The organism is Stenotrophomonas sp. 59 (assembly GCF_030291095.1).
Classification (GTDB): domain Bacteria; phylum Pseudomonadota; class Gammaproteobacteria; order Xanthomonadales; family Xanthomonadaceae; genus Stenotrophomonas; species Stenotrophomonas maltophilia_Q.
Genome location: NZ_CP127408.1, coordinates 4540001 through 4596766 on the forward strand (window position 1 = coordinate 4540001; position 56766 = coordinate 4596766).

Annotated in this window: 49 protein-coding genes and 1 pseudogene (1 of these 50 running past the window's edge); 25 read left to right on the top strand and 25 right to left on the bottom strand. The window is 68.3% G+C overall.

Features of this window, described 5'->3' with window-relative positions; all coding sequences use genetic code 11:
* Window positions 1-337: 337 nt before the first annotated feature.
* Complete coding sequence (locus tag QP552_RS20695) at window positions 338-1525, top strand: benzoate/H(+) symporter BenE family transporter (RefSeq protein ID WP_286074575.1); 1188 nt, start codon at window positions 338-340, stop codon at window positions 1523-1525.
* Window positions 1526-1531: 6 nt separating this feature from the next.
* Here the strand turns inward: QP552_RS20695 and QP552_RS20700 are convergent, their stop codons facing one another.
* From QP552_RS20700 to egtB, 5 genes are all read right to left on the bottom strand, one after another.
* On the bottom strand, window positions 1532-2305 hold the full coding sequence (locus QP552_RS20700) for a GYF domain-containing protein (RefSeq protein ID WP_286074576.1): 774 nt from the start codon (window positions 2303-2305) through the stop codon (window positions 1532-1534).
* 50 nt (window positions 2306-2355) lie between these two features.
* A complete protein-coding gene (locus QP552_RS20705; protein ID WP_286074577.1) occupies window positions 2356-3222 on the bottom strand; it encodes a D-hexose-6-phosphate mutarotase in 867 nt (288 codons plus the stop codon).
* Window positions 3223-3262: 40 nt separating this feature from the next.
* A complete protein-coding gene (locus QP552_RS20710; protein ID WP_286074579.1) occupies window positions 3263-4531 on the bottom strand; it encodes a lytic murein transglycosylase in 1269 nt (422 codons plus the stop codon).
* Between the two features lie 81 nt (window positions 4532-4612).
* On the bottom strand, window positions 4613-5587 hold the full coding sequence (gene egtD, locus QP552_RS20715) for an L-histidine N(alpha)-methyltransferase (RefSeq protein ID WP_286074581.1): 975 nt from the start codon (window positions 5585-5587) through the stop codon (window positions 4613-4615).
* Complete coding sequence (egtB, locus tag QP552_RS20720; RefSeq protein WP_286074582.1) at window positions 5584-6855, bottom strand: ergothioneine biosynthesis protein EgtB; 1272 nt, start codon at window positions 6853-6855, stop codon at window positions 5584-5586. Before egtB ends, egtD begins: the two co-directional genes overlap by 4 nt.
* Window positions 6856-7005: 150 nt before the next feature.
* Here egtB and QP552_RS20725 point away from each other — a divergent pair, with 150 nt between their 5' ends.
* Window positions 7006-8286 (top strand): GGDEF domain-containing protein, encoded by a 1281-nt coding sequence (locus QP552_RS20725; protein WP_111113745.1) that lies wholly within the window; start codon window positions 7006-7008, stop codon window positions 8284-8286.
* A 3-nt stretch (window positions 8287-8289) separates the two neighbouring features.
* On the opposite strand, the gene QP552_RS20730 is transcribed toward QP552_RS20725, so the two are convergent.
* Window positions 8290-8682, bottom strand: coding sequence for a YchJ family protein (locus QP552_RS20730; protein ID WP_111113744.1), 393 nt, complete (start codon window positions 8680-8682; stop codon window positions 8290-8292).
* Between the two features lie 102 nt (window positions 8683-8784).
* Here QP552_RS20730 and QP552_RS20735 point away from each other — a divergent pair, with 102 nt between their 5' ends.
* Entirely contained in the window at window positions 8785-9564 is a 780-nt protein-coding gene (locus QP552_RS20735; protein WP_286074584.1) for a sulfite exporter TauE/SafE family protein, read from the top strand.
* 106 nt (window positions 9565-9670) lie between these two features.
* On the opposite strand, the gene QP552_RS20740 is transcribed toward QP552_RS20735, so the two are convergent.
* From QP552_RS20740 to folE, 4 genes are all read right to left on the bottom strand, one after another.
* Window positions 9671-13051 (bottom strand): ATP-binding protein, encoded by a 3381-nt coding sequence (locus QP552_RS20740; protein ID WP_286074586.1) that lies wholly within the window; start codon window positions 13049-13051, stop codon window positions 9671-9673.
* Between the two features lie 16 nt (window positions 13052-13067).
* Window positions 13068-13769 (bottom strand): DUF4194 domain-containing protein, encoded by a 702-nt coding sequence (locus tag QP552_RS20745; protein WP_087924080.1) that lies wholly within the window; start codon window positions 13767-13769, stop codon window positions 13068-13070.
* Window positions 13756-15225: a DUF3375 domain-containing protein gene (locus QP552_RS20750; protein ID WP_049429215.1), complete on the bottom strand. Its 1470-nt coding sequence runs from the start codon at window positions 15223-15225 to the stop codon at window positions 13756-13758. Before QP552_RS20750 ends, QP552_RS20745 begins: the two co-directional genes overlap by 14 nt.
* 112 nt (window positions 15226-15337) lie before the next feature.
* Window positions 15338-15949: a GTP cyclohydrolase I FolE gene (gene folE / locus QP552_RS20755; RefSeq protein ID WP_004141296.1), complete on the bottom strand. Its 612-nt coding sequence runs from the start codon at window positions 15947-15949 to the stop codon at window positions 15338-15340.
* A gap of 625 nt (window positions 15950-16574) precedes the next feature.
* Here folE and QP552_RS20760 point away from each other — a divergent pair.
* From QP552_RS20760 to QP552_RS20785, 6 genes are all read left to right on the top strand, one after another.
* Complete coding sequence (locus tag QP552_RS20760) at window positions 16575-17030, top strand: MarR family transcriptional regulator (protein WP_008265191.1); 456 nt, start codon at window positions 16575-16577, stop codon at window positions 17028-17030.
* Window positions 17031-17138: 108 nt separating this feature from the next.
* The gene (locus QP552_RS20765; protein ID WP_005411696.1) at window positions 17139-17348 is read left to right on the top strand and encodes a DUF1656 domain-containing protein; all 210 of its coding nucleotides are present in this window, start codon (window positions 17139-17141) and stop codon (window positions 17346-17348) included.
* Window positions 17345-18262: an HlyD family secretion protein gene (locus tag QP552_RS20770; RefSeq protein ID WP_286074588.1), complete on the top strand. Its 918-nt coding sequence runs from the start codon at window positions 17345-17347 to the stop codon at window positions 18260-18262. Before QP552_RS20765 ends, QP552_RS20770 begins: the two co-directional genes overlap by 4 nt.
* Window positions 18259-19728 carry an efflux transporter outer membrane subunit gene (locus tag QP552_RS20775; protein ID WP_286074590.1) on the top strand — a complete coding sequence of 490 codons (1470 nt, stop codon included), beginning with the start codon at window positions 18259-18261 and terminating at the stop codon, window positions 19726-19728. The genes QP552_RS20770 and QP552_RS20775 overlap by 4 nt, the downstream gene beginning before the upstream one ends.
* Window positions 19729-19731: 3 nt before the next feature.
* The gene (locus QP552_RS20780) at window positions 19732-21771 is read left to right on the top strand and encodes an FUSC family protein (protein WP_106549126.1); all 2040 of its coding nucleotides are present in this window, start codon (window positions 19732-19734) and stop codon (window positions 21769-21771) included.
* 94 nt (window positions 21772-21865) lie between these two features.
* Window positions 21866-22264: a hypothetical protein gene (locus tag QP552_RS20785; RefSeq protein ID WP_286074591.1), complete on the top strand. Its 399-nt coding sequence runs from the start codon at window positions 21866-21868 to the stop codon at window positions 22262-22264.
* 311 nt (window positions 22265-22575) lie between these two features.
* Here the strand turns inward: QP552_RS20785 and recD are convergent, their stop codons facing one another.
* From recD to recC, 3 genes are read right to left on the bottom strand one after another with little or no spacing between them, the layout of a single operon-like run.
* On the bottom strand, window positions 22576-24459 hold the full coding sequence (gene recD, locus QP552_RS20790; RefSeq protein ID WP_286074592.1) for an exodeoxyribonuclease V subunit alpha: 1884 nt from the start codon (window positions 24457-24459) through the stop codon (window positions 22576-22578).
* Window positions 24456-28136 (bottom strand): exodeoxyribonuclease V subunit beta, encoded by a 3681-nt coding sequence (gene recB / locus QP552_RS20795; RefSeq protein WP_286074593.1) that lies wholly within the window; start codon window positions 28134-28136, stop codon window positions 24456-24458. Before recB ends, recD begins: the two co-directional genes overlap by 4 nt.
* Window positions 28133-31480 (bottom strand): exodeoxyribonuclease V subunit gamma, encoded by a 3348-nt coding sequence (recC, locus tag QP552_RS20800; protein ID WP_286074595.1) that lies wholly within the window; start codon window positions 31478-31480, stop codon window positions 28133-28135. Before recC ends, recB begins: the two co-directional genes overlap by 4 nt.
* Window positions 31481-31669: 189 nt before the next feature.
* Between recC and QP552_RS20805 the strand changes: the two genes are divergently transcribed.
* From QP552_RS20805 to QP552_RS20830, 6 genes and pseudogenes are all read left to right on the top strand, one after another.
* On the top strand, window positions 31670-32458 hold the full coding sequence (locus QP552_RS20805) for an ATP-binding cassette domain-containing protein (RefSeq protein WP_106549131.1): 789 nt from the start codon (window positions 31670-31672) through the stop codon (window positions 32456-32458).
* Window positions 32458-33207 carry an MlaE family lipid ABC transporter permease subunit gene (locus tag QP552_RS20810; RefSeq protein ID WP_005414955.1) on the top strand — a complete coding sequence of 250 codons (750 nt, stop codon included), beginning with the start codon at window positions 32458-32460 and terminating at the stop codon, window positions 33205-33207. Before QP552_RS20805 ends, QP552_RS20810 begins: the two co-directional genes overlap by 1 nt.
* 59 nt (window positions 33208-33266) lie before the next feature.
* Window positions 33267-33731 (top strand): annotated as a pseudogene (mlaD, locus tag QP552_RS20815) (outer membrane lipid asymmetry maintenance protein MlaD); the annotation flags it as partial.
* Between the two features lie 56 nt (window positions 33732-33787).
* Window positions 33788-34450, top strand: a complete 663-nt coding sequence (locus QP552_RS20820) for an ABC transporter substrate-binding protein (protein WP_286074596.1) — start codon at window positions 33788-33790, stop codon at window positions 34448-34450.
* Window positions 34440-34751, top strand: a complete 312-nt coding sequence (locus tag QP552_RS20825) for an STAS domain-containing protein (RefSeq protein WP_099554185.1) — start codon at window positions 34440-34442, stop codon at window positions 34749-34751. Before QP552_RS20820 ends, QP552_RS20825 begins: the two co-directional genes overlap by 11 nt.
* Before the next feature lies 1 nt (window position 34752).
* Complete coding sequence (locus QP552_RS20830; protein ID WP_286074597.1) at window positions 34753-35769, top strand: VacJ family lipoprotein; 1017 nt, start codon at window positions 34753-34755, stop codon at window positions 35767-35769.
* 106 nt (window positions 35770-35875) lie between these two features.
* Here the strand turns inward: QP552_RS20830 and QP552_RS20835 are convergent, their stop codons facing one another.
* The 3 genes from QP552_RS20835 to rmuC all read right to left on the bottom strand — a co-directional run bounded on the left by QP552_RS20835 (window position 35876) and on the right by rmuC (window position 38568).
* The gene (locus QP552_RS20835; RefSeq protein WP_010487473.1) at window positions 35876-36421 is read right to left on the bottom strand and encodes a glutathione peroxidase; all 546 of its coding nucleotides are present in this window, start codon (window positions 36419-36421) and stop codon (window positions 35876-35878) included.
* A gap of 126 nt (window positions 36422-36547) precedes the next feature.
* Window positions 36548-36946 (bottom strand): hypothetical protein, encoded by a 399-nt coding sequence (locus QP552_RS20840; RefSeq protein WP_286074598.1) that lies wholly within the window; start codon window positions 36944-36946, stop codon window positions 36548-36550.
* A gap of 71 nt (window positions 36947-37017) precedes the next feature.
* The gene (rmuC, locus tag QP552_RS20845; protein ID WP_111113455.1) at window positions 37018-38568 is read right to left on the bottom strand and encodes a DNA recombination protein RmuC; all 1551 of its coding nucleotides are present in this window, start codon (window positions 38566-38568) and stop codon (window positions 37018-37020) included.
* A 45-nt stretch (window positions 38569-38613) separates the two neighbouring features.
* Here rmuC and QP552_RS20850 point away from each other — a divergent pair, with 45 nt between their 5' ends.
* Window positions 38614-39219 carry a glutathione S-transferase N-terminal domain-containing protein gene (locus tag QP552_RS20850; RefSeq protein ID WP_286074599.1) on the top strand — a complete coding sequence of 202 codons (606 nt, stop codon included), beginning with the start codon at window positions 38614-38616 and terminating at the stop codon, window positions 39217-39219.
* A 68-nt stretch (window positions 39220-39287) separates the two neighbouring features.
* Here the strand turns inward: QP552_RS20850 and QP552_RS20855 are convergent, their stop codons facing one another.
* Window positions 39288-40295 (bottom strand): zinc-binding alcohol dehydrogenase family protein, encoded by a 1008-nt coding sequence (locus QP552_RS20855; RefSeq protein WP_286074600.1) that lies wholly within the window; start codon window positions 40293-40295, stop codon window positions 39288-39290.
* A gap of 91 nt (window positions 40296-40386) precedes the next feature.
* Between QP552_RS20855 and QP552_RS20860 the strand changes: the two genes are divergently transcribed.
* The 3 genes from QP552_RS20860 to QP552_RS20870 are packed head-to-tail and all read left to right on the top strand — an operon-like array spanning window position 40387 to window position 42448.
* The gene (locus QP552_RS20860) at window positions 40387-41358 is read left to right on the top strand and encodes a LysR family transcriptional regulator (protein WP_111113452.1); all 972 of its coding nucleotides are present in this window, start codon (window positions 40387-40389) and stop codon (window positions 41356-41358) included.
* A gap of 14 nt (window positions 41359-41372) precedes the next feature.
* Window positions 41373-42002 carry a leucine efflux protein LeuE gene (leuE, locus tag QP552_RS20865; protein WP_005411716.1) on the top strand — a complete coding sequence of 210 codons (630 nt, stop codon included), beginning with the start codon at window positions 41373-41375 and terminating at the stop codon, window positions 42000-42002.
* Window positions 41999-42448, top strand: a complete 450-nt coding sequence (locus QP552_RS20870) for a hypothetical protein (RefSeq protein WP_286074601.1) — start codon at window positions 41999-42001, stop codon at window positions 42446-42448. Before leuE ends, QP552_RS20870 begins: the two co-directional genes overlap by 4 nt.
* Before the next feature lie 33 nt (window positions 42449-42481).
* On the opposite strand, the gene QP552_RS20875 is transcribed toward QP552_RS20870, so the two are convergent.
* Entirely contained in the window at window positions 42482-43393 is a 912-nt protein-coding gene (locus QP552_RS20875) for a LysR family transcriptional regulator (RefSeq protein WP_286074602.1), read from the bottom strand.
* A 122-nt stretch (window positions 43394-43515) separates the two neighbouring features.
* On the opposite strand from QP552_RS20875, the gene QP552_RS20880 reads away from it, so the two are divergent.
* Window positions 43516-44511, top strand: coding sequence for an aldo/keto reductase (locus tag QP552_RS20880; protein WP_286074603.1), 996 nt, complete (start codon window positions 43516-43518; stop codon window positions 44509-44511).
* A gap of 175 nt (window positions 44512-44686) precedes the next feature.
* The gene (locus tag QP552_RS20885; RefSeq protein WP_111113448.1) at window positions 44687-46114 is read left to right on the top strand and encodes an amino acid permease; all 1428 of its coding nucleotides are present in this window, start codon (window positions 44687-44689) and stop codon (window positions 46112-46114) included.
* 126 nt (window positions 46115-46240) lie between these two features.
* Here the strand turns inward: QP552_RS20885 and QP552_RS20890 are convergent, their stop codons facing one another.
* Window positions 46241-47476 carry a dipeptidase gene (locus QP552_RS20890; protein WP_286074604.1) on the bottom strand — a complete coding sequence of 412 codons (1236 nt, stop codon included), beginning with the start codon at window positions 47474-47476 and terminating at the stop codon, window positions 46241-46243.
* Window positions 47477-47630: 154 nt separating this feature from the next.
* Here QP552_RS20890 and QP552_RS20895 point away from each other — a divergent pair, with 154 nt between their 5' ends.
* Entirely contained in the window at window positions 47631-48446 is an 816-nt protein-coding gene (locus QP552_RS20895) for a protein klaA (RefSeq protein ID WP_111113446.1), read from the top strand.
* The gene (locus tag QP552_RS20900) at window positions 48443-49327 is read left to right on the top strand and encodes a hypothetical protein (protein WP_286074605.1); all 885 of its coding nucleotides are present in this window, start codon (window positions 48443-48445) and stop codon (window positions 49325-49327) included. Before QP552_RS20895 ends, QP552_RS20900 begins: the two co-directional genes overlap by 4 nt.
* A 19-nt stretch (window positions 49328-49346) precedes the next feature.
* On the opposite strand, the gene QP552_RS20905 is transcribed toward QP552_RS20900, so the two are convergent.
* The 3 genes from QP552_RS20905 to QP552_RS20915 all read right to left on the bottom strand — a co-directional run bounded on the left by QP552_RS20905 (window position 49347) and on the right by QP552_RS20915 (window position 51655).
* Window positions 49347-49616, bottom strand: a complete 270-nt coding sequence (locus QP552_RS20905; protein ID WP_286074606.1) for an antibiotic biosynthesis monooxygenase — start codon at window positions 49614-49616, stop codon at window positions 49347-49349.
* Between the two features lie 92 nt (window positions 49617-49708).
* Window positions 49709-50389, bottom strand: a complete 681-nt coding sequence (locus QP552_RS20910; RefSeq protein WP_286074607.1) for a WYL domain-containing protein — start codon at window positions 50387-50389, stop codon at window positions 49709-49711.
* Between the two features lie 96 nt (window positions 50390-50485).
* Entirely contained in the window at window positions 50486-51655 is a 1170-nt protein-coding gene (locus QP552_RS20915; RefSeq protein ID WP_010487449.1) for a class I SAM-dependent rRNA methyltransferase, read from the bottom strand.
* 400 nt (window positions 51656-52055) lie between these two features.
* Here QP552_RS20915 and QP552_RS20920 point away from each other — a divergent pair, with 400 nt between their 5' ends.
* Window positions 52056-53018, top strand: a complete 963-nt coding sequence (locus QP552_RS20920) for a TerC family protein (RefSeq protein ID WP_010487446.1) — start codon at window positions 52056-52058, stop codon at window positions 53016-53018.
* A gap of 106 nt (window positions 53019-53124) precedes the next feature.
* Window positions 53125-53895 (top strand): rhomboid family intramembrane serine protease, encoded by a 771-nt coding sequence (locus tag QP552_RS20925; protein WP_106549145.1) that lies wholly within the window; start codon window positions 53125-53127, stop codon window positions 53893-53895.
* A 149-nt stretch (window positions 53896-54044) separates the two neighbouring features.
* On the opposite strand, the gene QP552_RS20930 is transcribed toward QP552_RS20925, so the two are convergent.
* From QP552_RS20930 to QP552_RS20940, 3 genes are all read right to left on the bottom strand, one after another.
* Window positions 54045-55160: a glycerophosphodiester phosphodiesterase gene (locus QP552_RS20930; RefSeq protein WP_286074608.1), complete on the bottom strand. Its 1116-nt coding sequence runs from the start codon at window positions 55158-55160 to the stop codon at window positions 54045-54047.
* 149 nt (window positions 55161-55309) lie between these two features.
* Window positions 55310-56659, bottom strand: coding sequence for a tRNA uridine-5-carboxymethylaminomethyl(34) synthesis GTPase MnmE (gene mnmE / locus QP552_RS20935; protein ID WP_286074609.1), 1350 nt, complete (start codon window positions 56657-56659; stop codon window positions 55310-55312).
* Between the two features lie 3 nt (window positions 56660-56662).
* On the bottom strand, window positions 56663-56766 hold the 3' portion of the coding sequence (locus tag QP552_RS20940; protein ID WP_286074610.1) for a polysaccharide deacetylase family protein. It continues 2569 nt past the right edge of the window; 104 of the gene's 2673 nt are visible here — the last part of the coding sequence; its start codon lies beyond the right edge, outside the window; it ends in the stop codon at window positions 56663-56665.

Genomic DNA, 56766 nt, shown 5'->3' on the forward strand with positions numbered 1-56766 from the left:
GGGCCCGAAGGCCTTTCGTCGTTGCGAGCCGCCTATTATGCCGGACTTTTCGAGTCCGTCAACACCTTCGTTCGATCATCTCGTTCGTCGGTGGTGGCGTCGCTGTTCGCGTGCCGTTTCCGAAGAAGCGATGCGCTGCAGCAAGGGAGCGAATTCTAGAGATCCTGCAGATTTCGTCAAGCGCTTTTTTGCATGCTGATGACAGAAGCACCGCAACATCACGCATGACGTACGCTCGAAGATCGCTGCGGCGTTGCCCGCGCGTTGCGCGGTCAACGCCGCAACCCCTATCAATATAGGGATGCACAATGCATGGATGCACACAGGAGAGACGGCAATGAACATGCAGGTGCGGCAAGCATGGTGGCGCGACCTTTCAGTGCCGGCCCTCGTTGCCGGCTTCATTACCGTGCTGGTCGGCTTCGCCAGTTCCGCAGTGATCGTGTTCCAGGCCGCGCAGGCCGTCGGTGCCAACCAGGCGCAGATCGCCTCCTGGATGTGGGCATTGGGGTTGGGCATGGGCGTCACCTGCATCGGGTTGTCACTGCGCTATCGCGTGCCGGTGGTGACCGCATGGTCGACACCGGGCGCGGCGATGCTGGTGGTCGGTGCCGGCGGTGCCTCGCTCTCTGAAGCGACCGGCGCCTTCCTGCTTGCTGCGGTGCTGGGCATGTTGGCCGGGTTCTCCGGCATCTTCGCCCGGTTGATGCAGCGGGTGCCGATGGCACTGGCCGCCGGCATGCTGGCCGGCGTGCTGCTGCGCTTCGGTCTGGACGTGTTCGTGGCCATGAACACCCAGCTGGTGCTGGCGCTGGCGATGTTCGCCACCTGGCTGGCTGGACGCCGCCTGTTCCCGCGCTATGCGGTCATCGCCACCCTGCTGGTCGGTATCGCGGTCGCGGCCAGCCGCGGCCTGCTGCACGCACAGCAGGTGCAGCTGCAACTGGCGGTACCGCAATGGGTGACCCCATCCTTGTCCTGGACTGCGGTGGCTGGCATCGCCCTGCCCCTGTTCGTGGTCACCATGGCCTCGCAGAACATTCCGGGCGTGGCGGTGATGCGGGCGTCCGGCTACGACGCCCCGGTCTCGCCGCTGATCGGCTGGATCGGTGTGGTCAATACGTTGCTGGCGCCGTTCGGTGCCTACGCGCTGAACCTGGCCGCGATCACGGCCGCGATCTGCATGGGCCGCGATGCGCATGAAGATCCGGCACGGCGCTATACCGCCGCCATGGCCGCCGGGGCCTTCTATATTGTCATCGGGCTGTTCGGTGCGACGGTTGCCGCACTGTTCGCCGCCTTCCCGAAGGAGCTGGTGGCCTGCGTGGCCGGTATCGCGCTGTTCGGCACCATCGCCAACAGCCTGGCCAGTGCGCTGGCGGTAGAGCGGGACCGCGAGGCGGCACTGGTCACCTTCCTGGTCACCGCCTCCGGTGTCACGCTGGCCGGCATCGGCTCGGCGTTCTGGGGCCTGGTGGCCGGTGCGCTGTGCCTGCTGGTATTGCGGCCCCGCGAGGGCCGCTGATCCAGCCTATCCCGCCAGCACAGCACCAACCGTACCCACCGCCAGCATGATGACGATGGCCACCAGTGTGGCAACTACGCTGGTGCCACCACGCGCGGCCAGTTCGCTGCGCATGCGCGCTTCATCGCCCCCCGCCACGGCACGGGCCCGGGCGATCTGCCGCTGGCAATGGGCCAGGTACCAGCTGTTGCCGAACATGCCGGTGGTGATGCTGAGCGCGAAGGTGATGACCATCGACAGGCCGTCGGGAACCCCCAGCAGTGTCTCGACCACACTGATCAGCAACAGCACGCCAACCCAGAGCGCCGCGAGACGGTACATCCGGCGGTACATCATCCACACCAGACCGATCAGGAATGCCGGCCAGTGCCAGGTTCCGGTACCCGTGGCGATGCCTTGATCCAGGCGCCAGCGCTGGCGGTAGACCGGGAAGTTGCCGCCGACCACGCTGGCATACAAGGCCATCTCGCCCTCCAGCCCGGCGGCCGCAGCCATCTCCGGTGCAGCGGCAGGCGCACGATACGGATCGGACGGGTCGCCGGCACTTGGCGCGATGCCCTCAACCGCCGGGATCGCATCGATATCCGGGAGCGGAGCCACCGCGATGGGTGTTGAAACCTGCTCCAGCTCCGCCAACGGCCGCCACGAGGGCATGCCTTCGCACCACACCAGCGTGCGTGCCGTCACCGTCCCGTCCTGCTGCAGGCGACGCAGACCGGCCAGGTCCACCGGTCCTTCGCTCTGCCTGCCGTTGGCGTACCACCACTGTGCTTCCTGCATGTTTTCCATCCTTGTTATCCACATCGACAAACTGAAACTGCTGCCAGCGCTTACAGCGCGGAACTGGCCAGGGTCTGCACCAGCTGATGGCGCGCGCCTGGCACAAGGGTAATCTGCTCTGGCCCGGCATTGGCTACTTCCAGGCAGACATAGTCGCGCCAGCCATCGCCGACATCAGCCATGTTGGCCGCCGCCTCGGCGCCCGGATTCCAGGCCACCAGGGTCTGGCTGCCTTCGCTGCGGATCTCGATCCGCCGTTGCAGCACCGGATCGCGCAGCACGTAGTGGCCATCGGTACCGGTATAGATGCGATCACTGCGCCCGGGATCACGCGGATCGCGCAGTGACCACGGTCCCTGTTGCATACGCTGCTGCGCGTAGTCCTCGTACTTGTCCAGGTACTGCAGGCCATCAAGGCCCTCGACCTCGACCTGGTTGGCATCCCCTACCCGGAAGTAGCTGTGCAGGGCCTGGGTGAATGTCACCGGCGACGTTCCCGTGTTCCCGGTGGTCAGCTCCTGGCGCAGCTGGCGACCGATGCGCAGGTGCATCTGCAGGCGCAGGCCGGGATGGCCAGGCGGCGACGGGGCCAACTGGAGTTCCACATCGCCGGCCTCATTCTGCCCGGCGTGCTGCAACTCCCAGCGCGCGGTACGTACCAGGCCATGTGCAGGAGCATCAGCATCCTGCCCCTGGCGGCCGAACCACGGCCAGCACACCGGCACGCCACCGCGGATCGGCGTCGGCAGCTCCGCGCGTTGCGGCGACAGCCACAGCAGGTCCGGCTGCCCTTCGGGGATGAACGACAACAGCTGTCCACCGAACACGCTGATGACTGCAGTGGCACTGGGGGTACGCACGTGCCAGGCCTCGAGCCCATGGAACAGGCCGGTGCGGATGTCCGGGTTCGACTGCATGCGATGACGCTCCTTGAAGACCGCGGCGATGATGTCGCGGTCAACGTGCCGCCGGCAAGGCCTGGCGGGTGGCCGCAGGCACCGTTGCTGCCTCCTGCTGCAGCGCGCGCAGGATGCGTTGTCCGGCGCGCCCATCCGCATTGGCCCATCCAAGGCGTTGCTGCTCGGCCTGGATCGCGCGACGCGTGGCGGTGCCGATCATGCCGTCGGCGGTGCCGATATCGTGGCCGCGGGCCAGCAGCAGCGTCTGCAGCTGGCGGCGCTCATCACGGCCGATGCCGGGATCGTCGGTCGGCCAGGCGGTGGCCAGCCCGGTACCGCCACGCAGCTGGTCGGCCAGCGTGGCAATCGCCAGCGCGTAGCTTTCGGCGGCGTTGTAGCTGTAGATCGCGTCGTAGTTGCGGAACACCAGCAGCGCCGGGCCCTTGCTGCCGGCCGGCAACAGCAGGGCGGCACGCGCATCGGCCGGGAGATTGGCCGGGGCCAGCACGCTCCCATCCAGCGCGGTCACCCCCTGCGCGCGCCAGTCAGCCAGGGCCCGACGTTGGGTACGTCCCGCCTGGCCGGCATTGAAACCCGCCGGGATCCGCACTTCCATGCCCCACGGCTCGCCGCTGCGCCAGCCGGCGCGCTTGAGGTAGTTGGCGGTGGAGGCCAGCGCATCGGGAATGCTGCCGACCAGGTCGCGGCGGCCATCGCCATCACCATCGACGGCGATGCGTGCATAGGTGCTGGGCATGAACTGCGTGTGCCCGAAGGCGCCGGCCCAGGAACCGATAAGCCCCTGCGCCTGCAGGTCGCCACGGTCGATCAGCTTGAGCAGGGCCAGCAGCTCACCGCGGAAGAAGGGCTGGCGGCGGCCGGCACAGGACAGCGTAGCCAATGACTGCAGCAGCGGGCGCTTGCCGAACACGCGGCCGTAGTCGCTCTCCACACCCCAGACCGCGACGATGGTGGCCGGATCGACGCCGTACTGCGCCGACACGCGATCGAGCAGGTCGCGGTGCTGCTCCAGCAGGGCGCGCCCATCGTCCACGCGCTGGCGATCGACCAACGCGGCCAGGTAGTCCCAGATCGGCGTGGTGAATTCGGGCTGTGCATCGAGCAGGCCGAGCACGCTGGGGTCGGCCGAGAGGCCGGCGGTGATCTCATTGAAGCGGTCGGGACTGATGCCTTGTGTCGCAGCAGTGGCCTGCAGGCCCGACAGGCAGCGGCTGAACGCCGGATCGATGCCGGCGGCAGGGGCGGCAGGCGCAGTCGGTGCCGAGGCAAGAGCGGCCGCCAGGCCGAGCGTGGTCAGAATGGGCATGGCGTCCTCCGTGTTGCCGTTGCAGGGCCATCTTAGGCGGAGCGTCGCCATCGAACCTGAAGCGGCGCCGGCTGCCGGCGCCTATATGCCGCGCAACAGGCGCAGGCCATAGGCCGGGCCTTCAGCATCCCAGCGCTGCATGACCTGCAGGCCAGCGGGCTGCAGCAGCGCTTCGAAGCTGTCGTCGGTGTACTTGTGGCTGTATTCGACGCGGATCGGTTCGTCGGCCTCGAAATGGAAGGTGCGGCCATCCAGATGGACGTCCTGTGCCCGCCGGCTGACCAGATCGGTCTCGATGCGCAGCCGCGCGACGCTGTAGCGGGCACGATGGCGGAAGCCATCGAGATCGAAGTCGCTGCCGATCTCGCGGTTGAGGCGCGCCAGCAGGTTGAGGGTGAACGCGGCGGTGACACCCTGTGCATCGTTGTAGGCCGCCTCGATCAATGCCGGGTCCTTGTGCAGGTCGATGCCAACCAGGGCCAGGCCATCACGGCCCATGGTCTGGCGCATCGCGCGCAGCAGCGCGACCGCGTCCTCGCCTTCAAAGTTGCCCAGCGTAGACCCGGGGAAGAACAGCAACCGCCGCGCGGGTTCGCGTTCGGGCATGGGCACGGCAACGGGACGGGTGAAGTCTGCACAGACCGGCAGCATCTCGACCTCGGGCAGCGCCGGGGCTAGATGGTCGATGCTGGACAGCAGCGCGGCACGCGAGATCTCGATGGGGGTATACGCCACCGGTTCACGCAGCGCGGCCAGCAGCAGTGCGGTCTTGCGGCCACTGCCACTGCCCAGCTCCACCACGTGCAGGCGCGGGCCGACGCTGCGGGCGATGTCCGGCAGTACCCGCGAAAGCAGGGCCAGCTCGGTACGCGTGGGGTAATACTCGCGGGTCCGGGTGATCTGTTCGAACAGGCGCGAGCCACATGCATCGTAGAAGTACTTGGACGGCAGCTGGCGCGGTGTGCGCGACAACCCGGCCACTACGTCAGCGAGGATCTGCTGGCGACCGGGCGTGAGATCGGTCAGCGCCTGCAGCGCATCGTGCACCGTGCTCATGCCAGATCCCGGGCCAGGCGCAGGCCGGAGAACTGCCAGCGCGCCGGTGGCATGAAGAAGTTGCGGTAGCTGGCACGTACATGGCCACGGGGCGTGGCGCAGCTGCCACCGCGCAGCACCCATTGGCCACACATGAATTTGCCGTTGTACTCGCCGAGATTGCCGGCAAAGGGGCGGAAGCCCGGGTAGGCGCCATAGGCGCTGTGGGTCCATTCCCAGACATCACCGAACAGCTGGCGCAGCCCACCGCCCTGCCCGGCCTGCGGGTGCAGGTGATCGTCATCGGCGAAGTGGCCCCGCTCCGGCTGGGATGCGGCCGCGGCCTCCCACTCGAACTCGCTGGGCAGGCGCGCCCCGGCCCAGCGGGCACAGGCGTCGGCTTCGAAGTAGCTGAGATGGCAGACCGGCGCATGCGGGTCCAGTTCGCGCCAGCCGCCCAGGGTGTATTCACGCTGCAGGCTGTCGTCCCAGTACAGCGGGTGCCGCCAGTCTTCGGTTTCACGCAATGCCCAGCCTTCGCTGAGCCACCAGCGAGGCTCGCGGTAGCCGCCAGCCTCGATGAAGGCGCGGTACTCGGCGTTGCTGAGCGGGCGCTCGGCCAGGGCATGGGCGGGCAGCAGTACGCGATGCGGCGGCGATTCGTTGTCATAGGCGAACGCGGCGTGCTGTGGCCAGGCTGCGGCACCGATGGTGACGATGCGTTCGGGCGATTCGATCCAGCCCTGTGCACTGGCAGTACCGGGGACGGTTGGCAGGTCGTCGCGGTAGGCCGGCTGCAACGGATTGCACCAGAACGCGTGCTTGATGTCGGTGAGCAGCAGCTCCTGGTGCTGCTGTTCGTGCTGCAGGCCCAGCTGCAGGTGCTGCAGCGCCTGATCGTCGAGATCGCCCGCGTCCAGCCGTGACTGTACCTGCGCATCGATCTGGCGGCGGTAGTCCTGCACCTGCTGCAGCGAGGGCCGTGACAGCAGCCCGCGCTGCGGCCGTGCATGGGCCGGGCCGATGCTCTTGTAGTAACTGTTGAACAGGTAGTCCCAGCCAGGGTCATGCGCCGATGCAGGTGGGAAGCCGGCCAGCACGAAGCGTTCGAAGAACCAGGTGGTGTGCGCCAGGTGCCACTTGCTGGGGCTGGCATCGGCCATGCTCTGCAGCATGGCATCTTCGGCACTGAGGGGAGCCGCCAGCTGCATGCTGCGGTCGCGCACACGTGCGTACTGGCGGGCGATATCGCGCTGCGGGGCAGCGACGGCGGCGGCTGCGCTGTCCATTCGGGCAGCATCTGCGCAGCAGGGTGAGTGCGATGTCATGGTTCGACGTCAACGCTTTCACATGCGTGACCGTCCCGCATTCAAGAAGCCGCTGCGGACGCCGCTAACGGCAATGCTGCGGCCGCGTCGTCACCGCGCTGGAATTCCTGCTTGCCCCTGCATCCGCTCCGCCAGCCTGCGCATTACCTGTTCGTGCTGCCCGCCGTGCTGGTTGCCGTGGTGCTGTGGGCGGCGCTGGGCAACGAAGACGTAGCCAATCCGGCCCAACGCATCCTGCCCTGGCTGCTGGCCTGCCTCGGCGCCGGCCTGGCCCTGCTCTACCACCAGGTGCGTACGCTCTGCCTGATGCTGCTGGTGGCCGTGATGTTCGCCCTGCTGCACCAGGACGTAGGTGGCTACCTGCGCAGCGGCCATGTCACGGCGCTGACACCGCTGCGCTTCCATGCCATTTCGGCCTGGTTGCCCTTGCTGTTCGCTGGCCTGGCGTTGTGGCCCGAGCGCGGCCGCCGCCGCCGCGACCTGCTGCTGCGGGGCGTTGCCAGTGGCACCGCGCTGATGATCTTCCTGCTGCTGGCCACGCAGCAACCGCGTGGCATGCACGATCTGCTGTCCAACCGCCACTGGAGCTGGATTCCGGCCGACTGGAACGCGCTGGCACAGCTGCCAGCCCTGCTGTTCCTGCTGGCAAGCGCCGCGCTGGGCTGGCAGGCCTGGCGGCATCCGCGCCCACTGCACACGGCGATGCTGCTGGCCCTGCTGTGCCTGTGGTGGATGCTGCCACGGGTGTTCCTGCAGCCGGTGCTGTTGCCGGCACTGGCCAGTGCGGCCCTGCTGCTGATGCTGGGCGCGATGCTGCAGGAGTCCTTCCACATGGCCTTCCGCGATGAACTGACCGGCCTGCCGGGGCGCCGCGCCTTCAATGAGACCCTGCAACGGGCGCGCGGCACCTACAGCATCGCGATGGTGGACGTGGACCACTTCAAATCGTTCAACGACACCCACGGCCACGACACCGGCGACGATGTGCTGCGCCTGGTGGCCTCGCGGCTGGGGCGGGTGGGCGACGGTGGCCGGGCGTTCCGCTATGGCGGCGAGGAGTTCGCGGTGGTGTTCCTGGATCGTCCCGCAGCGGCCTGCGTGGATGCGGTCGAGGCGCTGCGGCAGACCATCGAGGACACCCGCATGCAGCTGCGCGACCGTAGCACCCGCAGCCGTGACGATGAAACGGGGCGCCAGCAGCGCGGACGCGGCGGAAGCGGACAGACGGTACAGGTGACGGTGAGCATCGGGCTTGCGGACAGCCGCGTGGATGCGCGGCCGGCAGCAGTGATCAAGGCCGCCGACCAGGCGCTGTACGCAGCCAAGGACGGTGGCCGCAACCAGGTCCGGGCACACGCCGGACAGCGCGTGCTGGCGGTGCGCGGCGGCTGAGGCTCACACCGCGTCGAGGTAGTACCAGCGGCCGTCGATGCGCAGGAAGCGACTGTGTTCGGTCATCTTCACCGCGCTGCCGCCGCCCATGCGATAGCGGGCGGTGAAGCGCACTTCGGCACTGTCGGCACCGGTGACCGTGTGCTCGTGCACGGTCAGGCCCAGCCAGTGCGTGCGCTGGCCCGGCGCATCGTCCAACGCCAGCTCGGCCGGACGGGTGTCCGGGTGCCAGCTCTGGCGCAGATAGTCCGCCACCCCCCGCACATAGGCGCTGTAGCGCGATCGCATCAGGCGCTCGGCATCGGGTGCGGCCTCACCGGCATGGAAACGGCCACAGCAGGCGGCGTAATCGGCGGGAAGGCCGCAGGGGCAGGGATCGGTGGGTTTTCGGCTCATGCGGGCATTGTCGCCGGGTTGTGCGGATTGATCCACGCGGGGCACGGGTCAGCCGGTGCAGGACAGGCGTATGCTGTCGCGCCCCCACATCGATTGATCGCCGTGCTGGAACTGGTTCCCCCTGAGTTGTGGTGGCTGGTGGTGATCGCCTTCATCGCCGGCCTGGTCGATGCCGCCGTCGGTGGCGGTGGGCTGGTGCAGCTACCCGGCCTGTTCACCGTACTGCCGCAGCAGACGCCGGCGATGCTGTTCGGTACCAACAAGTTCAGTTCGATGTTCGGCACCGGCGCGGCCGCCTGGCGTTACGCGCGCAACGTACGCTTCCCGTGGAAGCCGGTACTGTTCGCGGCAGGCACGGCCTTCATCTTCTCCTTCGCCGGCGCCACCGCGGTAAGCCTGCTGCCCAAGGACGCGGTGCGCCCACTGGTGCTGGTGCTGCTGATCGCGATGCTGGCCTACACGCTGTGGAAGAAGGATTTCGGCGCGCTGCACCGGCCGCAGAAGATCGGCCGCCGCGAGCTGGCGATCGCGCTGGCCATCGGTGCGGCGATCGGCTTCTACGACGGCTTCTTCGGGCCGGGCACCGGCAGCTTCCTGATCTTCCTGTTCGTGCGCTTCTTCGGCCTGGATTTCCTGCGCGCCTCGGCGGCATCGAAGGTGGTGAACCTGGCGACGAATGTGGCGGCGATCTCGTTCTTCGTGCCGACCGGCAACATCCTGTGGCTGTTCGCGCTGCCGATGGCAGCGGCCAACATCATCGGCTCGGTGGTGGGCACGCGTCTGGCGCTGAAGGGCGGCACGCCGTTCATCCGCAAGCTGTTCGTGGGACTGGTGGTGGTGCTGATCGCGCGGATGGCGTGGGATACGTTCCGCGGTTCGTGAGTGAGCCTCACGGCCCGGTAGGTGCCAACCTGGGTTGGCACGCAGATTCCGGTCGCGAACAGCAGCCGAGCATGGCTCGGCTCTACAGGTGGATTGCCCGAGGCGCTCAGGCCTCGGCTTCTTCCGGTTCGTTGGCCTGCTGGCGGCTGCGCTCGGGCAGCTTCAGGCGCTTGCCTTCTTCGTCGTACTCGATCAGCAGCACGCCGGAGTCGTGGCGGCCGCTGATTTCGACGAAGCAGGCGCCGCCGATGAACGGTTCCAGCGTCATCACCGACTTCAGCGGGGTGGCGACCACCATCTGGAAGCCGAAGTTGTCGAAGATGTTCATCGCCAGCGCGGTGAACTCGTTGTCGGCCTTGTCGAAGGCTTCGTCGAGCACCACGGCCGCATAGCTGGGCAGCTGGCTGTCGGCACCGCCGAGCTGGTAGCGCAGCGCTGCGGCCAGGCAGGTCGTGGCCAGCTTCTGGCGCTGGCCACCGGACTTGCCGGCGCCGCTGCGGTAGATCTCGACCTGCTGGCGCGTTTCCGCATCCAGCTCGACGCCGATGAACTCCACGTGCATGCGCACGTCCAGCACCAGCTCGCGCCAGCGCTTGTCCTCGCCTTCCTGCGAGCCGAGGCGGTTGACCAGCTGCCGCAGCACAGTGAACTGCGATTCGGCCAGCTCGCGCTGCTCGGTCTGCTGCTGCGACAGCACCTCGCGCAGCTGCAGGTGGAACTCGCCCACTTCCGGCAGACGGCGGTCGCTCAGTTCGATGGTCAGCAACGTGCCACGGTTGAACGGCACCTGTTCCAGGCTGGCGTTCACTTCGTCCAGGCGCTGGCCGATCGACTTGCGGGCCTCGGCACTATGGCGCTGCAGCGCCAGCAGGTTGTTCTTGCTCTGGTTCTGCAGCAGGTCGAAGAAGCGCTCTTCGTGCTGCGGCAGGCCATCGCGCTCCAAGCGTTCGAGGCGGGCGAGGAAGTCCTCGGCCGAGGCCACCGACACGGTGAAGTCGCCCGATTCCTCCGGCCACTGTTGGATGAAGCGGCGGAAGCAGCCGATCAGCTGGTTCTCGATGCGGTTGAGGTCCTGCTGCGAGGAGGACAGCTGCTCGTTCAGCGCGTTGCTGACCTGGCGCATGTGCGCTTCCAGCGTTTCCAGGCTGAGCGGGCCCTGCTCCTGCAGGCGCTCGGCCAGGCCGGCTTCCTGCTCCTGGGCCAGGCTCGGCAGCACCAGCGCACGGCTCTGCTGGCGTGCGCGGTCGAGGCGATCACGTTCCTTGACCAGCTGGCCACGCTCGACGCGGACGTCTTCATAGGTGCGGCGCGACTGTTCGATGTCAGCGCGCACCGCATCGATCTGCGTGGCCAGCTTGGCCAGGTCGGCGTTGCCTTCGCGCAGGTCGCGCAGCGTGGCCTCGATGTCGCTCAGGCGCTGCTGCGGAGCGGCGATGTCGATCTCGTTCCAGCTGATGCTGACCAGCTCGTGGCAGGCCAGGCGGCGTTCGTTGTCGCGGTCACGCTGGCCACGCAGGCGCGCGATGTCGGTCTCGCAGCCGGCGATGCGCTTGGCCAGTTCCTGTGCTTCACGCTCGAAGGCGCCCACCTTGTCGTGGTTGTTGAAGCCGAGGATCCAGCGACGGCGATCGCCAACGGCGCTGCGGTCGTCCTTCTCGAAACGGTCGCCCGGATGCTTGACCTGGCCTTCGCGGGTGATGCCGCGGTCGACGTTGCGCAGCTGCTTGGCGTCCACGCACTCGTAGTCGAAGCGCTTGCCGAGCTCGCGCCGCAGCCAGCTTTCGAACACATGCTCGCGCAGTTCCAGCTTGTGCAGCAGCGACTTCGCCGACGGCTCGCGCGCGAACGCATCGTCGTTGCGGCGCACGCGGTAATAGGTGAAGCGCATGCCCAGGTGCGTACGGTTCACCCACTCAGCGACGTCGTTGTAATGCTTGTCGTCGACCAGCAGCGACAGTGCGAAGCCGCCCAGCACGCGCTCGATGGCACCCTGCCAGCCCTGCTCTTCCGAGCGGACCTGGATCAGTTCGCCGACGAACGGCAGCGCCGCTTCGGCGATGCCGGTTTCCTCGGCCAGGCGCGCGCGCAGCTTCTGCATCGGCGCCGGGATGTTGGACGGCGTGCGCTGCATCGCTTCGAGTTCCGCACGGACTTCACCGAAGCGGCGCTCGTCATCGCGCTTGCCGCCCAGGCGATCGCTGATCGCATCGTCCAGTGCCGAAGAGGCGCGCTGGCGGTCCTGCAGTTCGTTCTGCGCGCGCTCGACCAGCTCGGCGAAGCCGTGGGCGTCGTCCGGCAGTTCAGCCTGCAACTGCTGCGCGGCCTGGCTTGCCTGCTCGCGCTTGGCCTGGCGGCGGTCGCGCTCGGCTTCGGCACGGCCCTGCTCGCGTTCCAGTTCCTCGATGCGCTCACCGCCCTGCTGGCGGCGCTGCAGTTCCAGCTCGGCCAAGCGCTCGGTGTGGTTGTCGAGTGCGGCACGGCGCTGGGCTTCTTCGCCAAGCAGGCCACGGTCACGCACGTCCATCTCGCGCAGGCGCGCTTCGATCAGCGCCTGGCGGCGGCTTTCGCGGAAGCTGTCGACGCCGAGCTTCAGCGCTTCGTCGTCGCCACGCTGGCGGTGCATTTCCTTCAGGTCGTTGTAGTAGGCGCGTGCCGGCAGCAGGGTTTCCACCTGGCGGCGTGCGGTGACCACCGCCTGGTGCGCGCCATCGAGCTCGGCGAAGTCGCTGACCAGGCGCTCGGCGGCGTCGAAGGTCTTCGGCGTGTCGAGCATGAAGTCGCGCAGGAAGACGTTGAGGTCGCCCAGGTTCTTCGCCGACTGCGTCTTGTGCAGCAGGCGCAGCGCCATCTCGTTGTCGATGCCGAGCAGGTCGCGGAAGCGCTCGGCATAACCGGAGAAGGTGTCGAAGTGGTGCAGGTCGGACAGCTTCTGCTTGAGCTTGCGCAGGTCCAGGTCGAAGCCGCCGAGGTCCTTGGCGATGTCGAACGGGCGCTCGGCGATCATGTAGTGCTTGCGCACGTCACCGGCCGAGGTGCCGTTGCCGGAGATCCACAGCAGGCGCACCAGGCTGACCACGCGGCCATCGCCGGCGCGGTATTCCAGCACCAGCGCAGTCCAGGTCGCGCCCTTGCGCAGGTACTGGGTGGCGATTTCGCCGGTGCCGCTGTCCTGCTGGTCGGCCCACGCGCCACGCACGTAGGACACCAGGTTGCGGTCGCGGCCACTGCGCTCGGCTTCACGCGCGGCGGCGTTGAAGTCGACGATGGCCGGCGGCGTCAGCAGCGCGGACATGGCATCGAGCAGGGTCGACTTGCCCGAGCCGGAACGGCCGACGAACAGGAAACCGCGCTCGGCGATCGGCACTTCGGTCAAGCCGTTGAAGGTGCCCCAGTTGTGCACCTGCAGGCGGCGCATGCGGAACTGCTGCAGGCGCGGGTCCGGCAGGCCTTCGTTGAACAGGGCGGGAGTGTGCTTGGAGATAGCCATGCGATGGTCGGGTCTCTCAGGCCTCGGCGGCCGGGGTTTCGCGCAGCTGGCGGTAGACCGCCGAGAGCTGGGACACGTCTTCGGCGGAGAACAGCAGCTTCAGCGCCGGCGAGACTTCGTGGCGGTCTTCCTGGCCGCTGAGGCGGGTCAGGATGTGGTTGTCCTTCATTTTCTGCACCGCCGAGGCGACGCGGCGGTTGAAGCCGGCGCGGTCGGTGGACAGGTTCTTTTCATAGATGGCCAGTGCTTCGGCCATCTCGGCATCGGCGACCACCGCGCGGTTGCCGCGCGCATCGGCCTCGGCCAGCTGCTGGCGCAGGTACAGCAGCAGCACCGAGTCGATGAAGGTCAGCGGCGAGGTGCGCAGCAGCACCGGCGCGTCGACGTCTTCGGTATCGGCCTGGCGGGTGAACGCCACGCCGCTGTCACGGTCGAGCACCAGTTCCAGGAACAGGTCGGCCAGCGCCGAACGGATCGCCGCTTCGCTGCGGATCAGCGCCGGCCACAGCTTGGCGTGGCGCAGCTGGTCGATGCTGGGGCCGATCAGCAGCTGGCACAGCGCGCGGCGCGCATCCAGCGGCAGGCGCCCGGTATCGCCGAGGTAATACACGTCGTTGCCACGGCGGGGCTGCGCCACGGCCGCCACCGGCTCGGCCTCGTAGGCGTCTTCCGCCACGTCGGCCTGCGGTGCGTCGATGGGATCTTCATGCCAGCTCATGGCGTCTCTCCTGGGTGAACCAAACCAGCGGGATGCGGGCGCGACGGATCTGGCCGTCGCCACCACGCCATTGCGCAAGCTCCTGCTCGCCGGCAACCACGTTGCCGAAGCGCGTGCCCAGCGACAGGTAGCCGATGACGCTGCCCAGGCCCTGCGGCGCTTCGCGCTGCGACAGGGCCTGGGCGATGCTGAGCCGCGGCTGTGCATCGAGCAGGTCGTGCAGGTCCTGGCGCAGCGTGCGGAAGTCGATTTCGGACGAGGCCACCAGGTCGCCGACGCTCTCCAGGCTGATCGCAGCGGCGTCGTTGTACTCGACGTTGCCGTCGACCTGGGCGCTGCGCGGATCGTGCAGCTTCCACTGCGACCACGAGCGCAGGCGGCTGGTGGTCAGCTGCAGGTCGCGGCCGATGCCGCGTTGTGCGGGGAATTCGTCACGCAGTGCCAGCGCTTCGGACTGCGCCTGCTTCAGCAGCTGGTTGAGGCGGCGCTGTTCCAGGTAGCCACGGCTCTGCACGAAGCCGCGCAGGCTGCGCGCGAAGTTCTGCAGCACATCGTGCACCTGGCCACCGCGCTCGAGCATGGTGCTGGTGAAGCTGCGCAGGAAGTTGCGTTCGTTGCGGTCCAGGCGGCGCGCGAACCCACGCGCCAGCACCGCTTCCAGCGCGGCATCGAGCTGGGCACTCTGTTCGGCGTCGTTGAGCAGGCGCCAGAAGGCCTGGAAACTGCGTCCGGCGTCACTTTCGCCGATGACATCCACACCTTCGAACAGCTGCGACAACACATCGCCGCGCTCGCCCTCGTCGTCGATGATGCGTTCGCGGAAATCGCGGTTGAGCTGCTCGAAGTCATCGCGCACACGGCGGAAGTCCTCGGTCAGCTCGTCGGCCAGGCCGATGATCTGGCGGGTGCGTTCCAGCGCGCGCTTGCCGTCCAGCGCAACCACGCGGCCAGTGCCGACCCGGGCGATTTCGGCATCGATGCGGTCGCGCTCGTCGTGCAGCGCGGACAGGCGCGCATCAGGATCGGCTTCGGTCTGCGCAGCCAGCGCCGAGAGCTGCTCAATGACCAGCGCCAGGCGGCTTTCGGTGGCGGCCACGCGGGCCTGCTCGAGGCCGTCCGCGAAGCGGATCGCCTGCAGTGCAGCAGTGGACAGCTCGTACTGCTCCTGGTCGGCGCCTTCGGGCAAACGGCGTTCCAGCCAGCCCTGGGCCAGCCAGTGCGCGATGTAGGCCTGGGCGGTACGCGGCAGCTCGCGCGAGAGTTCATCGCCGGCCAGCTGGTCCAGCGCGCGCTGCAGTCGCTCGTTCAGCACCGAGGACGGCAGCGTGCGCTCGCCGTCCATCAGCAGGCCCTGCAACAGGCCGATGATTTCCGGGGCGTGGTCGGCGGCAAGCAGCTTCCACTGGGGCTGTTCGCGCAGGTGGCGGTAACGGGCAATGCGTTCGCGATGCTTCATGCAGCGAAAGAAGTCTGTAGGGCTGACAGGGACGAGCCGCCATGCACGGCTGCCGCGTGGGCAGCCGTGGGCATGCCGGCCTGCAGGGGCCGGCGCGGTGCGGGCAAGCGGCTCAGCGCTTGCCGCCCACTTCGATGAAGCGCAGGAACTCGGCGCGGGTGCGCGCGTCGTCGCGGAAGCTGCCCAGCATCTTGGAGGTGACCATGCTGACGCCGCGCTTGTGGATGCCGCGGGTGGTCATGCATTCGTGGGCGCCTTCGACGACCACGCCGACGCCGATCGGCTGCAGCACATCCTGGATGCACTGGGCGATCTGCGCGGTCATCTTTTCCTGCACCTGGAAGCGGCGGGCGTAGGCTTCGACGACGCGGGCCAGCTTGCTGATGCCCACCACCTTGCCGGCCGGCAGGTAGCCGACGTGCACGCGGCCGATGATCGGCGCCATGTGGTGCTCGCAGTGGCTTTCGTACTCGATGTCACGCAGGACGATCAGTTCGTCGTAGCCGGCCACTTCCTCGAAGGTCCGCTCCATGTAGGCGCGCGGGTCGTCGCGGTAACCGCTGAACCAGTCGCCATAGGCTTCGGCGACACGGCGGGGGGTATCCAGCAGGCCTTCGCGGGACGGGTCCTCACCGGCCCAGCGCAGCAGGGTGCGCACGGCATCCTCGGCCTGGTCCTGGGTCACGTCGCCCTGCGGGGCGGCCTTTTCGTTGTTCTTGCTCATTGCGTACAGCGTCCCGAACGGGGGGCGAGCATCGTACCCGACCGGGGGGTGGGTCGTCCTGTTGGGACGGTTCATCGGGGGTGACGCGCGGCGCCGAACTGCTATCGATTTGGAGCGGGAAGGGCGGCAGGGCAGGACGCGCCGTAAACCCATCCCTGGGGGCTCGGTCGGCGCATCCATGCGCCTCACGGTCCTGCCCTGCCGCCCTTCCCACTCCCTGACGGTTTCCTGCGGGCGCGGCCGGACCGCCCGAAAGCGGGGGCAAAAGCGGGGTTCATGGCTTCGGCGAGTCCAGCGGTAGCGCCGGGCCATGCCCGGCGAGCCAAGCGGTGCGACCAGGAGCCGCCGGGCATGGCCCGGCGCTACCGCTCTTGCCTTTAAAGAGCCAACCCACCGCGCTCGCAGGGTGATGGGTGGGTGGCGGAGGGCCGGGCGGGGCAGGGCCGTGAGGCGCATGGATGCGCCGATCGAGCTTACATGGACGTACTTGCAGCGCGCCCTGCCCCGTCCGGCCCTCCGCCGCCCCAACCGATAGCCAGCAGGCGCAACGCTTTCCTCAACACACCCGCCCATTCAGAAAAACCCATTGATAGGAATGAAATTAGTAGTATCCTATCTATCTCTTATGGACCGACCCCTCGACGAGCGCACCGTGCTGCAGATGCAGCTCAGCTCCGGCCTGCTGTACGCAGGGCGGCAGTGGCAGCGCCTGGCCGACAGCCGGCTCGGCAGCTACGGCATCTCCACCGCCTGCACCATGCCGCTGCTGATGATCGGCCGCTCCGGCGGTGGCATCCGCCAGGTGGCGCTGGCCCAGCAGCTGGGCATGGAGGGGCCTTCCCTGGTGCGCCTGCTGGACAAGCTGTGCGCCAGCGACCTGGTCCGCCGCGAAAGCGACGCCAGCGACCGCCGCGCCAACCTGCTGTGGCTGACCGATGCGGGCCAAGCCCTTGTCAGCGAGCTGGAAGACCAGTTGATCGGCCTGCGCCAGGACGTCTTCGGCGAACTCTCCATGGATGAACTGCACGCCGTGCTGAAGGCATGGCGCCTGCTGGCCGAGGCCGCCGACCGCATCACGTAAGAGCGCTGCCCCCGAACACCGCCGCTGCCGTGCACACGCCAGCGGCTTTTGCCCGTTGCCGTTGTTCTGTTGTTCCTCCCCTCCCCCACTCGCCCCCGCCCCCTACCGATGCCCGGTGAATTCAGTCTCCACGGAGTGTTCGTCCCGACCCTGCTCGGGTTGATGTTGTTGGCCTACCTGGTCAACAGCGGTCTGCATGCGCTGCTGCAGCGTGCCGGTGCCTATCGCCATATATGGCACCCGCCACTGTTCAACCTGGCGCTGTACGGGATCGTGCTTGGCCTGCTGTTCCACCTCCTGCGTTGGATGCAATCGTGAACAAGATCGTGAAGAAGACCCTGCCGGTGCTGCTGACCAGCGCAGCCGTGATCGTCGCCCTGCTGGTGCTGCGCCAGCTGTGGGTCTATTACATGGATGAGCCGTGGACCCGCGACGCGCATGTTGGCGCCGACGTGGTGCAGGTGGCACCGGATGTGTCCGGGCTGGTGGAAACGGTGGACGTGGCCGACAACCAGGCAGTGAAGAAGGGCGACCTGTTGTTCGTGGTCGATCGCGCCCGTTATCGCATTGCGCTGGAACAGGCCAAGGCCAGCCTGGCCGAGCGCCAGGCCTCGGTCGCCCAGCTGCGCCGCGAGATCGGTCGCGACCGCAGCCTGCAGGATCTGGTCGCCGCCGAGGATGCCGAAGTGCGCCGCGCCAAGCTGCAGGCTGCACAGGCTGCGCTGGCCACCGCACAGGCCGCGGTCGACCTGGCCGAGCTCAACCTCGGCCGTACCGAGGTGCGTGCGCCGGCCGATGGCCGGGTCAACGACCGCACCATGCGCGTAGGCGACTATGTGGTGGCCGGCAAGCCGGTGCTGGCGTTGCTGGATACCGGCTCGTTCCGCATTGATGGCTATTTCGAGGAAACCCGACTGCGCGGCGTGGCACCGGGACAGACGGTGGACATCCGGCTGATGGGTGAATCGACGCCGCTGCGTGGCCACGTGGAAAGCATCGCCGCCGGCATCGAGGACCGCTACCGCAGCAACGGCAGCACCCTGCTGCCGAACGTGACCCCGGCCTTCGACTGGGTGCGGCTGGCGCAGCGCATCCCGGTGCGCATCGCCATCGACGAAGTGCCCAAGGGCGTTGAGCTGATTGCCGGCCGTACCGCCACGGTAACCGTGCAGACCAGCAGCACGAAGCACGCAGACAAGGCCGGCACCGCGCCGACACAGGCGGGCCTGTGAACACCGCCCTGCCCCGTCTCGGCCTGATCGTCGCGCTGGCCAGCCTGGCCGCGTGCAGGACCGTCGGCCCGGACTATGCATTGCCGGAAGGCTCGGCGTTCAAGCGCCCCGAAGCCAATGCCGCCTTCATCGATACGCAGAACCCGCAGGTGGCCGCCAACCAGGCGCTGCCCGACCGCTGGTGGTCGTTGTACAACGACCCGGTGCTGGACGGGCTGATCACCCGGGCGCTGCGTGACAACGTGGAACTGAAGGCCGCCGATGCGCACCTGCGCCGCGCCGCCGCCGTGTACGAACAGGCGCTGGACGCCGGCGGCTTCGAGTACGAGGCCGAGGCCGGCGTCAGCCGCGCGCAGCTGTCGGCCGAATCGTTCCTGCAGGAGCACGAGCTGCCGGTGATCAACCTGGCCGACGGCAAGTTCGCGGTCAGCTACCAGTTCGACCTGTTCGGCAAGCTCAAGCGCGGCGCCGAAGCGGCGCGTGCCGACGAGCAGTCGGTGGCGGCGGCACGCGATCTTGCCCAGGTCAGTGTGGTCGCCCAGGTGGCCGACAGCTACCTGGAGATCTGCCACGCCAACCATGAGCTGCACGTGGCCGAACATTCGCTGCAGCTGCAGCAGCGCAGCCGCACCGTTACCGAACGCCTGATCGCCGCCGGCCGCGGCACGCCGCCGGAGCTGGCCCGCGCCAATGCCCAGGTGGCGCTGCTGGAAGCTGCACTGCCGCCGCTGCATGCGCAGCGCTCGGCGGCCGCCTATTCGCTGGCCGCCCTGCTCGGGCAGACCCCGGGCCAGCTGCCGGCCGGCGTGATCGACTGTGCACACGCGCCCGGCCTGGCGCAGCCGCTGCCGGTCGGTGATGGCCGCGCGCTGCTGCAGCGCCGCCCGGACGTGCGCCAGGCCGAACGCAAGCTGGCCTCGGCCACCGCGCGGATTGGCGTGGCCACCGCCGAGCTGTATCCGGACATCCGCCTGGGCGCCTCGGTGGGCGCCGCCGGCCTGCTGGAAGACTTCGGCACACCGATGACCCAGCAGTGGTCGATCGGCCCGCTGATTTCGTGGACGCTGCCGTCGTCGGGCACGCATGCGCGCATCCACGCTGCCGAGGCCGGTGCCGACGCGGCGCTGGCCGAGTTCGACCACACCGTGCTGCAGGCACTGCGCGAGACCCAGACTGCGCTGGACCGCTATGCGCAGGACCTGCGCCGCCTGCAGTCGCTGCGCATCGCGCAGGAGCAGGCCGCGCTGGCCGCCGAGCAGAACCGCCGGCTGTACCAGGGAGGCCGCACGCCGTACCTGTCCAGCCTGGATGCCGACCGCAGCCTGGCCACCAGCGACGCCACTCTGGCGGCTGCCGAAGCGCAGGTCTCGCGCGACCAGATCCACCTGTTCCTGGTGCTGGGTGGCGGCTGGCAGGCAACGGTCGCCCCGGCGGCGCCGGCCACCGCACAGGCCTCGGCGAAGTAAGCCATGAACGCGCTGACCGACCGCCAGGCCTGGCTGTTCTCGATCAAGACCTACCTGGCCGCAGTGGCCGCGCTGTACATCGCCATGGCCGGCAACCTGTCGCGCCCGTACTGGGCGATGGGCACGGTGTACATCGTCAGCCAGCCGCTGCTGGGCCCGACCCGTGCCAAGGGCGTGTACCGCATCGTCGGCACGCTGGTGGCCGGGCTGGCCACCCTGCTGGTGCTGCCGGCATTGGTGGAAACGCCGCTGGTGCTGAGCGCTGCAATGTCGATCTGGCTGGCCGGTTGCCTGTTCATGGCGCTGCTCAACCGCGGCCCACGCGGTTACGCGTTCCTGCTGGCCGGCTACACCACCGCCTTCATCGGCTTCCCGGCGGTGACGTCGCCGGAAACCATCTTCGACACGGTGGTGGCGCGCAGCGAGGAGATCATCCTCGGCACGGTGGTGGCGGTGCTGTTCGCCTCGCTGCTGTTCCCGGCCTCGGTGCGACCGATGCTGCGCGCGCGCATCGGCAACTGGATGGAGGACGCCGCGCAGTGGTGCCGGCAGATTCTGGAGCGCGGCCGTGCGCATGCGCCGCGCAACCGGCTGGCCGCCGACCTGGTGCAGTTCGAGGCGCTGATCGAGTTCCTGCGCCGCGACGACCCGCGCCACGCCGGTTCGGCGGTGTCGATGGAACGGCTGCGCGAGCGCATGCTGCTGCTGTTGCCGGTGCTGTCCTCGATCGCCGACCGGCTGAGCGCGCTGCGCAGCGATGGCCAGGCCCTGCCGGAAGGCCTGCCGGAGCTGATCGACGACATCCACGACTGGCTCGACGGCCCGACCAATGCCAGCGAGTACGCCCGCCTGCGCGCGCGCATCAGTGCACTGAAGCCACAGGTGGACCGCGACCTGCAGCACCTGCAGCTGGCCAGCCTGCTGCTGCGCCTGGAGGAACTGGTGGACCTGTGGCAGGACTGCCGCACCCTGCAGCACGCGATCGACCATGGCACCGCGCCGCTGGACCGTGCGCACTACCGCATCCGCACCGAACGCGTAGCCGCCGACAAGCACGTCGACTACGGCATGGCGCTGTTCTCCGCGCTCAGCGCCGGCGTGGCGCTGATGAGCTACTGCGTGCTGTGGATCGCGTTGGGATGGGAAGGCGGCGGCAACGGCGCGATGATGGCCGCGGTGACCGCCGCGTTCTTCGCCGCGCAGGACGATCCGGCGCCGAGCATGGTGTCATTCCTGGTATGGGCGATGGTCGCCTCGGTAGTGGCCGGCGTGTACCTGTTCGGCATCTTCCCGGCGGTGCACGACTTCGGCCTGCTGGCATTGGTACTGGCGGTGGTGTTCCTGCCGCTGGGGCTGATGCTGCACCACCCCAAGAGCGCGCTGTTCGCGCTGCCGCTGACGGTGAACCTGGCCGCGCTGCTGAGCCTGCAGAACACCTACAGCGCCAACATCCAGACCTTCCTCAATTCGTCGATCGCGATGTTCATCGGCATCGGCTTTGCGGTGGTGATGACCCGCCTGTTCCGTTCGGTGGGTGCCGAATGGACCGCGCGCCGGCTGGTGCGGCAGGGCTGGACCACGCTGGCCGAGGCCGCCGAAGGCCGTGGCCAGCAGGACCGGCAGCGCTTCGCCGCACGCATGCTCGACCTGCTGGGCCTGCTCGCACCGCGCCTGGCAGCGACGCCGGAAGGCAGCGACATCGCCTCGGTGGACATGCTCAACGAGGCACGCATCGGCCTGAACATCCTGCAGCTGCGCCGCGCCCGGCTGGAACTGCCCGAGCGCAGCCGCGAAGCGGTCGAGCACATCCTGGAGGAAATCGCCGCGCACTACCGACGGCAGATTGCCGCGCGCAAGCCGATGGTGGCCGCCGAGGCGCTGCGCGAGCGGCTGGACACCTCGCTGGGCCGGGTCGGCAGCGTGGGCGCCTGCAAGGCCCGCGACGAGGCGCTAATGGGCCTGATCGGCCTGCGCTTCGCGCTGTTCCCGGAGGCGAAGGCGCTGGCGCCGGGATGGGTAGGCGCCGAATCACCGTCCGTGTAATGCGATCCGCCGCGCGCGTCCCGGCGCTACCATCGTAGTTCGGTAGCGCCGGGCCATGCCCGGCGGCCACTCGCGATCCCCACAGGACGGTTCAATGAGTTACGACATGATGGTGTTCGAGGCCAGCGCGGCCCCACGCGAGGCGGCGGCCTTCATCGCCTGGTTCGAGAAGCAGACGCAGTGGAACGAGCGCCACGAGTATGACGACCCGGCGGTCAGCAGCCCGGCGCTGCAGGCGTGGTTCGCGGAGATGGCGCAGGAATTCCCGCCGTTGAACGGGCCGTTGAGCAACGACGATGACGACCGTGCCGAGGTGACCGAGTACAGCATCGGCCAGCAGGTGATCTACGCTGCGTTCGCCTATACGGTGGCTGAGCGCGCGCACGGTCGCGTGCAGGACCTGGCCGAGAAGCATGGCGTGGGGTTCTTCGATGTGAGCGCCGATGAAGCGGCGATCGTGTTCCCCGATGGCCTGGTGCTGATGCCGGAGTAGGTTTGGCGGCAGGGCTGCGCCCTGCACCTGCCGAATCAACGGCAACGGCAACGTCAGATGCGTGCTATCCGTGGGGTGGCGGGGTGGATCCGGTTGCGGGGGACGCCGTGAACCCATCCCTGGGGGCTTGGCCGCGGCATCCATGCCGCGGACACCCCCGCAACCGGACCCACCCCGCCTTCGACAGTTTCCTGCGATCTGTCGGCACGGCGTTCTGCTCTGGTGGGTGTCGACCTTGGTCGACACGGTAGATCCACGCCGTGCGTGGATGAAGGTGCGCGTTGTGATTGGAGGAATTGAAAGGACTGAGGTCAGAACAGCTGGCCCTGCACCGTCGGTTCTTCGATCGGTGTCGATGGTGCTTCGATCACGTCTTCCGCACCCAACCGCCAGGCCAGGCCACCCAATCGACTGGCGTGGCGCTTCAATGCCGCCTGCAGCACGTCGGCACTGCCGGCCACATGCAGCACCTGGCGGGCGCGGGTCAGGCCGGTGTAGACCAGTTCGCGTGACAGCACGCGGCTGTCCTGGCGTGGCAGCTGCAGCCACACTTCGTCGAACTCCGAACCCTGCGCCTTGTGCACGGTCATCGCGAACGCGCTTTCGTGCGCGGGCAGTGCGGCCGGGTGGAAGGCGCGCGGCTGCTCGACGGTATCGCCGGGGAACCAGGCCACCATCGCGCCGCTGCCATCGCGCAGGCAGATGCCGATATCGCCATTGAAGAGGCGGTGCCGGTAGCTGTTCTCGGTGACCAGCAGCAGGCGGCCCTGGAAGTAGCCCGGGGTGTTGCCGGCCAGTAGTTGTTCAATACGGCTGTTGAGGCCACGTGCACCCTGCGGGCCTTCGCGCAGTGCGGTCAGCACGCGCAGGCGGCCGGCCTGCTGCAGGGCAAGCACCGGATCGGCCGCCTCGGCCAACGCGCGCCAGTGGCCCAGCAGATGCTCGCGTTGGCTGCGCAGCGGATCGGCTTCGCCTTCGTGGAAATGCACGCCTGCCAGCGACCCACCGCGCAGCAGCTGCAATGCGGTGCCGCTGTCGCCTTCGCGCACGGCATGCGCCAGCGGTGCCAGGTCCAGCGCATCGCTTTGCCGGTAACCACGTTGCAGCTGCACGCGGCGGCCGGCAAAGGCGCGGGGTGTGGCCTGTGGCTGCAGCGTCGCCGGCGCCAGCAGGCCATGCAGCGCCTGCGCGTCGTCGGCGCGGGTGCCGATGCCATCGCCGCTGGCACGCAGGATCGCGCTGAGCACGTCGCCGGCTTCCACCGACGGCAACTGGTCCGGGTCGCCGAGCAGGATCAGGCGGGTACCGCTGGCGATCGCATCGACCAGCTTGGCCATCATCGGCAGATCGATCATCGACGCTTCGTCGACCACCACCACGTCCACCAGCAACGGGTTGTCGGCGTGGTGGCGGAAGCGCGGCGAATCGGGAATCACGCCAAGCAGGCGATGCAGGGTGGTGCCGGTACTGGGCAGTGCCGCACACAGTGCCGGATCCACACCGTCCTCCTGCAGGCGCTGCACGGCCAGCCGCAGGCTCTCGGCCATGCGTTCGGCGGCGCGCCCGGTGGGTGCGGCCAAGGCCACCTCGGGCAGCGGCTGGCCGGCCTGCCGGGCCTGCGCTGCCAACAGCAGCAACAGGCGCGCGATGGTGGTGGTCTTGCCGGTGCCGGGGCCGCCGGTAACCAGCGCCAGCGGATGACGCAGGGTCACGCCGGCGGCGCGGGCCTGGTGATCCTCGCTGTCCAACGCCTGCGGGAACAGGCGCGCGAACAGTGGCGCCAGCGCCGCCATGTCCGGCGCCGGCAGCGGATGCCGGCCGATGCGCTGCAACCCTGCCGCCAGCTGGCGCTCGTACTCGCGGTAGCGGCGCAGGTAGAGCAGGCCGTTTTCCAGCACCAGCGGCGCGTCCTCGGCGATGGCGTCGAACTGCTCGGGTGTCGCCACCCAAGGGGATGCGCGCAGCTGTGCCAGCCAGGCCTGCGCATCGGGCCATTCCGGTACGCCTTCCAGCAGGCGCTGCGGCTGCGCCGGATCGAAGCCGGCGTGGCCCTGCGCCACCGCCAGCGAGGCCAGCGCCGCCGCCAGCGCCACGGTCTCGGACGTGTCGTCGCGCAGCCGCATCAGGCTGGTCGCCAGTGCATGATCAAGAGTGCGCAGCTGGCCTTTCTTGTGCAGTTCCTTCAACAGGCTCATGCGCTGGCTCCACGCGCACGCGCCGCCAATTCGGCCTGGGCCTGCTCGCCACCGGCGAACAGCGCGTCCAGTGCATCCACCAGCGCCAGCGGGAAGCGGTCCACATGCACGCCGTTGCCAGCACCATCCAGTCCGCGGCAGAACAGGTAGCGGATGCCACCCATGTCGCGCTCGTAGTCGTAGGCCGCGCCCAGGCGGAAGCGCAGCCAGCGATGCAGGGCCACGGTGTAGATCAGTGCCTGCAGGTCGTATTCGCTGTGGCGCATGGCGATGGCCAGCAGGTCCGGGCTGTAGCCGGGCAGGCGGTTGGACTTGTAGTCGAGCACGTACCAGCGCCCATCGCGCACGTAGGTCAGATCGATCATGCCGGTCATCAGCCCTTCCAGCCGGCGGCGCTGGCCGAAACCACGACGCGCGCTGGAAACGCCGTGTGCGTGCAGCACCTGCAGCAGCGCCGGCACGGTGGTCGGTTCGATGGCGAAATGGAAGTCGATTTCCGCGCGGCGCTCGCCTTCGGCCAGGCTGCACAGGGCGCCGCCTTCGGGCAGCGGTACGGTAAGCGTGTGGCCAACCAACGGCACCAGCACCGCCACGCCATCGTCCAGATCGATATCGGCATAGCCTTCGTCGTGCAGCGCCTTGCGCAGCACCTCGGCCTGTCCCTCGGGCGCTTCCAGACCCGGTTGCCAGTCCGCCCATGCAGCGAAGTCGACGTTCTCCATCGCCTCATGCAGCACGTTGCCGAAGCGACTGCCCATGAAGCGCGGGTCGAGCGGCGCGCTGTCTTCGGCGGCTGCGGCCGGCTCCGGCAGGGCCGGTTCCAGCGGCAGTTCCGGGCCAGCCGGTTCGTCGGCCGCCGGTGCTGGCAGTTCGGTGGCGGCCGCTTCGATATCGTCGCCGGCGCCAGCATCGGCATGGGCCAGCTGAGTGAAGCTGTACACCCACCAGTCATGCGGTACGCGCCGGGTCAGCGCACGCACGGCCGGCAGGTCACCCTCCACTTCGGCCGCCAGCTGCGGCAGCGCGGCCGGCGCCTCGCTGTCGTCGACGTGTACATCGGCATGTGTGCGCAGCACCTGCAGATCGCCCAGCAGCGGCGCCAGCCGCGTCCTGCCGAACCCAGCCAGATCGCCCACGGCGATCCACAGCGCGTGCTCGGCACGGGTCAGGCCGACATACAACAGGCGTGCATCTTCGGCACGCTGCTCGCGTTCGCGCTGCGCGGTGGCCGCTTCCCAGGCCTCGTCCTTGTCGAGCTTCCAGTGCAGCTGGCGCTGGCCGCCCACATGCACCGTGCAGTGCGACGCGGTGTTCGGCGCCCCGCCATCGATGCCGACGAAGGGCAGGAACACCAGCGGATACTCCAGGCCCTTGCTCTTGTGCAGGGTGATGATCTGCACACGACGCGCGTCCGATTCCAGGCGCAGCAGCTGCTGCTCGTCATCCTGGTCGGCATTGGCCATCTGTCCCTGCAGCCAGTCCAGCAGGCCAGGCATGCCCAGCGCCTGCGCGGAGGCTTCCTGCAGTAGTTCGCCCAGCTGCAGGTAGTTGGTCAGGCGGCGATCGCCATCGATCATCGCCAGCAGGCGCTCGCCCTGTGCAGCACAGACGTCGGCGATCACCGCGAACGGGCCACCACGCTGCCAGCGTTCGCGCCAGTGCAGCAGCTGTGCCTGGAACCCGCGTTGCAGGTCACCCTCGCGTTCCATCGCAGCGATCGCGCTGGCCTGCTGGCCGAGCAGTACGGTGGCCAGTGCCGCACGCAGGCGGCCTTCATCGGCGGGCTGCAGCAGGGCCAGCAGCAGCGCACGAAGATCGCGCGCTTCAGGGGTGGCAAACAGGCTCTGCTTGCCGGCCGCCACCGCCGGAATGCCCACCGCGGCCAGCGCGCGCTGTACCAATGTGGCCTCACGATGCGAACGCACCAGCACCGCGATGTCGCCCGGCTGCACCGGTCGCCCACGCAGCACGGCGTTGCCGGCACGCGCAGCAACCAGGGTCTGGTGGATCGCTGCCACACAGGCCTGGGTGGCGGCATCGCGCGAGGCATCGGCGCTCATCGCCTTGTCGCCGCCACTGCGCAGCACGCGCAGGGTCAGCGCGACGGCGGCGCGGCCATCGCGCAGGTAATCCTCGTCAACGCGCACACCGCCGGGCCGCACCGGCTCGAACTGGATGTCGCGTTCGAGGAAGGCGTCTTCGCCGCCGTTGTCATACAACGCCTGCAGCGCACGCAGCACGGCCGGACGCGAGCGGAAGTTCTGGTCCAGCACCGGTGCCTGCTGCGCCACCTGCTTGGCCTTCAGGTAGGTGTGGATGTCACCGCCGCGGAAGCCATAGATCGCCTGCTTGGGATCGCCGATCAGGAACAGCGCCGGCGCCAGGCCGAGTTCGCGCACCTCCGGCGAATCGCCGAACACGGTGTGGAAGATGCCCCACTGGCGGTCGTCGGTATCCTGGAACTCATCGACCAGCGCGATGCGGTACTGCGCGCGCAGCTGCTTCACCAGTGCCAGCCGCTGCGGGCCTTCCAGGGCGAGCGCTACCCCATCGATCAGATCGTCGTAGGTCTGCACCCGACGGGTGCGTTTCAGTGCCTGCAGGCGCTGCGTGGCTTCGTCGCGAAGCGCGTGCAGGAAATTCAACGCGGTGGCACGCAGCCAGGCATCGCGTTCGGCCAGCAGCGCGACATAGCGCGCCAACGGCGCCTGCAACGGCGACGATGGCGTGCGCTCGGCGAACTTCTTGTTGGTCTTGGCGGCCAGTGCCTCGGGCAGCAGCGCTGGCAGGCGCTCGCTGGCCAGCAGCTCGCGTGGATCGGCGCGCTCGGCCCACGCCAGCAGCTGCCGGCCCAGCGGGTGCAGCCACCCCAGCTTGTAGGACACGCCGTTGATCCACTTGTTGTCGACCGCATCGCAGAGGTCGATGAAGAACTGCTCGCCATGCTCGCGCACGCTTGCGGACAGGTCTTCCGCCGCGCCCTGCAGCACGACGTGTGGATCGGCCTGCGCCACCGGCCGTGGCAACGGATGCAGCGGCGGTGCGGCCAGCAGCGCGCGCAGATCGGCGGCCAGCGCGTCCGGGGTGGACCACAGCCAGGTCAGCGGTTCCAGCGTGGCCGGGTCGTTGGCATGCACACGCCACAGGTCGGCCGCCAGCTCCTCCAGCAGCTCACGGTCGCTGGCCAGCAGTTTCGGTGGATCGAAGGTGTGGCCGCTCTCCAACGCATGCTCGCGCAGCACGCGGGTGCAGAAGCCGTGGATGGTGAAGATGGAGGCCAGGTCGATCTCGTCCGCGGCCACCTGCAGGCGGCGCTTCAGTGCGGTGGCACTCTCGGAGCCGCTCTGCAGATGGCGCTGCAGGACTTCGCGGGTCAGGCATACATCCGGTGCTTCGCCCTCGGCCGGTTCCAGATCGACCAGGCGCGCGGCCAGCGCCAGGCGCTCGCGGATGCGCTTGCGCAGTTCCTGGGTGGCGGCGTCGGTGAAGGTCACTGCCAGGATCTGGCCGATGCGCAGGCCCTGCTCCACCACCAGGCGGGTGAACAGCGTGGCCAGGGTGAAGGTCTTGCCGGTGCCGGCGCTGGCTTCGATCAGTCGTATGCCATCCAGCGGCAGGGCCAGGTAGGGATCGCGGCTGAGGAGTTCGATGCCGTCCTCGATGATCACGGTGCTCATTCGCTGCCCTCCTGGCGTGTTTCGACGCCAAGGGTGCGGCCTTCGCGCACCGCGCTGAAGACCACCTGGCTGTTGCGCAGCAGATCGGCATAGCCGGCATCGGTGGCGAATGGGTCGGCACCGCGCAGCAGCAGCTGCCAGGCGTCGCTGCTGGATTCACCCCAGGTGCGGTCGCTGCCGTGCCACTGCTTCCAGCCTTCGCTGCGCTGTTTTTCTGTCGGCGCGTTGTACAGCACCCAGCCGGTATACGGGGCAAAGCGCAGCGGTTCACGCAGGCCACGCTGGCGCAGCTGCAGCAGCGCACGCAGCGCCGCGCGGGCAGCGGGAACGCTCAGCGCCGGTACAACGTGCGGGCCCGGCCCGGCATCGCCACCATCATGGAACTGCACCAGCGGCAGGGCATCACCGGCGGCATTGGCCAGCAGCCAGTCCAGGCCCTGGCGGATCACCGCGTTGCCATTGAGGGTGCCGGCGCGCAGGCGCACCAGGCCTTCGGGATGACGATCGGCCACGCGGCCGTGCAGGCGCACCCCGTCGATCTCCACCTCGTAACGACGGCTTTCCAGCGGTTCGCCCTTCATCCAGGCAAGCAGCGCGCTGGCATACGGGCGCGTCTTCAGCTGTTCGGCTTCGAACTGACGTTCACCCAATGCGCCGGACGGCAGCAGGCCACGCGCGCGCAGGCGCGGGTACAGCGGCTCGATATCGCCACTGAGCGTGGCGCGTACCACCGCGGCCTGCACGCTGCGCTTCTCCGGCCCCCGCGAAGACAGCACCAGCGGTTCCAGGTCATCCACCTCCTCGACCTCGTCAGCCAGGCGCAGGCCCAGTGACTGTGCGAGAAACTGCCCGGCCGGATCGCACAGGAAACGACGCAGTGCATCGAGCGCGACCTCGTCCTCCACGGCATCGTCGGTCGGTGGCGGCAGTGGTGCGTCGAACCAGGGCTGCAGGCCTCCACGCTGGCCGGTGAGGCGACCGGCAGCGGGATGCCATTGGCGGCGATAGCTGAAGCGGCGCGGGTCGCCATCGCCGAACGCGCCTGGCGAGAACGGCTGCAGTGCGTGGCGCACGGTGAAGTCGCGGGTGGTCGCAGCCGGATCGAGGTGATACGCGGCTGCAGCATCAATCAGTTCGCTGACCAGCACCGACGGCTCGCGCACGCTGCCGTCGCGCGGATCAGCGCCGAGGTAACTGAGATAGAACACGTCCTGCGCGGCGGCGAACAGCTGCAGGAACAGGAAGCGATCGTCCTCGCGGGTGGAGCGGTCGCCCGGCCGGCGACGCGGCGTATCCAGCTCCGCAGTGAGCTGGTTGAGACCGGCGGCCGGGTCACGGCGCGGGAAATCGCCGTCATTGAGGCCCAGCACGCAGATCACCCGGAACGGCAGCAGGCGCATCGGCACCATGCGACCGAAGCTGATGCCACCGGTCAGCAACGGCGCACGCGTATCGGCCTCGCCCAGCGCGCCAGCGAAGTGCGCGCGCACCACCTCCGGGGGCACCCCGTCCACGAAACCGGCCTTGGCGGCGTCTTCAGCGAACTGGTTGAGCAGCTTGCGCAGGCGCTCAAGGGCACGCTGGCTGTTGGGCGAGCTGGGCGCGGTCGGCAGCAGTGCATCCAGCAGCGACAGCAGGCGCTGCCGCCACTGCGCGGGCGTCAGCAGTTCGCCGAGGCGTCGCTGATACACCGCCAGCACACGCAGCAGGCGCAACAGGCGGTCCAAGGCGTCCAACGCGCCGCCTTCCAGTTCGATCCACGGCGCCACGCCGGCCAGATCGGCCTCGCTGCCGGTGGCATGGCCGAGTACCAGGCGATCCAGTGCGAACTGCCAGGTATAGGCATCGTCGGCTGGCGCCTGATGCTGGTCGCGATGCTTCGCATCCAGCCCCCAGCGCGCGCCGGCCTGTTGCAGCCAGCCGTGCAGGCGGTCGAAGTCCACGGCTTCCAGGCCGGCCGCTTCGGCCAGCGGTGCGCTGGCCAGCAGGTCCAGCACTTCGTTCAGGCCAAAACGCGAGACCGGCAGGCCCAGCAGGTGCACGAACACATCGGCCAACGGCTCGCCGGCCAGCGGGCTGCTGTCGGCCAGCGCATACGGAATGTGCTCCTCGTCGCCCCCCCGGCCACCGAATACCGCTTCCAGGTACGGCACATAGGGATCGATGTCCGGCGCCAGTACCGCGATCTCGCGTGCCTGCAACGGCGGGTCGAAGCGCGGGTCTTGCAGCAGGCTGCGCAGCTGGTCGTGCAGCACCTGCAGCTCGCGCAGGCGGGTATGGCAGGCATGCACCTGCAGGCTGGGATCGTCGCTGCGCAGAGCCTCGCGCAGCTCGCCCGAGGGCAGCGCGCGGCGGTGGAACAGATCGCGCTGCAGGCGATGCAGCAGGCTGTCGGACAGGCCACCTTGGTCCAGGGTCGGCCGGGTGTCCTCCTCCGGATCGGAATAGGCGGCGATCTCGCCGGCCGGGTGCACCACCTCGTAGCTGCCCAGCACCGCCATGAAATCGCGGCCTGCTGCCCCCCAGGCTTCCAGCAGGCGGTTCTCGCCGGCGGCCTCGCCGAACGGGTCCGGTGCGCCGCTGCGCAGTCGCTCGGCCAGCGTCTGCAGGTCACCCCAGTACGACTGCACGGGCGTGGGCATGTAGAAATGCAGTTCGCCCACCCGCGCCTGGGTGGCCATCACCCGCAGCACATCGGGCGAGATGTTGAGCGTCGCGAACGCAGACATGCGCGGAGGCAGCCCCTGCGGCAGCGGCTGGCCGGCGCCTTCAAAGCGGTCCAGGTACTCCTGGATGCGACGCGCGCGGTAGTCGTGGCCGCGGGTGATGGTGCGCCACAGGATCGCCTGCGGGTCGGCCGGATCGGCACCGGCTGCCCAGCGCAGCAGCCAGTCGCGGCGCCACGCCTGGTACTTCTCGAATACCGAGGCCAGCTCGCCGGCCAGCGCCCACGGCTTCAATGCGTCACCGCCGGCAAGATAGGACTGCAGCGCGCGCATCGGTGGCTGCGCCAGCAACGCCGGGTCGCGCAGTGCCTGGTACAGCTTCCAGTGCAGGCCGGCCGCGTCCAGATCGTCCTGCTCGCCGCTGACATTGGCCTTCAGCGCGCGGGCCACGAACTCGCCCGGGGTGAGGAATTCGAGGTTGGCAGCGACACCGAATTCGGCGGCCAGTGTCGCTTGCAGCCAGCGGCGCATCGCGACCTGCGGGATCAGCACCACTTCCGGCGCCAGCAACGGCTGGCCCGGCACCGGCGCACGCACGTTGCGCGCCAGCAGCGCGGCCAGCACGTCCAGGGAGTTGGAATGGTAGAGGCGGAAATCGCTGCCTGGGTCACTCATCATGCACAGTGTGCAGGACGGCAGGCAGTATTCAATGGTCGGCCCATCGACGGTACGGATTGTTCCGGGCTGCCGGCCGATTGTCCCAGCCTGCGCCAAGCCCTGCCGTGCAACAATACTGGACCGTCCAGTCTGCTTATGTTCAGCCGGCTGGCCCGATCCTTCGATGTCTAAAAAACGTTAATGGTGCCCATGTCGGCTTCCGCCTCCAGTCTGGTGCAGTTGTCCAACGTCCGCATCGACCGGAGCGGACGCACGATCCTGCGCGACGTGTCGCTGCAGGTGCCCAAGGGCAGCATCACTGCCGTGCTCGGCCCGTCCGGCAGCGGCAAGTCGACCCTGCTGGCGGCACTGACCGGCGAGCTGCGACCGGTCGCCGGCGAGGTCACCCTGTTCGGCAAGCCGATCCCGCACGACAGCAGCGCGCTGCTGGAGATGCGCAAGAGCGTGGGCGTGCTGCTGCAGGGCAACGGCCTGCTGACCGACCTCACCGTGGCCGAAAACGTCGCACTGCCGCTGCGTACGCATACCCGCCTGCCGGCCGCCGTGCTGCGCCGGCTGGTGGAGATGAAGCTGCATGCGGTGGGCCTGCTGGCCGCCGCCGATGCCTGGCCGCGCGAACTGTCCGGCGGCATGGCGCGCCGCGTGGCGCTGGCCCGTGCGCTGGCGCTGGACCCGCCGCTGATGATCTACGACGAGCCGCTGACCGGGCTGGACCCGATCGCCTCGGGGGTGATCATGAGCCTGATCCAGCGCCTCAACCATAGCCTGGGCCTGACCAGCATCATCGTCAGCCACCACGTGCACGAGACCCTGCCGATCTGCGACCAGGTGATCGCGATCGCCAATGGCGGCATCGTGTTCCAGGGATCGCCCGAGGCACTGCAGTCCAGCCAGGATCCGCTGCTGCGGCAGTTCCTGCATGGCCAGCCCGATGGCCCCATCCCGTTCGATGCCGCGCCGCGTGCGAGGGTTGCCTGATGCCGTTCGTTCAAGCCACCCGTTCGCTGGGCCGCGCCGGCCTGTTCTCGCTGACCGTGCTGCGCGGTTCGCTGCCGACCCGTGACTTCCTGGCCGAACTGACCCGCGAGATCTACAAGATCGGCGCGCGCTCGCTGCCGATCATCGCCGTCGGTGGCGCCTTCGTCGGCCTGGTGCTGACCCTGCAGGGCTACCGCACGCTGACCACCTTCGGTGCGGCCGACGCGCTGTCGACCCTGCTCGGGCTGTCGCTGTACCGCGAACTGGCGCCGGTGCTGACCGCGCTGCTGTTCATCGGCCGCGCCGGCAGTTCGATCGCCGCCGAGCTGGGCCTGATGCGCGCCACCGACCAGATCAAGGCGCTGGAGCTGATGGCCATCGACCCGGTGGCCAAGGCCGTGGCGCCGCGCTTCTGGGCGGCGGTGCTGACCGTGCCGCTGCTGACCGGCATCTTCTGTTCGCTGGCGATCAGCGCCAGCTACTTCGAGGCCGTGCACGTGCTGGGCCTGGACAATGGCGTGTTCTGGTCGGCGCTGCGCAACAGCGTCGATTTCTGGGATGACTTCGGCGTGGCGATGCTGAAGTCGGCAATCTTCGGCGGCACCGCCGCACTGGTCGCTGCCTACGTTGGCTTCCACGCCGAGCCGACCATCGAGGGCACCTCGGTGGCGACCACCCGTGCGGTGGTCAACGCCTCGCTGCTGGTGCTGATGTTCAACTTCGTTCTGTCGGCAATGTTGTTCACCTAACCCCTCCACCGGCGGTGCGCAGGCGCGCGCGGCCACCACGACTCGATCAGGTAATCCACATGGCCATCCGCGGTCCCAGACTCGAATTCTCCGTCGGCGCTTTCCTGCTGCTGGCCCTGGCCTCGCTGATGGTGCTGGCCGTGGCCTCGACCAACCAGCGCTGGAGCTGGGGCAGCCAGGGCTACGAGCTGAAGGCGCGCTTCTCCCAGGTCGGCCAGCTGCGCAAGCAGGCGCCGGTGAAGATCGGCGGCGTCACCGTCGGCCAGGTCGCCTCGATCGACCTGGACCCGGTGAAGTTCGAGTCCATCGTGACCCTGCGCATGGACAGCAAGGTCAAGGACCTGCCGGCAGACACCTCGGCCGGCATCTTCACCAGTGGTTTGCTCGGCGAGAGCTATATCGGTCTGCAGCCGGGCGGTGATCCGGACGTGCTGAAGGCCGGCGACGAGATTGTCTTCACCCAGCCGGCGGTTGACCTGATCCAGCTGGTCGGCAAGTACATGTTCAGTGGTGGCGCCGGTGGCGGCGCTGCTCAGAAGCCCAACGATGGCGCGCAGGCGCCTGCAACGGAACCGCAACCATGAAGACGAAACTGATCCCGGCCCTGCTCGCCTCGGCGCTGCTGGCAGCTACTCCGTTCCTCGCCCAGGCCCAGGCCGCCGCTCCCGCCGCTGCCGCGACGCAGGGCCAGGCCGGCAAGGTGGTGATCGATGCCAGCACGCGCATCCTCACCACCCTGCAGCAGCGCAGGAGCGAGTTCGGCAGCAACCCGGCCAGCCTGCGCAACTACATCGACAGCGAACTGAACCGCACCTTCGACCGCGACTATGCGGCACGCCTGGTGCTGGGCCCGCACGCCCGCGGCGCCTCGGATGCCGACATCAAGCTGTTCGCCGATGCCATGGCCGACAGCCTGATGCAGCGCTACGGTTCGACCCTGCTCAACATCCAGGGCAAGCCGAGCTTCCGCCTGAAGGGTGAAAGCCCGCTGCCGGGCAACCGCGGCGTGCGCGTGAGCACCGAACTGGTGCGTGCCGGCAGCGAGCCGACCCCGGTCGAATACTGGATGCGCAACGTGAACGGCCAGTGGAAGATCTTCGACGTCAACATCGAAGGCATCTCCTACGTGCAGACGTTCCGCAACCAGTTCGACACCCCGCTGCGCCAGAAGGGCATCAAGCAGGTGGCCAGCGAACTGCACAGCGGCAGCATGCAGGCCGGGCCCGCGGGCAATGGCAAGTAACGCACTGGCACTGCTGGAAGGCGACACCCTGCGCCTGCGCGGGGTGCTCGACCGCGCCGCGGTGATCGCGCTATGGCCGCAGCTGCAGGCCCTGCCGGCAAAACTGGCACGGCTGGAGCTGGGCGAAGTCGAGCGCGTGGACAGCGCCGGCCTGGCCCTGCTGGCCGAGCTGGCAGCACGTGCGCGCAAGGCCGGCCATCCGCTGGTGATCACCGGCGCGCCGGCTGGCTACAACGAACTGAGCGCGGCCTATCGGCTGTCGCCCAACCTGGATTTCAACGCTACTTCTGCTGCGAGCTGACATGAACGTCGTGCGCACCCTCCCCCTGATCGTCCTGGCCACCGCCCTCACCGCCTGTGCCGGCAAGCCCGCGCGCAGCGATGCACCCGCGGCCGGCACCCTGGTTCCGGCCAGTACCACCACCTCGCCCGCCGCCGCGGCCACCGATGCAGGCACAGCTGACGCTGCACCGGTCGCACCCGTGGCCAATCCGCCGGCTGCTGCCGCATCGTCGCCGGCTGCGCCGACCGACAGCGGCGACAGCAGTGCAGCGAAGACCGCAGCAGCCACCGCGCCCGGTGGCGATGATGACTTCGATGCCCTCTATGGCGGTGCCGGCAACACCACCAACGCGGCGGCCTACGACCCGTGGGAACCGTTCAACCGCAAGGTGCACAAGTTCAACAACGCGGTCGACCGCGGCGTCGCGCGTCCGCTGGCCACCGCCTATACCCACGTGGTGCCGCGCTTCGCCCGCACCGGCGTCAGCAACTTCTTCAGCAACCTGCGCGCGCCGGTAACCATCACCAACCAGCTGCTGCAGGGCCGCGGTGCCGATGCATGGGACAGCCTCGGCCGCTTCCTGATGAACAGCACGCTGGGCATCGGTGGCCTGTTCGATCCGGCCAGCAAGGCGATGGTGCCGCGCCGCAATGAAGACTTCGGCCAGACCCTGGGTGCCTGGGGCTGGCGTCGTTCGCGCTACGTGGAACTGCCGTTCTTCGGCCCGCGTACCGTGCGCGACGTGTTCGGCCTGGCCGGCGACATCCCGCTGTCGCCGATCCGCCGTATCGAAGAGGACAAGGTCCGCATCGGCCTGCAGGGCCTGCAGCTGGTCGATACCCGCGCGCAGCTGCTGGCGATCGACGACCTGCGTGACACCGCCGTGGACGAGTACTCGCTGGTGCGCGATGCGTGGATGCAGCGCCGCAACTACCAGATCGAGAACGATCTGCGCAGCAAGCGCGACCGTGGCCACGACGATGCCAACTCGCCGATTCCGGTCGATGCGATGCCGATGCCGCAGTGGACCCACTGAGTCCTAGCAGCGATGCATGAAAAACCCCGCCTCGGCGGGGTTTTTCGTTGGCGTTGCGGGTGGGGTCGGAGCCCTTTCCCGTGGAAAGGGATCCGACCCCGGCCGATCAGGCCGCCAGCGCGGCCTCGATGGCCTCGCGCAGGCGCGCGTCATCAGCCGCCACGTCCGGGGCGAAGCGGGCGATGACCTTGCCGTCGCGACCGACCAGGAACTTCTCGAAGTTCCACAGCACTGCCGGCGCAGCGTGGATCGGAATCTCCTTGCTGGCCAGGCGCTCGCGCAGCGGGCCTTCGCCGATCGACTGCGGCTGCGCAGCGGTCAGCTGCTGGTACAGCGGATGGGTGTCGTCACCAGCCACACTGATCTTGGAGAACATCGGGAAGCTGACATCGTAGGTGAGCTGGCAGAACTGCTGGATCTCCGCTTCGCTGCCCGGCTCCTGGCCGAGGAAGTTGTTGGCGGGGAAGCCCAGCACTTCCAGGCCCTGCGCGTGCTTTTCCGCATACAGCGCCTGCAGGCCTTCGTACTGCGGGGTCAGGCCGCACTTGGAGGCGACGTTGACCAGCAGCAGTACCTTGCCCTGGTAATCGGCAAGCGAGGACGGCTGGCCGTCGATGGTGGTGAGGGAAATGTCCTGGATCGGGGTGCTCACGCGGGGGCTCCGGCTACGGCGGGGAATGGCCCACCAGCATAGCGCCGCGCACGCGGTTGTAGAGCCGAGCCTACGCTCGGCTGATGCCACAGCAGCCGAGCGTGGGCTCGGCTCTACAGGCAGGATTCAATCCACGCAGATCGTGCCCTGCGCCTTGCCCTCATCAATGCGCTGGCGGCAGCCGAAGTTCTGGCGTACATCGCGCTGGCAGGTGCCGGTGGCGGCGCTGCCAGCCGCCGCTTCGCCGCTGGCAAGGCACTGGCCGGTGCAGTCGCTTTTGCGGCTGCAGGCCTTGCCGGCGTCGGCGTAAGGAATCACGCACTGTTCGCGCTGCAGCCGGCCCAGCCGCTGCAGGGTACCGCCCGCGGCCTGGCAGTCCACATCGCGCGCTTCGCGGTAGGCCTCGGCCGCTTCGGGCGTGGTCGCCGCGCCAGCAGGCGCCGGCGTGTCCGCAACCGGCGGCGCACTGCCGCAGGCGGCAAGCAGCGCGGTCAGGACGAGGCTGGTACAGAGGCGCAGGCGCATGGCGGTACCTGATCGAAGCGGACAGGCCGCCAGCATACGCATCGACGATGCAGGCGGCGTGTCGACGTAGCTCAGGCTTCGTCGCCGTCGTTGCCTTCGTCCTCGGCCGCGGCATCAGCATCGGCCAGGTCACCCAGCAGGGACTGCGCCTGCTCGGACGCCAGCGACTCCACGCCGCGCAGGCGTCGTTCGATGGTGCGCGTCTTGCGGCTGGCCTCGCCGATACTGCGGCCCACCGTGGTGATCTGCTTCTCGGCCTTCTCGAGGATGCCGGCGAACTTGCCGAACTCGCTCTTCACCGCGCCCAGCAGGCTCCACACCTCGCTGGAGCGCTGCTCGATGGCCAGCGTGCGGAAGCCCATCTGCAGGCTGTTGAGCAGGGCGGTGACGGTGGTCGGCCCGGCCACCACCACGCGATGCTCGCGCTGCAGCAGGTCGACCAGGCCCGGGCGCCGGATCACTTCGGCGTACAGGCCTTCGGTGGGCAGGAACATCACCGCGAAGTCGGTGGTATGCGGCGGCGCGATGTACTTGTCGCAGATCGACTTGGCCTGCACGCGTACCGCGCGCTCCAGCTGGATGCCCTGCAGGCGCACGCCCTCGGCGTCGCCCTGTTCCTGCGCATCCAGCAGCCGCTCGTAGTCTTCGCGCGGGAACTTGGAGTCGATCGGCAGCCACACCGGGGTATCGTCGCTGCTGCGGCCCGGCAGGCGCACGGCGATGTCGACCATCTCACCGCTGTCCGGGCGTACCTTCACAGCCCGCGCGTACTGCTCCTGGGTGAGCGTCTGTTCGAGGATGTTCTCCAGCTGTACTTCGCCCCAGCTGCCACGGTTCTTGACGTTGGTCAGCACACGCTTGAGATCGCCGACGCCGGTGGCCAGCTGCTGCATCTCGCCAAGGCCGCGCTGCACCTGCTCCAGGCGCTCGGAAACCAGCTTGAAGGAGTTGCCCAGGCGCGTTTCCAGCGTCGACTGCAGCTTTTCGTCCACGGTGTGGCGCATCTGCTCCAGTTTCTGCGCATTGTCGTTCTGCAGCGCGCGCAGCTGCTCTTCCAGCGTGGCGCGCATCTCGGCGATGCGCTGTTCGTTGCGCTGCGTCAGTTCCTGCAGGCGCAGGCCAAGGCTTTCGGTCAGGCGCTGCTGCGACTGCGCACCTTCCTCACGGCCCTTGCGCGCATCGTCCACCAGTGTCTGGCGCAGCGCGCCCAGCTGGGTGTCGGTACGCCCGGTAAGTTCCTGCAGCTGCTGGCCGAACGCGTGGATGCGCGCTTCCTGCTGCTGGCCAAAGGTTTCCAGCTGGCCGCGCAGTTCCTGCAGGCGCTGCCCCATGAGTGCGGCGCCACGCTGCTGGCTCTCCGCCGCCTCGGCACGCGCCTTCCGGGCGTCCTCGCCCAGCGCCTCGCGCAGCAGGTCCAGGCGCTGGTCGGTGCGGGTGGACAGGTCGGTCAGCGCGCGGGCAAAACCATCGAGCTGTTCGCGCAGTTCGCTGCGCCCGGCGCGCGCCTCCTCACGCACCGCCTGTTCCAGGCGGTCGTGCGGTGGGCGGCGCAGCAGGGCGACCAGCTGCAGGATGAGCACGGCCAACAGAAGGCCGCCAATGAGCAGATATTCGGTTTGCATGGGGCAAGTGTAGGCTGGCGGAGTCTCAGCTGCTGCGCCGGAACCATGCTCGCTCTGTACGGAAAGCCCACCTCCATCAACGTGCGCAAGGTGCTGTGGCTGTGCGCGGGGCTGGATCTGCCCCTGCACCACGAGCCTGCGCCACCGGCAGACCTGTTGGCCACACTGAATCCGAACCGGCAGGTACCGGTCCTGCGCGATGGCGACTTCGTGCTGTGGGAGTCCAACAGCATCTGCCGCTACCTGGCCACCCGCGCCGGCCGTGACGACCTGCTGCCCGCTGCGGCGCAGGCCCGTGCGCGGGTGGAGCAGTGGATGGACTGGCAGGCCAGCGATCTCAACAGTGCCTGGCGACCCGTGTTCATGGCGCGGGTGCGGCAACATCCGGACTACCCGGATGACGCCCGTGCCGAGGCCAGCCTGGCGCAGTGGAACCGGCTGATGGGCGTGCTCGACGCGCAGTTGGCCGCTACCGATGGCTACGTGGCGGGCAACACCTTCACCCTCGCCGATATCGTGCTTGGTCTGTCGACCCAGCGCTGGCGCAGCACGCCCGGCGGAAAACCCACACTGCCAAACGTGAAGGCCTGGTTCGAACGCCTGCGCCAGCAGCCCGGTTTCGCCGAACACGTCGACAACGGCGTGGCCTGAGGCAGGGGTCAGATCCCTTTCCCAAAGGGAAAGGGATCTGACCCCAACGACGCAGGAAAGGCCTGGTGTTACCAGCCTTCCAGCACAATCTTGCCCTTGGCGCGGTGGCTTTCCAGCAGCGCATGCGCGCGCCGCAGGTTGGCCGCGTCGATGCGCCCGAAGTGCTCGCCCAGCGTGGTCTGCAGCACGCCGGCATCGATCAGCTCGGCCACCCGGTTCAACAGCTCATGCTGGCGCTGCATGTCCGCGGTCTTGTACAGCGGGCGGGTGAACATCGATTCCCAGTGCAGCGACAGCGCCTTGCGCTTGAGCGCCATCACATCCACCTGGCCGGGGTCGTCGATCAGGCCGAACTGGCCCTGCGGCGCCAGCAGCTCGACGATCTGCGCGTAGTGCTGGTCGGAATGGGTCAGGCTGGCCACATGCTGCACCTCGCTGATGCCCAGCCGTGCCAGGCCTTCGGCCAGCGGCTGGCTGTGGTCGATCACGTGGTGCGCGCCCATCGCATACACCCAGTCCTGGGTATCCGGGCGCGATGCGGTGCCGATCACCGTCAGTTTCGTCAGCTTCCGCGCCAGCTGCACCAGGATCGAGCCGACGCCACCGGCGGCACCGATCACCAGCAGGGTCTGGCCCTCGCCACCGCCCTCGGGAATACGCAGGCGGTCGAACAGCAGCTCCCAGGCGGTGATCGCGGTCAGCGGCAACGCTGCGGCAGCGGCATCATCGAGGCTGGCCGGCTTGCGGCCGACGCTGCGCTCGTCCACCAGCTGGTATTCGGCATTGCTGCCCGGCCGGTCGATCACGCCGGCGTAGTAGACAGCGTCGCCGGGCTGGAACAGGGTCACCTCGCTGCCCACCGCGTCGACGATGCCGACCGCATCCCAGCCCAGTACGCGCGGGCCGTCGGTGGCCACGCCGCGGCGCACCTTGGTGTCGACCGGGTTCACCGCCACCGCGCGCACCGCCACCCGCAGGTCGCGCGGACCGGGCTGCGGCAGTTCCAGTTCGATGTCGATCAGGGCCCGGGCGTCGTCGATCGGCAGGCCGGCGTGGGTGTAGGCAATGGCGCGCATGTCAGCGGTCCAGTGGGGAAGGAGTGGACAGGTTGCGCCGCGCACGGTCGCTCAGAAAGGCGCAGAATCGGGCAGCACTTTCACTCCGGCGATGAAGATGATCCGCTTCGACGACCTGCAGTTGTTCGTCCGCACGGCCGCGCTGGGCAGCTTCTCGCAGGCCGCCCGCGAGGCCGACCTGTTGCCCGGCCAGGTCGCTGCTGCCGTGGCGCGGCTGGAACGCGAACTGGACCTGCGCCTGTTCGTGCGCACCACCCGCAGCCTGCGCCTGACCGGCGAGGGCGCGCTGTACCTGCCGTATGCACAGGAGGTGCTGGCCACCCTGCGCGAAGGGCAGGCCCGCGTGCAGGGCGAGGACGCCGAACTGCACGGCACCCTGCAGCTGTCGGCGCCGTCGGACTTCGGTCGCAACCTGCTGCTGCCGTGGCTGACCGCATTCCGAGCCGCACATCCACGGCTGCGCCTGCACCTGCGGCTGTCCGATGAAGTGGCCGACGTGTTCCGCGATCCGGTTGATGTGGCGATCCGCATCGGCCACTTCGATGACGCCAACTACGTGGCCCTGCCCCTGCTCGAAGGCAACCGTCGTGTACTTGCAGCCTCGCCCGATTACCTGCGGCGACGGGGCACGCCCGTGCGCCTGGACGAACTGCGCGAGCACGATTGCCTGGTCTACCAGCTCAGTGGCCGCGCCTACGATCGCTGGTCGTTCGAGGTCGAAGGGCGCCGCACCGTGATCCCGGTTCGCGGCCCGCTGGTCTGCGACGACGCCGACGTGGTGCGGCGCTGGGCGGTGGCGGGCGAAGGCATCACCTACAAATCCTGGCTGGACCTGCGCGAAGATGTGCTGGCCGGGCGCCTGCAGCTGCTGCTCGACGGCGTCGGCAGCCACATTCCACTGCAGCTGGTGTGCCCGCATCGCAAGCAGTTCTCGCCGGCGGTGCGGCAGCTGCACGCGCAGCTGCGCCAGCACCTGCAACCGCTGCTGTCTGGCATGCCCGATGGACTCGCCGGCCCCCTGTTGCCCGCCCCGGTGCTGGCCGACAATGGCGGCCCCCCGTAAGAGAGAACATCGACATGCCGTGGATGGGCATCCAGGACCTGTGGACGTTTCTGGTCGCCGTGCTGGTGTTCCTCGCCCTGCCCGGCCCCGGCACCTTCACCCTGCTGACCGCCACCGGCCGAGGTGGCGTGCGTGGTGGCTACACGGCGCTGGCCGGCCTGCTGGTCGGTGACCAGATCCTGATGTGGCTGGCGCTGGCCGGCGTGGCTGCGCTGCTCAAGGCCAACCCGCTGGTGTTCCATGCCGTGCAGTACCTGGGTGCGGCCTACCTGGTGTGGGTGGGCATCAGCCTGCTGCGCACGCCGAAGCACGAGGGCGGTGACGCTGGCCCGATCCGCATGCAGCCCGGCCGCTATTTCCAGCAGGCGATCCTGGTCAGCCTGCTCAACCCGAAGGCGATCCTGTTCTACATGGCGTTCCTGCCGTTGTTCATCGATCCGAAAGCGCACCAGGGCATCGCCACCTTCGCGGCGCTGGCCGGGATCATCCTGGTGGTCAGCATCGCCTACTGCTCGATGCTGATCGGCGTGGGCAACCTGGCCCGTCGCCGGCTGATCCAACATCCGCGCATCAGCGATGCGCTGCGCCGCGTGGCCGGTCTGTTCCTGGTGGGGTTCGGCATCCGGCTGGGGTTGAACGGGTGAAGGCCTGGCGGGCCGCAGTCGGCGCGTTGCTGTTGATGGCCGGTACTGCCTCGGCCGCCACCGTGCAGGACCATCGCTGCCTGAGCGGTGGTCGCAATGATCGCATCCATCTGGAATGGCGCTGGTTGGCGGGCGGCGGCGCCGATGTGCGCTACGCCGGCCAGCGTGAGCGCCTGACCCTGCGCCGGGTTTCGATGGAGACCACGGTGCTGGCCGAAGATCGCCCCTACCAGTTCGACAGCGTCTGGGAAGAACGCATCGACGGGCGCCTCAACGGCCGCTACCGGTTGAGCACCCAGGGCGCGCTGGTGCTGGACCTGAGCTACGAACGCGCCCGCGACGGCCGCACCACCGCCTTCCACGATGACCCCGAGGCCTGGCAGGAAGACGGCTGCCATTGGCCGGGCGCCGAGCCGCCGACCGCCGCGTCGGGCGGGCTCGACTGAGCCGACGCGATGGCCGCCAACCAAGGGTGGCGTCTACCAGGGCTGCGAATCATGCATTCCCTCGCGCAGGTGATCGATGAACACCCGCAGCTTGGGCGCCATCTGCTCGCGCGCGGGGTAGTACAGGTGGAAGCCGGGGAATGGCGGCTGCCAGTCCCGCAGCACGCTCTGCAGTCGCCCAGCGGCGATGTCGTCGGCCATCAGCGAGGCGAAACCCTGGGCCATGCCCAGCCCCGCCAGCACGGCGTGATGGGCGACGCCGGCATCGTTGAACACCAGCCGCCCGCTCACTTCCACGTCCAGGTCGTGGCCTTCGCGGCTGAACTCCCAGGGCATCAGCCGCCCATTGGCCAAGCGGTGCACGATGCAGGCGTGGCCCTGCAGGTCATGCGGGGTCTGCGGCACGCCATGGCGTTCGAAATAGACCGGCGTGGCCACCACCACTTGCCGCTCGGGTGGCCCGACCGGCACCGCGATCATGCCCTGTGCGAGTGATTCGCCCAGGCGGATGCCGGCGTCGAAGCCCTCGCCCACCAGATCGGTCAGCGCCGGGTCGACGCACAGTTCCACCTGCACCTGCGGGTAACGCGCAAGGAAATCGGGGAGCCGCGGCAGTACCATGCGGTCGGCGACGATGCGCGGCAGGGTCACACGCAGCCGTCCGGCAGGCACCGAGCGTGCGCTGTCCAGTTCGGCAAAGGCCTGGTCGATCTGGTCCAGGCCGCCACGCACCCGCTGCAGGAAACGCGCGCCGTGTTCGGTCAAGCTCACCCGGCGCGTGGTCCGCTGCAGCAGGCGCACGCCCATCCGCGCTTCCAGCGCGCGCACGCTCTGCGACAACGCCGAGGTCGACACGCCCAAGGCATCGGCGGCGCGGGTAAAGCTGGCATGCTCGGCCACGTGGACAAAGGCGACCACAGCGGTGAGGGGGACGGAGGCATCCATTGTGAAGCCAGCCTTCAAGGTAAGTCCGGTGGCACGCAGTTTATCCACATGATGGCGTGAAGGATGCTGTGCCCCTCGCCGCTGCCCCTCCAGGCGTGGCGCCTTCCCCCAAGGAGATCCGCATGAAGACCCGTACTCTCGGCCCTGCCGGCCCCACCGTGTCCGCCCTCGGCCTGGGCTGCATGGGCATGAGCGCCTACTACGGCGGCCGTGGCAGTGACGATGACGGCATTGCCGTCATCCGGCACGCGCTGGACCGAGGCGTAACCCTGCTCGACACCGCCGATGTGTATGGCCCGCACACCAACGAGGTGCTGGTCGGCCGCGCGATCGCCGGGCGCCGCAACCAGGTGTTCCTGGCCAGCAAGTTCGGCATCGGCCTGGACCCGGCTGACCCGAAGGGGCGGCAGGTCAACGGCCACCCGGATTATGTACAGGCCGCCTGCGAGGCCAGCCTGCGCCGGCTGGGCGTGGACCACATCGACCTGTACTACCAGCATCGCGTCGACCCGACCGTGCCGATCGAGGACACCGTAGGTGCGATGGCACGCCTGGTGGAACAGGGCAAGGTGCGTTGGCTTGGCCTGTCCGAGGCCTCCGCGGCCACCCTCCGCCGCGCCCATGCGGTGCACCCGATCACCGCGGTGCAGAGCGAGTACTCGCTGTGGTCGCGCGAGCCGGAGCAGAACGGGGTGCTGGCCACCACGGCGGAACTGGGCATCGGCTTCGTGCCGTATTCGCCGCTGGGCCGTGGCTTCCTGACCGGCGCCATCCGCAGCCCGGATGACTTCGACGCCGATGATTACCGGCGTACCTCGCCCCGCTTCGAAGGCGCGAACTTCCAGCGCAACCTGGCGCTGGTGGACACCGTGCAGGCGTTGGCCGCCGAACGCGGCATCGCCGCCTCGCAGCTGGCGCTGGCCTGGGTGCTGTCGCGCGGCGAGCACATCGTACCGATCCCGGGCACGACGCGGCGGGCACGACTGGACGAGAACCTCGGTGCGCTGCAGGTAGAGCTGGATGCGGCCATGCTGGACGCACTGGATGCAGCCTTCCCGCTGCATGCCGCTGCGGGTGAACGCTATTCGGTCAGTGGCATGGCCAACATCGAGTCGTAGCAGCGGCCGGGGCAAACGCACACCGGTGGCTCCCGCCGGATTGTGCCGATTCCGGCAGCGTGGCCGGGGTGCAGCGCGCGCCCCGCCATGCATGACCCCCGTCAGTGGTAATGCTGCGCTGCGTTCGGTCACACTCGGGAACTTGTCGTTCTTAGTCACCCCTTCCGAGGCCTGCATGTCCCTGTTCCGGCGCAAGTCCCTAGATTCCGTCACCGTCCATGAAGCCGGCAGGCGCCTGATCCCGACGCTCAGCTGGCCACACCTGATCGCGCTGGGCATCGGCGCCATCGTCGGCACCGGCATCTACACGCTGATCGGCGTCGGCGCCAACCTGGCCGGCCCGGCGGTGCTGATCTCCTTTGCCATCGCCGGCGCAGTCTGCGCCTGCGCGGCACTGTCCTACGCCGAGCTGTCGACGATGATGCCGGCCGCCGGCAGCGCCTACACCTACAGCTACAGCGCGCTGGGCGAGGTGTTCGCCTGGGTGGTGGGCTGGAGCCTGATCCTGGAGTACTCGCTGGTGGTGAGTACGGTGGCGGTGGGCTGGTCCGGCTACTTCGTCGGCTTCCTCGAATGGGTCCACACCCAGTTCGGCTGGAACGTGCACCTGCCGGCCTGGCTGGCCGCCGGCCCGCACGTGGAAGGCGGCATGATCAACCTGCCGGCGATCATCATCACCTGGCTGGTGGCCGGCATGCTGATGGCCGGCACCAAGGAAAGCGCCACCCTCAACGCCATCCTGGTGGTGTTCAAGCTGATCGCGCTGGCCATCTTCGTGGCGGTGGCCCTGCCCGCCTTCGACAGCAACAACCTGCAGCCGTTCATGCCGTATGGCTTCGCCAAGTCGATGGGCCCCGATGGCGTCGAGCATGGCGTGATGGCGGCAGCGGCGATCATCTTCTTCGCCTTCTACGGCTTCGATGCGATCTCCACCGCCGCCGAGGAAACCAAGAACCCGGGCCGCGACCTGTCGATCGGCATCATCGGTTCGATGATCGGCTGCACCATCGTCTACGTGCTGGTGGCGCTGGCCGCCGTGGGTGCGATGAGCTACGCCGTGTTCGGACACAGCGCCGAGCCGCTGGCGCTGATCATGCGCCAGCTGGGCCATCCGACCGCGGCGATGGTGATCGGCGTGATCGCGATCATCGCCCTGCCGACGGTGCTGCTGGCCTTCCTGTACGGCCAGAGCCGCATCTTCTTCGTGATGAGCCGCGATGGCCTGCTGCCGCGCGGCCTGTCCAAGGTCAACGCACGCACCGGCACGCCGGTGGCGACCACGCTGTTCACCGCGGTGGTGGTGTCGGCGCTGGCCGGTGTGGCGCGCCTGGACGAGATCGCCGCGCTGGCCAACGCCGGTACCCTGGCCGCGTTCACGGCCGTCGGCATCTGCCTGGTGGTGCTGCGCCTGCGCGAGCCGAACCGCGAGCGCACGTTCCGCACGCCGCTGGCCTTCGTGGTCGGCCCGCTGGCCGCGCTGGGCTGCATCTACCTGTTCCTCAGCCTGCCGCACAGCACCCAGCTGTACTTCCTGCTGTGGAACGTGGCGGGCCTGGTGCTGTACTTCCTGTACAGCCGCCGCAACGCGTTGATCGCGAAATAAGGACGCCGCCGGGCATGGCCCGGCGCCCCTCTGTAGAGTCGAGCCATGCTCGGCTCACGGGGTGCCTATCGAAAGCAGTCGAGCATGGCTCGACTCTACAAAGGCGCAGTCGAGCGCCGCTCGACTCTACGGAGCAGCGGCGTAATCCTGCGCCTGGCGCATCACCCGCAGCAGGTTGCCGCCCCAGATGCCGGCGATCTGCTGCTCGGTGTAACCCTTGCGCAGCAGCCAGGCGGTGATCTTCGGCAGCTGGCTGACATCGGGCAGGTCGCTCAGGCCACCGCCGCCATCCCAGTCCAGGCCGATGCCCACATGTTCCGGGCCGACCACCTTGAGGATGTGCTCGAAGTGGGCGAAGAAGTCGTCCAGGCTGGCATGGCGCACCGGATGCTCGTGGTCCAGCGCCTGCTCGGCCTTCAGCAGCGCGACGCCCTGCTCGATGCCCATCCCTTCCCAGCCGCCCAGCTGCTTGCTCAGCGCTTCCTCGGCCTGCTTGCGCTCGGGCGTCTTCGCGGTGTCGATCAGGTAGCCGCCATAGGCATTCACCTGGATCACGCCACCGGCCTTGGCCAGCTTGCGCAGGCGCGCATCGTCGAGGTTGCGCGGGTGGTCGTAGATCGCCTTGGCCGAGCTGTGCGAGAGCACGAACGGCACCGGCATCATCGCCAGCAGGTCATCGAACACCGCGTCCGACGCATGCGACTGGTCGATCACGATGCCCAGCTTCACCGCCTGCCGCACCAGGTCCTTGCCGGCCGGGCTCAGGCCTTTCCATTCCGCGCCCTTGGGGTCGGTGGCCGAATCGGCGAACTCGTTGTTGGCGAAATGCACGGTGCTGAGCAGGCGCAGGCCGGCGCGGTGGTAGAACGACAGCAGGCTCGGGTCAGCCACCAGCGGGCTGGCATTTTCCATGCTGATGTAGACCACGCGCTTGCCGGCGGCCTTGATGCGCGCGGCATCATCGGCGGTCAGCGCCAGTGCGAAGCGCTCGGGATTGGCGGCCAGCATTTCGCGGATTTCCATCAGGCGCTGCAGGCCGTGGTCGCGTTCGGCAAGATGCGCAGTGGCGCTGCGATCACCCTGGTCGGTATAGATCGCCCAGAAGCCACCGTCCAGCGCACCCTCGACCATGCGCGGATAGTCCACCTGCGACAGCGCGTTGCGGTCGTGGCGCTGTTCGATGTCGAAGCCAGTGCGGCAGAAATTGGCCGGCGTATCCAGATGGCTGTCGAGGGTGATCAGCCGCTGCTGCAGTGCCTTGGCGCGGGCCAGCTCCTGCGCGCTGAACTCGATGGCATGGGCGGACAACGGGGCGCACAGCGCCAGGGTAAGCAACAAAGACAGGCGACGCAGCGATGGCATGGACTCTCACCGGCAAGGAGAAGAACCCGACCATAGCGCTGTGTCGGCAACCACCGGTAGTGCCGGGGGACCCCGCGCACTCCATTACACTCGGCGGCAGCCGCTATCGATGACGGCAGCCCACCGGTTGCGTCGCCCCTGAAACGGAATTCCGATGTCCCATTCCGCCCCGCCCCCCCTTCCTACCACGAACCCTGCGCCTGAGAGTGCGCCGCTCAGCGTCGAACAGCTCAAGCGCGATGTGCTGCCGGTCCTGTTCGCCGGGCGCATCGACATCGGCCGCTATGGCCCGGCCGAACTGGCCAGCGCCAGTGCGGAGCCTGCCTGGCAGGATGGCAGCGCCAACGCGCTGGCCAAGGCACTGGCTGAGCTGGTCAGCCGCCTCTCCGAACACGACCCCAATGCACTGCTGGAACGTGCCAGCTGGTGGGATCGGTTCACCGGTGCCGATATCGAGCGGCGGCTTCGCCGGCGCATCGCGCTGGGCGGCAACGGCGACGTGCTGTCCGAGATCGAGCACCAGGCGGCAGCGGTGCGCAGCAGCGTCGACCGCTTGAATGCGCAACTCGACGCGCATGATGCACAGGGTGCACGCCTGCAGATCTACATCGATGCGGGGGTGCAGTTCCTGCAGGAACTGCCAGCAGACAATGGCGCCGTGGACGATCCGCTGGTGCTGGACCGCCCCGTGGAACGCCTGCAGCGGCGCGTGGCCAACCTGACCGCGCTGCTGGCCAGCCACTCGATGAGCCGCATCCAGGTGCAGCTGGCACGCAACCACGCCATTGAACTGCTCGACCGCTACTGCGAGACCGTGCAGATCCTTGTGCCGATCTGGCGCCAGACCATCCAGTCGCTGCAGAACAGCGACAACGCCAGCCCGCAGATGGTCGCGCGTGCGGCACAGGCCCAGGACCAGCTGAAACAGGCCCTGCAGCAGCTGCTTCGTACTTCCGGAGAACCCGCATGATCACGTCCCGGCCCGATCCACTGAAGGTGCCAGCAGAGCTGCAGCGGCGGGTCGAAGCGGTTTCCGGCCTGCGCGCGCTGTATCGGCGCGGTTCGTTCGCGCGCACCGTGGGCCTGGCCTGCTTCGCGGTGCTGCCGGCGGTCGGGCTGCTGGCGATGATCTGCCTGGAAGGGTTGACCGGTCGGCCACCATCGGCACACGTGCCGAGCGGCTACGGCAATGATCCCTCGTCGCTGGCCCTCACGCTGGTGGCCTACCTGATCATCGTGGGTGGATTCCTGACCTGGATGGGCTTCGGGCTGCGCAATGTGCTGCTCAACCGGGGTGTCCGCCAGTTCACCTTCTCCTTCCTGATCGGCGGCTTGGTCCTGGTGGGCATGCTGGGCGCCAGTGGCATCACCAGCCCCGACTTCAGCCGCTCGGAGGCAGCGCTGGGCGAGGGTGTGCCCCTGCAGATCGACAAACTCCGGGCACTCGTGGAGGATCCCCGGTTCTCCGGATTCAGCCCGCAATGGCAGGGCTATCTGGAGGCGCAGCTTGCCTTGGGCAGGCCCTCGCGGCCGTTGAACAGCATCGGCCAGGCGATTGCCCGCGGAGAGGATATCGGCATCGCGATTCCCACGGCGATGCGCGCGCGCTTTGAAACCAAGGCCGGGGTTCCCCACTCGGAACGCAGCCAGCGTTGGCTGCATGCACATCGGCTGCAGATGGCGTTGCTGGATCTCTTCGGGACCGTGGCGGCCTGGTCGCTGCTGCTGCTCGTGGTACTGGGCATCGGCCTGACCACACTGGGTTACCACGTGCGCGGCCGGGCCCGGGTGATCAACGGCCTGCTGCAGCAGTTGCAGGCGCCGCCGGCACCGGCGGGCGCGCAGCCCTGAGATGCGCGCCCGCCGGTGATCAACCGGGCAGGAAATGCTGCATCAGCTGCAGCTCGTCAATGGCAGACATGTATGGTGCAAAGCGTGCATCACCACCGGCGAAGGCCTGTGCCACGGCCTGTGCGCTGGCCAGGTCCTGCCAGTGAGCGATGTCGACGAAACGGTCGTCGCCGTCCATCGGCGAGAACGGCTGGTAGTCGATCAGGCCGGGGAACTGGGCAATGGCCTGGCGCAACTGCTCGCGCAGCATCGGCATGTCGGCGCGCGCGTGCGGTTTGACGGTGAACACGGCCAGTTCGAGGACGGAAGAAGCAGGGTGCATGGTGAAGCCCGTTGGTGGAGGAGCGCGCAGTCTGCGCATCCCCTGCTGCCAGCGGGGTGTCAGTGGCCTCGAAGCGCCCAGGCCTGCTGCTGGTGGCGCAGATAGGCTTGCAGGCCGACCTGCGCAGGCAGGGCCAGGCCATCCGCTTCGGCCAGGGCTTCGATCTGGTCCAGGCGGAAATCACGGTAGTCCTGGCGCAGCGCGCACCAGCTGCCCAGCGTCCAGTGCTGGCCCCAGTGGAACAGGCCGAGCGGGTACACAGTACGATCGCTCAACTCGCCGTGCAGCGTGCGGTAGCGCAGGCGCACGCTGCGGCCGGCGGCGATGGCGGCATGCAAGGGCTGCCAGTACGGCAGCGACACCGGCACCGCACGCAGCGCGCGGGCGATGCGCGGGCTCGCAGCGCGCGCAGGCATCGCCGCCTGCAGCTTGTGCAGCAACGAACGCGCCGCAGGCTGCAGATGGCCACCACCACTGCAGGCCAGCATTCCCACCGCCAGCTGCAGTGCTTCGGCTTCCGCCGCATCCAGGCTCAGCGGGGGTAGTTCGAAACCCGGGTCGAGCCGGTAGCCGATGCCCGGTTCGCCGTAGACCGGAATACCGGCCACGGACAGGTCATCGATGTAGCGGTAGATGCTGCGCACCGACAGGCCCAGTTCCGCCGCCAGCGCGGCGGCGGTTACCGGCTGGCGCACGCGGATCAGGTTGACCAGCTGGAACAGGCGGTCGGCTTTGCGCATGGGCGGTCTTGGTTGTGTAGAGCCGAGCCCATGCTCGGCTGCCAGGCCGATCAGCCGAGCGGGGGCTCGGCTCTACAGAGATCGGTGGTCACGCGGTTAATCCACCACGCGGCAGAACACGGCCTTCAGGTAACGCGATTCCTGCACATGGGCCATGAACGGATGGTCCGGACCGGCGCCGGCCACCTTCAGGATCTGGATGGTGCGGCCGGAGAAATAGGCCGCACGGCGCAGCATGTCGAGGAACTGGTCCTCGGCCACAAGGCCGGTGCACGAGAACGTGGCGAACAGGCCACCCGGCTTGACCACGCCCAGCGCCAGCTTGTTCATGTCCAGGTACTTCTTCAGCGCGGTGATCACCTGGTCGCGGTCGCGGGTCATCTTCGCCGGGTCCAGGATCACCACGTCGTACTGCTCGCCGCGGTTGGCGGCATCGCGCAGCCACGGGAAGATGTCGGACTGGACGAACTTCGGGCGCACGTTGTTCAGGCGCGAATTGCCCTTGGCGATCTGGATGACGTCTTCATCGATGTCGATGCCGACCACTTCCGAAGCGCCACGCGCAGCCGCGTACACGGCGAAACCGCCGGTGTTGCAGCACAGGTCCAGCACGCTCTTGCCTTCCACCTGCTGGCTCAGCCACTCGCGGTTCTCGCGCTGGTCGGCGAAGAAGCCGGTCTTGTGCGCACCGGCCGGGTCGGCGCGGAACTTGATGCCGTACTCGGTGATCACCGACGCTTCGGTGGTGGTGTTGCCGTGGAAGTCGAAGCTTTCCTGCTTCTGCACGTGCTCGTCGGCGAAGCTGTGGAAGCGGCAACCCGGGAACTGCTCGCGCAGCGCGTCGTAGATCCACTCGCGGTGGCGGAACATGCCAGCAGCGAAGAACTCGACCACCACCAGGTCGCCGTAACGGTCGACCACCAGGCCGGACAGGCCGTCGCCTTCGCTGTGCACCACGCGCCAGGCGTCGGACACCGCGTCCAGCTTCAGCACCTCACGGCGCAGCGACACCGCCTGGGCGATCTTGCGCGAGAACCAGCCGGCATCGACCGGCACGTTCTGGTCGGTTTCGAGGATGCGCACGGCGATGCGCGAGTGCCCGTTGTAGAACCCGCGGCCAATGAACTCGCCATCGATGCCGACCACGTCGACGATGGAACCGGGCTTGGGCCGGACGGTCGGCTTCTCGACCAGTTTCTGGAAGATCCACGGGTGGCTGGAACGCCACGCATTCTTGAGGCGGACAATCGGAAGGGGGGTATTCATCCACCTATTGTAGCCGGGGGGCGCTTTCGTAGAGTCGAGCTGGCTCGACGGGCGTTGCTGAACGGCCCGGGCGAGGCGTGCCAACCAAGGTTGGCATCTACCAGAGCGGGAGCGCGGCACGGGTCGGAGCCCCTTTGGGGGATCCGACCCGTGCCGCGCGGCATTTGACGGCGGCCCGGCCAGACGGCAGAATCGGCGCCAGAAGGGGAGTAGCTCCCAGACGTTGTCGCCGTCATTTCGAGCCCGCAGGCTCCGGTGCAACGGCAGTTCCAGCCGACTGGAACTGCGAGCGAGACCTTCGCCGTACTGGCGAAGCTCTGTCCCTGGATCCCCCTCCCGATCCTCCGTTGCAGATCCTCGCCGTCCGGCCTGGCATTCATCTTTCCAACGGACATTCCCAATGCAGACGATCGGTAACGTGTGGTTGTGGGGCGGCTTCGCAGCGGTGGTGGTCATCGCCCTGCTGGTCGACCTCGTGTTGATGCGCCATGGTGGACCGCACAAGGTCACCTTCAAGGAGGCCCTGTGGTGGTCCATCGGCTGGGTCGCGCTGGCCCTGCTGTTCAATGCCGGCCTCTGGTACTACCTGAATGAGACCGCCGGCCAGGTGGTGGCCAACAAGGTCGGCCTCGAATTCCTGACCGGTTACCTGGTCGAGAAGGCGCTGGCAGTCGACAACATCTTTGTGTTCCTGATGATCATGAGCTACTTCGCGGTGCCGGAGGAGCAGCGCCAGAAGGTGCTGATCATCGGCATCCTGGGTGCGATCGTGCTGCGTACGATCATGATCTTCGCTGGCAGCGTGCTGATCAGCCAGTTCCATTGGCTGCTCTACGTATTCGGCGCCTTCCTGCTCTTCACCGGCTGGAAGATGTGGTTCGCCGCCGGCCAGGAGCCGGACCTGGAGACCAATCCGGCGCTGCGATGGATGCGCAAGCACCTGCGCCTGCTGCCGGACTACGCCGGCAACGCGCTGAGCGTGAAGCGCGATGGCGTGCGCTGGTTCACCCCGCTGTTCGCGGTGCTGATCCTGATCGCGGTCACCGACGTGATCTTCGCGGTGGACAGCATCCCGGCGATCTTCGCGATCACCACCGACCCGTTCATCGTGCTCACCTCCAACGTGTTCGCGGTGCTGGGCCTGCGCGCGATGTTCTTCCTGCTGGCCGGCATGGCCGACCGCTTCCACCTGCTGCCGTACGGGCTGGCGCTGGTGCTGGGCTTCATCGGCATCAAGATGATGATCATCGACCTGTTCAAGATCCCGACCCCGGTGTCGCTGGGCGTGGTCGCGGTGATCATCGCCGCCACGGTGGTGCTGAGCCTGAAGTACCCGCCGAAGGAAGGCGAAGGCCAGGCCTGAGCCTGACCCGTTGAACGGCGCGGCCGGCGGGATTGTCCCGCCGGCCGTTTCCACTCTCCCGCAGCGGTGGCCTTGGTTTCGCGCCAGTCACCGCCATTGCTGAGGTATGGACAACAACGCGCCCCTGCCCGCCGGCGACGTGCCGGCCCCCCGCAATGACCGCTCGCGCATCCTGCGGGCGTTCAATGCCAGCCTGGCCGCCGTGCTGGTGCTGGTGGCCGTGTTCGCCCTGCAGGGCACCTTCGACTGGCGGCCCTGGGCCGTGGCGCCACTGGAAGCGAAGGGCCTGCTCGGCCTCATCGGTGGCCCGATGCTGCATGCCTCGGTCGAGCACATCGCCGCCAACAGCATCGCCATCCTGATCCTGGGCACCCTGGCCGGCAGCGTGTATCCGAAAGCCACCGTACGCGCGCTGCCCCTGCTATGGCTGGGCTCGGGCCTCGGTGCGTGGATGCTGGGCAACCCCGGCAGCGTGCACCTGGGCGCCAGTGGCGTGACCCATGGCCTGATGTTCCTGCTGGCCAGCCTGGGCCTGCTGCGCCGCGACCGCGCGGCAATCGCCACCGGCCTGATCGGCATGCTGTTCTATGGCGGCATGCTGATGACCATCCTGCCGCACGCCGACGGCGTGTCCTGGCAGTCGCACATGGGCGGCGCCTTCGCCGGCATCATCGCCGCGCTGCTGTTCCGCAACGCCGACCCGCTGCCGCCGCGCCAGCGCTACAGCTGGGAAGACGAAGAGGACGAGGTCGAGCCGCTGGCCGACGACGAGCTGGAGCCGCCGTCACCGCAGCGCGTGCCGGTGCTGTGGCAGCCGCGCGAAGGCCAGGACTACGTGGTGATCCCGTTCCGCCGCCCGGACGACCCGCGCGGTTGAAGGAGCTGCAATGGGTGGGTGCCGACCTTGGTCGGCACGATCGCTCAGCCTTCATGACCTCTACCATCGTGTGCCAACCAAGGTTGGCACCTACCAGAGCACGCCGTTACCTCTGGTAGCGCCGGGCCATGCCCGGCGGCATTGGCCGGTCAGTCCGCCGCGTTGCCCGCCGCGCCCATTCCATCCACCGCCTGCCGGCCCAGCGCCGGGTCATCGGTGAAGAACGCATCGATGCCGGTGGCCAGGTAGGCACGCATTTCGGCGATCGATCCCTCGGCATTGCGCGCGTTGTCAGCACCCTTGCGCAGGTTGCTGGCCTGGAAATGGTTCTCCGGGCGGAACGTATACGGAATCACCATCAGCCCCACTGCGTGCGCATCGCGCACCAGCGAGGTCGGCGTGCCCAGTGCGCCCTTGGCGTCCAGCGGAATGATCGAGCGCAGCTCCGGACCGATGCTGTCGGCGTAGCCGGCGATGTCCTTCAGCCCGGCCGGGGTCATCATCTGGGCGTAGGTCAGCTTTCCACCAGCCTTGGCGATGTCGGCCGGCTGGGTATCGCCCTTCCACAGCAGCTGCAGCAGGCGGATGTTGCTGCCACGCGGGATCCTGCCGCGCAGGTAACGCAGGTTGGCGGTCTCGAACGACTGGATGGTGACCGGGCCGACGTTGGTATAGGCGTTGCCACGCAGCGCGGCCAGCAGCTTGTCTTCCATCGGCAGGCCGATCGACTGGAAGTAGGTCGGGTGCTTGATCTCCGGCACCAGGCCGATGCCGCGGTTGGCGCGCCCGGCCTGCTGCACCAGGAATGCGAGGATCTCGTCCAGGCTGGCGATGCGGAACTGGCCGTCATAGGCGGTGCTGCGCAGTTCCGGCAGGCGCTCCCGCGCGTACAGGGTCTTCAGCTCGGCCAGGGTGAAGTCTTCGGTGAACCAGCCGTCAACCTTCTGCCCGTCGATGACCTTGCTGGTGCGGCGGCTGGCGAACTCCGGATGCGAGGCCACGTCGGTGGTGCCGCTTATCTCGTTCTCGTGGCGGGCCACCATCACCCCGTCCCTGGTCATCACCAGGTCCGGCTCGATGTAGTCGGCGCCATCGGCGATGGCCTGGGCGTAGGCCGCCAGGGTGTGCTCCGGCAACAGCGCGCTTGCGCCGCGGTGGCCGTAGACGGACACCTTGTGCGCGGCCGGGGTGGAGGATTCAGCACTCATGGCCACCGATGGTGCCACGGCCAGCGACAACAGCAACGCACAACCCCACGACTTCACTGCGACTTCCCCAAGCGGTATGTGATGGGCGTCAGTATGCGGCGGCAATGTGACAGGTGGGGGAAGCGCGGGGTCGGATCCCCGAAGGGGCTCCGACCCCATGGCGGAACCGTGCAGGGTCAGAGCCCCTTTGGGGATCTGACCCCGTGTTACTTCCCGATGCAGAAGCTGGAGAAGATCCTCCCCAGCAGGTCATCAGCACTCATCTGGCCGGTGATCTCACCCAACGCGTCATGCGCCAGCCGCAGTTCTTCGGCGGCCAGTTCCAGGTGTTCGTGCGCCAGCTCGCCATCGGCGCGCTGCGCGTGTTCCTGTGCGCGTTCGATCGCATCCACGTGGCGGGTGCGTGCGGAGAACTCGCCGTCCACCTGCTCGCCTGCCCCGGCCGAGGCAATCGAGCGCAGGCGCGCATGCAGGTCCTCCAGGCCGGCGCCGGTCGCGGCCGAGACGAATACGCGGTCCGGGTCGTCCAGCGCGGGCAACGCCGCCAGCAGGTCCGACTTGTTGTGGATGTAGACCTTGTGCGGCACCGCCGCCACGGCATCGCCCAGCGAGGCTTCACCGGCTGCAGGATCGCGCGCATCCAGCACGATCAGCGCCAGGTCGGTGCGCTCGATCTCCACGTGGGCGCGGCGCATGCCTTCGCGTTCGATGGCGTCGCCGCCGTCGCGCAGTCCGGCGGTGTCGACCAGGGTCAGTTCCAGGCCATCCAGGCGGATGGTTTCGCGCAGGGTGTCGCGGGTGGTGCCGGCGATGTCGGTGACGATGGCGCGTTCGCTGCCTGCCAATGCGTTCAGCAGTGAGCTCTTGCCTGCATTGGGTGGGCCGATCAGCACCGCATGCAGGCCATCGCGCAGGCGACGGCCACGCTCGGCATCGCGGCGCAGCAGGGCCAGATCGCTGCGCGCATGTTCCAGCCCGCGGCGCACCTGTGCACCACCGAGCGTATCCAGCGGTTCGTCGGCAAAGTCGATGGCCGCTTCCACATGGATGCGCAGCAGCACCAGCTGCTCGACCACAGCGTCGATGCGCCGCGAGAACACGCCATCCAGCGAACGGCGCGCGGCGCGTGCGGCGCGGTTGTCGCCGGCGGCGATCAAGTCGGCAATCGCTTCGGCCTGGGCCAGGTCGAGCTTGCCGTTGAGGAACGCGCGTTCGCTGAACTCGCCCGGCCGTGCCTGGCGGGCGCCCAGCGCGATGCAGCGCGCGACCAGTTGCTGCAGCAGCACCGGGCTGCCATGGCCCTGCAGTTCCACCACTTCCTCGCCGGTGAAGCTGTTCGGCGCCGGGAACCACAGCACGATGCCATCGTCGATCACCTCATCGTTGGCATCGCGCAGGCGTGCGTAGTGCGCATGGCGCGGGCGCAGCGTGGGCGCACCCAGCGCGTTGGCGATGGCCGCCGCGCGCGGGCCAGACAGGCGCAGCAGGCCGACACCGCCAGCGCCCGGTGCGCTGGCAATGGCGACGATGGTGTCAGTGCGAAAGGTATCGTCCATCGCTCAGAGCTTCTCCAGCTGCGTGCGTGCCTGCGCGGCACCGCTGCCCTGCGGCTGCAGCGCCAGGTAGGTGGTGTAGGCCTGCTTCGCCTTGGTCTTGTCGCCCG

Excerpts from the sequence above, each read along its gene's own strand:
- QP552_RS20695 (WP_286074575.1), top strand. The coding sequence starts at position 338 with ATGAACATGCAGGTGCGGCAAGCATGGTGGCGCGACCTTTCAGTGCCG.
- QP552_RS20700 (WP_286074576.1), bottom strand. The coding sequence starts at position 2,305 with ATGCAGGAAGCACAGTGGTGGTACGCCAACGGCAGGCAGAGCGAAGGA.
- QP552_RS20705 (WP_286074577.1), bottom strand. The coding sequence starts at position 3,222 with ATGCAGTCGAACCCGGACATCCGCACCGGCCTGTTCCATGGGCTCGAG.
- QP552_RS20710 (WP_286074579.1), bottom strand. The coding sequence starts at position 4,531 with ATGCCCATTCTGACCACGCTCGGCCTGGCGGCCGCTCTTGCCTCGGCA.
- egtD (WP_286074581.1), bottom strand. The coding sequence starts at position 5,587 with ATGAGCACGGTGCACGATGCGCTGCAGGCGCTGACCGATCTCACGCCC.
- egtB (WP_286074582.1), bottom strand. The coding sequence starts at position 6,855 with ATGGACAGCGCAGCCGCCGCCGTCGCTGCCCCGCAGCGCGATATCGCC.
- QP552_RS20730 (WP_111113744.1), bottom strand. The coding sequence starts at position 8,682 with ATGAGCCGAAAACCCACCGATCCCTGCCCCTGCGGCCTTCCCGCCGAT.
- QP552_RS20740 (WP_286074586.1), bottom strand. The coding sequence starts at position 13,051 with ATGGCTATCTCCAAGCACACTCCCGCCCTGTTCAACGAAGGCCTGCCG.
- QP552_RS20745 (WP_087924080.1), bottom strand. The coding sequence starts at position 13,769 with ATGAGCTGGCATGAAGATCCCATCGACGCACCGCAGGCCGACGTGGCG.
- QP552_RS20750 (WP_049429215.1), bottom strand. The coding sequence starts at position 15,225 with ATGAAGCATCGCGAACGCATTGCCCGTTACCGCCACCTGCGCGAACAG.
- folE (WP_004141296.1), bottom strand. The coding sequence starts at position 15,949 with ATGAGCAAGAACAACGAAAAGGCCGCCCCGCAGGGCGACGTGACCCAG.
- QP552_RS20760 (WP_008265191.1), top strand. The coding sequence starts at position 16,575 with ATGGACCGACCCCTCGACGAGCGCACCGTGCTGCAGATGCAGCTCAGC.
- QP552_RS20765 (WP_005411696.1), top strand. The coding sequence starts at position 17,139 with ATGCCCGGTGAATTCAGTCTCCACGGAGTGTTCGTCCCGACCCTGCTC.
- QP552_RS20780 (WP_106549126.1), top strand. The coding sequence starts at position 19,732 with ATGAACGCGCTGACCGACCGCCAGGCCTGGCTGTTCTCGATCAAGACC.
- QP552_RS20785 (WP_286074591.1), top strand. The coding sequence starts at position 21,866 with ATGAGTTACGACATGATGGTGTTCGAGGCCAGCGCGGCCCCACGCGAG.
- recD (WP_286074592.1), bottom strand. The coding sequence starts at position 24,459 with ATGAGCCTGTTGAAGGAACTGCACAAGAAAGGCCAGCTGCGCACTCTT.
- recB (WP_286074593.1), bottom strand. The coding sequence starts at position 28,136 with ATGAGCACCGTGATCATCGAGGACGGCATCGAACTCCTCAGCCGCGAT.
- recC (WP_286074595.1), bottom strand. The coding sequence starts at position 31,480 with ATGATGAGTGACCCAGGCAGCGATTTCCGCCTCTACCATTCCAACTCC.
- QP552_RS20805 (WP_106549131.1), top strand. The coding sequence starts at position 31,670 with ATGTCGGCTTCCGCCTCCAGTCTGGTGCAGTTGTCCAACGTCCGCATC.
- QP552_RS20810 (WP_005414955.1), top strand. The coding sequence starts at position 32,458 with ATGCCGTTCGTTCAAGCCACCCGTTCGCTGGGCCGCGCCGGCCTGTTC.
- QP552_RS20820 (WP_286074596.1), top strand. The coding sequence starts at position 33,788 with ATGAAGACGAAACTGATCCCGGCCCTGCTCGCCTCGGCGCTGCTGGCA.
- QP552_RS20825 (WP_099554185.1), top strand. The coding sequence starts at position 34,440 with ATGGCAAGTAACGCACTGGCACTGCTGGAAGGCGACACCCTGCGCCTG.
- QP552_RS20830 (WP_286074597.1), top strand. The coding sequence starts at position 34,753 with ATGAACGTCGTGCGCACCCTCCCCCTGATCGTCCTGGCCACCGCCCTC.
- QP552_RS20840 (WP_286074598.1), bottom strand. The coding sequence starts at position 36,946 with ATGCGCCTGCGCCTCTGTACCAGCCTCGTCCTGACCGCGCTGCTTGCC.
- rmuC (WP_111113455.1), bottom strand. The coding sequence starts at position 38,568 with ATGCAAACCGAATATCTGCTCATTGGCGGCCTTCTGTTGGCCGTGCTC.
- QP552_RS20850 (WP_286074599.1), top strand. The coding sequence starts at position 38,614 with ATGCTCGCTCTGTACGGAAAGCCCACCTCCATCAACGTGCGCAAGGTG.
- QP552_RS20855 (WP_286074600.1), bottom strand. The coding sequence starts at position 40,295 with ATGCGCGCCATTGCCTACACCCACGCCGGCCTGCCGATCGACGACGCC.
- QP552_RS20860 (WP_111113452.1), top strand. The coding sequence starts at position 40,387 with ATGAAGATGATCCGCTTCGACGACCTGCAGTTGTTCGTCCGCACGGCC.
- leuE (WP_005411716.1), top strand. The coding sequence starts at position 41,373 with ATGCCGTGGATGGGCATCCAGGACCTGTGGACGTTTCTGGTCGCCGTG.
- QP552_RS20875 (WP_286074602.1), bottom strand. The coding sequence starts at position 43,393 with ATGGATGCCTCCGTCCCCCTCACCGCTGTGGTCGCCTTTGTCCACGTG.
- QP552_RS20880 (WP_286074603.1), top strand. The coding sequence starts at position 43,516 with ATGAAGACCCGTACTCTCGGCCCTGCCGGCCCCACCGTGTCCGCCCTC.
- QP552_RS20885 (WP_111113448.1), top strand. The coding sequence starts at position 44,687 with ATGTCCCTGTTCCGGCGCAAGTCCCTAGATTCCGTCACCGTCCATGAA.
- QP552_RS20890 (WP_286074604.1), bottom strand. The coding sequence starts at position 47,476 with ATGCCATCGCTGCGTCGCCTGTCTTTGTTGCTTACCCTGGCGCTGTGC.
- QP552_RS20895 (WP_111113446.1), top strand. The coding sequence starts at position 47,631 with ATGTCCCATTCCGCCCCGCCCCCCCTTCCTACCACGAACCCTGCGCCT.
- QP552_RS20900 (WP_286074605.1), top strand. The coding sequence starts at position 48,443 with ATGATCACGTCCCGGCCCGATCCACTGAAGGTGCCAGCAGAGCTGCAG.
- QP552_RS20910 (WP_286074607.1), bottom strand. The coding sequence starts at position 50,389 with ATGCGCAAAGCCGACCGCCTGTTCCAGCTGGTCAACCTGATCCGCGTG.
- QP552_RS20915 (WP_010487449.1), bottom strand. The coding sequence starts at position 51,655 with ATGAATACCCCCCTTCCGATTGTCCGCCTCAAGAATGCGTGGCGTTCC.
- QP552_RS20920 (WP_010487446.1), top strand. The coding sequence starts at position 52,056 with ATGCAGACGATCGGTAACGTGTGGTTGTGGGGCGGCTTCGCAGCGGTG.
- QP552_RS20925 (WP_106549145.1), top strand. The coding sequence starts at position 53,125 with ATGGACAACAACGCGCCCCTGCCCGCCGGCGACGTGCCGGCCCCCCGC.
- mnmE (WP_286074609.1), bottom strand. The coding sequence starts at position 56,659 with ATGGACGATACCTTTCGCACTGACACCATCGTCGCCATTGCCAGCGCA.